The sequence below is a fragment of the Elusimicrobiota bacterium genome, from assembly GCA_016218575.1.
Lineage (GTDB): Bacteria > Elusimicrobiota > Elusimicrobia > UBA1565 > UBA9628 > JACRDN01.
Map to the genome: position 1 here is coordinate 1 of JACRDN010000013.1, position 54,012 is coordinate 54,012.

50 protein-coding genes and 2 tRNA genes are annotated in these 54,012 nt (G+C 61.4%); 33 read left to right on the plus strand and 19 right to left on the minus strand.

Annotated elements, in window-relative coordinates:
* The 7 genes from HY921_03590 to HY921_03620 all read left to right on the plus strand — a co-directional run.
* Positions 1-1,374 (plus strand): hypothetical protein (locus HY921_03590; GenBank protein MBI5629951.1); only part of this gene is annotated, 1,374 nt, incomplete at its 5' end.
* Positions 1,371-2,507 (plus strand): acyl-protein synthetase, encoded by a 1,137-nt coding sequence (locus HY921_03595; protein MBI5629952.1) that lies wholly within the window; start codon positions 1,371-1,373, stop codon positions 2,505-2,507. The genes HY921_03590 and HY921_03595, both read left to right, overlap by 4 nt.
* Complete coding sequence (locus HY921_03600) at positions 2,504-5,101, plus strand: hypothetical protein (GenBank protein ID MBI5629953.1); 2,598 nt, start codon at positions 2,504-2,506, stop codon at positions 5,099-5,101. Before HY921_03595 ends, HY921_03600 begins: the two co-directional genes overlap by 4 nt.
* A 9-nt stretch (positions 5,102-5,110) precedes the next feature.
* Entirely contained in the window at positions 5,111-6,355 is a 1,245-nt protein-coding gene (locus HY921_03605) for an MFS transporter (protein ID MBI5629954.1), read from the plus strand.
* A complete protein-coding gene (locus HY921_03610) occupies positions 6,342-7,334 on the plus strand; it encodes a hypothetical protein (protein ID MBI5629955.1) in 993 nt (330 codons plus the stop codon). Before HY921_03605 ends, HY921_03610 begins: the two co-directional genes overlap by 14 nt.
* The gene (locus HY921_03615) at positions 7,331-8,518 is read left to right on the plus strand and encodes a GNAT family N-acetyltransferase (protein MBI5629956.1); all 1,188 of its coding nucleotides are present in this window, start codon (positions 7,331-7,333) and stop codon (positions 8,516-8,518) included. The genes HY921_03610 and HY921_03615 overlap by 4 nt, the downstream gene beginning before the upstream one ends.
* A 182-nt stretch (positions 8,519-8,700) precedes the next feature.
* Positions 8,701-10,278, plus strand: coding sequence for a hypothetical protein (locus HY921_03620; GenBank protein MBI5629957.1), 1,578 nt, complete (start codon positions 8,701-8,703; stop codon positions 10,276-10,278).
* Between the two features lie 18 nt (positions 10,279-10,296).
* Here HY921_03620 and HY921_03625 read toward each other — a convergent pair whose 3' ends face one another.
* Positions 10,297-11,421: a hypothetical protein gene (locus HY921_03625; GenBank protein MBI5629958.1), complete on the minus strand. Its 1,125-nt coding sequence runs from the start codon at positions 11,419-11,421 to the stop codon at positions 10,297-10,299.
* 50 nt (positions 11,422-11,471) lie between these two features.
* Here HY921_03625 and HY921_03630 point away from each other — a divergent pair, with 50 nt between their 5' ends.
* Genes HY921_03630 through HY921_03640 form a run of 3 tightly spaced genes read left to right on the plus strand, consistent with a single transcriptional unit; the run spans position 11,472 to position 14,794 of the window.
* On the plus strand, positions 11,472-13,094 hold the full coding sequence (locus HY921_03630; GenBank protein MBI5629959.1) for a methylcrotonoyl-CoA carboxylase: 1,623 nt from the start codon (positions 11,472-11,474) through the stop codon (positions 13,092-13,094).
* Positions 13,091-13,888, plus strand: a complete 798-nt coding sequence (locus HY921_03635; GenBank protein ID MBI5629960.1) for an enoyl-CoA hydratase/isomerase family protein — start codon at positions 13,091-13,093, stop codon at positions 13,886-13,888. The genes HY921_03630 and HY921_03635 overlap by 4 nt, the downstream gene beginning before the upstream one ends.
* Positions 13,889-14,794: a hydroxymethylglutaryl-CoA lyase gene (locus HY921_03640; protein MBI5629961.1), complete on the plus strand. Its 906-nt coding sequence runs from the start codon at positions 13,889-13,891 to the stop codon at positions 14,792-14,794.
* Positions 14,795-15,227: 433 nt separating this feature from the next.
* Here the strand turns inward: HY921_03640 and HY921_03645 are convergent, their stop codons facing one another.
* From HY921_03645 to HY921_03665, 5 genes are all read right to left on the minus strand, one after another.
* Positions 15,228-15,524 carry a type II toxin-antitoxin system RelE/ParE family toxin gene (locus HY921_03645; GenBank protein MBI5629962.1) on the minus strand — a complete coding sequence of 99 codons (297 nt, stop codon included), beginning with the start codon at positions 15,522-15,524 and terminating at the stop codon, positions 15,228-15,230.
* 33 nt (positions 15,525-15,557) lie between these two features.
* Entirely contained in the window at positions 15,558-16,133 is a 576-nt protein-coding gene (locus HY921_03650) for a hypothetical protein (GenBank protein ID MBI5629963.1), read from the minus strand.
* Entirely contained in the window at positions 16,130-16,363 is a 234-nt protein-coding gene (locus HY921_03655) for a hypothetical protein (GenBank protein ID MBI5629964.1), read from the minus strand. The genes HY921_03650 and HY921_03655 overlap by 4 nt, the downstream gene beginning before the upstream one ends.
* A 134-nt stretch (positions 16,364-16,497) precedes the next feature.
* A tRNA-Arg gene (locus tag HY921_03660) sits at positions 16,498-16,572 on the minus strand.
* A 50-nt stretch (positions 16,573-16,622) separates the two neighbouring features.
* Positions 16,623-18,617 carry a hypothetical protein gene (locus HY921_03665; protein ID MBI5629965.1) on the minus strand — a complete coding sequence of 665 codons (1,995 nt, stop codon included), beginning with the start codon at positions 18,615-18,617 and terminating at the stop codon, positions 16,623-16,625.
* A gap of 109 nt (positions 18,618-18,726) precedes the next feature.
* On the opposite strand from HY921_03665, the gene HY921_03670 reads away from it, so the two are divergent.
* Both HY921_03670 and HY921_03675 read left to right on the plus strand, forming a co-directional pair.
* Positions 18,727-19,398: a hypothetical protein gene (locus HY921_03670; protein ID MBI5629966.1), complete on the plus strand. Its 672-nt coding sequence runs from the start codon at positions 18,727-18,729 to the stop codon at positions 19,396-19,398.
* Between the two features lies 1 nt (position 19,399).
* Entirely contained in the window at positions 19,400-21,163 is a 1,764-nt protein-coding gene (locus HY921_03675) for an ABC transporter substrate-binding protein (protein ID MBI5629967.1), read from the plus strand.
* A 21-nt stretch (positions 21,164-21,184) separates the two neighbouring features.
* On the opposite strand, the gene HY921_03680 is transcribed toward HY921_03675, so the two are convergent.
* The 5 genes from HY921_03680 to alaS form a co-directional block, all read right to left on the minus strand.
* Positions 21,185-21,733 carry a hypothetical protein gene (locus HY921_03680; GenBank protein MBI5629968.1) on the minus strand — a complete coding sequence of 183 codons (549 nt, stop codon included), beginning with the start codon at positions 21,731-21,733 and terminating at the stop codon, positions 21,185-21,187.
* Positions 21,734-21,748: 15 nt separating this feature from the next.
* Positions 21,749-22,501 carry a hypothetical protein gene (locus HY921_03685; protein MBI5629969.1) on the minus strand — a complete coding sequence of 251 codons (753 nt, stop codon included), beginning with the start codon at positions 22,499-22,501 and terminating at the stop codon, positions 21,749-21,751.
* Positions 22,501-23,151: a hypothetical protein gene (locus HY921_03690; protein ID MBI5629970.1), complete on the minus strand. Its 651-nt coding sequence runs from the start codon at positions 23,149-23,151 to the stop codon at positions 22,501-22,503. Before HY921_03690 ends, HY921_03685 begins: the two co-directional genes overlap by 1 nt.
* Entirely contained in the window at positions 23,148-24,311 is a 1,164-nt protein-coding gene (locus tag HY921_03695) for a hypothetical protein (protein MBI5629971.1), read from the minus strand. The genes HY921_03690 and HY921_03695 overlap by 4 nt, the downstream gene beginning before the upstream one ends.
* A 193-nt stretch (positions 24,312-24,504) precedes the next feature.
* On the minus strand, positions 24,505-27,192 hold the full coding sequence (alaS, locus tag HY921_03700; GenBank protein MBI5629972.1) for an alanine--tRNA ligase: 2,688 nt from the start codon (positions 27,190-27,192) through the stop codon (positions 24,505-24,507).
* 107 nt (positions 27,193-27,299) lie between these two features.
* Between alaS and HY921_03705 the strand changes: the two genes are divergently transcribed.
* From HY921_03705 to HY921_03740, 8 genes are all read left to right on the plus strand, one after another.
* Positions 27,300-28,253, plus strand: coding sequence for a M23 family metallopeptidase (locus HY921_03705; protein MBI5629973.1), 954 nt, complete (start codon positions 27,300-27,302; stop codon positions 28,251-28,253).
* Positions 28,250-28,681, plus strand: coding sequence for a polymer-forming cytoskeletal protein (locus tag HY921_03710; protein ID MBI5629974.1), 432 nt, complete (start codon positions 28,250-28,252; stop codon positions 28,679-28,681). The genes HY921_03705 and HY921_03710 overlap by 4 nt, the downstream gene beginning before the upstream one ends.
* A gap of 64 nt (positions 28,682-28,745) precedes the next feature.
* The gene (locus tag HY921_03715) at positions 28,746-29,450 is read left to right on the plus strand and encodes a SurA N-terminal domain-containing protein (protein MBI5629975.1); all 705 of its coding nucleotides are present in this window, start codon (positions 28,746-28,748) and stop codon (positions 29,448-29,450) included.
* 1 nt (position 29,451) lies between these two features.
* Positions 29,452-30,378, plus strand: a complete 927-nt coding sequence (locus HY921_03720) for a sugar kinase (protein ID MBI5629976.1) — start codon at positions 29,452-29,454, stop codon at positions 30,376-30,378.
* Complete coding sequence (locus HY921_03725; GenBank protein ID MBI5629977.1) at positions 30,375-31,127, plus strand: ABC transporter ATP-binding protein; 753 nt, start codon at positions 30,375-30,377, stop codon at positions 31,125-31,127. Before HY921_03720 ends, HY921_03725 begins: the two co-directional genes overlap by 4 nt.
* 84 nt (positions 31,128-31,211) lie before the next feature.
* Positions 31,212-32,798, plus strand: coding sequence for a hypothetical protein (locus HY921_03730; protein ID MBI5629978.1), 1,587 nt, complete (start codon positions 31,212-31,214; stop codon positions 32,796-32,798).
* A gap of 106 nt (positions 32,799-32,904) precedes the next feature.
* Positions 32,905-33,507: a hypothetical protein gene (locus HY921_03735; GenBank protein ID MBI5629979.1), complete on the plus strand. Its 603-nt coding sequence runs from the start codon at positions 32,905-32,907 to the stop codon at positions 33,505-33,507.
* Positions 33,508-33,557: 50 nt separating this feature from the next.
* Positions 33,558-34,286, plus strand: coding sequence for a divergent polysaccharide deacetylase family protein (locus HY921_03740; protein MBI5629980.1), 729 nt, complete (start codon positions 33,558-33,560; stop codon positions 34,284-34,286).
* Positions 34,287-34,290: 4 nt separating this feature from the next.
* Here the strand turns inward: HY921_03740 and HY921_03745 are convergent, their stop codons facing one another.
* A complete protein-coding gene (locus tag HY921_03745; protein MBI5629981.1) occupies positions 34,291-34,920 on the minus strand; it encodes a hypothetical protein in 630 nt (209 codons plus the stop codon).
* 6 nt (positions 34,921-34,926) lie between these two features.
* Positions 34,927-35,011, minus strand: a tRNA-Leu gene (locus HY921_03750).
* Positions 35,012-35,101: 90 nt separating this feature from the next.
* Here HY921_03750 and HY921_03755 point away from each other — a divergent pair.
* The 4 genes from HY921_03755 (at position 35,102) to HY921_03770 (ending at position 38,903) form a co-directional block, all read left to right on the plus strand.
* The gene (locus tag HY921_03755) at positions 35,102-36,061 is read left to right on the plus strand and encodes a hypothetical protein (protein MBI5629982.1); all 960 of its coding nucleotides are present in this window, start codon (positions 35,102-35,104) and stop codon (positions 36,059-36,061) included.
* A gap of 5 nt (positions 36,062-36,066) precedes the next feature.
* A complete protein-coding gene (locus HY921_03760; GenBank protein ID MBI5629983.1) occupies positions 36,067-36,297 on the plus strand; it encodes a DUF167 domain-containing protein in 231 nt (76 codons plus the stop codon).
* Between the two features lie 288 nt (positions 36,298-36,585).
* The gene (locus HY921_03765) at positions 36,586-37,104 is read left to right on the plus strand and encodes an RNA polymerase sigma factor (GenBank protein MBI5629984.1); all 519 of its coding nucleotides are present in this window, start codon (positions 36,586-36,588) and stop codon (positions 37,102-37,104) included.
* A gap of 440 nt (positions 37,105-37,544) precedes the next feature.
* Entirely contained in the window at positions 37,545-38,903 is a 1,359-nt protein-coding gene (locus HY921_03770) for an RDD family protein (GenBank protein ID MBI5629985.1), read from the plus strand.
* A gap of 28 nt (positions 38,904-38,931) precedes the next feature.
* Here the strand turns inward: HY921_03770 and HY921_03775 are convergent, their stop codons facing one another.
* On the minus strand, positions 38,932-39,828 hold the full coding sequence (locus HY921_03775) for a trypsin-like peptidase domain-containing protein (protein MBI5629986.1): 897 nt from the start codon (positions 39,826-39,828) through the stop codon (positions 38,932-38,934).
* Between the two features lie 67 nt (positions 39,829-39,895).
* On the opposite strand from HY921_03775, the gene HY921_03780 reads away from it, so the two are divergent.
* From HY921_03780 to HY921_03800, 5 genes are read left to right on the plus strand one after another with little or no spacing between them, the layout of a single operon-like run.
* A complete protein-coding gene (locus tag HY921_03780; protein MBI5629987.1) occupies positions 39,896-40,264 on the plus strand; it encodes a CoA-binding protein in 369 nt (122 codons plus the stop codon).
* 12 nt (positions 40,265-40,276) lie between these two features.
* Positions 40,277-40,522 (plus strand): CDGSH iron-sulfur domain-containing protein, encoded by a 246-nt coding sequence (locus HY921_03785; protein MBI5629988.1) that lies wholly within the window; start codon positions 40,277-40,279, stop codon positions 40,520-40,522.
* Between the two features lie 16 nt (positions 40,523-40,538).
* Positions 40,539-41,693: a glycosyltransferase gene (locus HY921_03790; protein MBI5629989.1), complete on the plus strand. Its 1,155-nt coding sequence runs from the start codon at positions 40,539-40,541 to the stop codon at positions 41,691-41,693.
* A 51-nt stretch (positions 41,694-41,744) separates the two neighbouring features.
* Positions 41,745-42,128, plus strand: coding sequence for a response regulator (locus HY921_03795; protein MBI5629990.1), 384 nt, complete (start codon positions 41,745-41,747; stop codon positions 42,126-42,128).
* Complete coding sequence (locus tag HY921_03800) at positions 42,125-43,000, plus strand: YbgC/FadM family acyl-CoA thioesterase (protein MBI5629991.1); 876 nt, start codon at positions 42,125-42,127, stop codon at positions 42,998-43,000. Before HY921_03795 ends, HY921_03800 begins: the two co-directional genes overlap by 4 nt.
* Here the strand turns inward: HY921_03800 and HY921_03805 are convergent.
* From HY921_03805 to HY921_03815, 3 genes are read right to left on the minus strand one after another with little or no spacing between them, the layout of a single operon-like run.
* Positions 42,997-44,070 carry an AI-2E family transporter gene (locus HY921_03805; GenBank protein MBI5629992.1) on the minus strand — a complete coding sequence of 358 codons (1,074 nt, stop codon included), beginning with the start codon at positions 44,068-44,070 and terminating at the stop codon, positions 42,997-42,999. The genes HY921_03800 and HY921_03805 overlap by 4 nt on opposite strands.
* Positions 44,070-44,567 carry a cyclic nucleotide-binding domain-containing protein gene (locus HY921_03810; protein ID MBI5629993.1) on the minus strand — a complete coding sequence of 166 codons (498 nt, stop codon included), beginning with the start codon at positions 44,565-44,567 and terminating at the stop codon, positions 44,070-44,072. Before HY921_03810 ends, HY921_03805 begins: the two co-directional genes overlap by 1 nt.
* 1 nt (position 44,568) lies before the next feature.
* The gene (locus HY921_03815; protein ID MBI5629994.1) at positions 44,569-44,832 is read right to left on the minus strand and encodes a hypothetical protein; all 264 of its coding nucleotides are present in this window, start codon (positions 44,830-44,832) and stop codon (positions 44,569-44,571) included.
* Between the two features lie 157 nt (positions 44,833-44,989).
* Here HY921_03815 and HY921_03820 point away from each other — a divergent pair, with 157 nt between their 5' ends.
* From HY921_03820 to lspA, 3 genes are read left to right on the plus strand one after another with little or no spacing between them, the layout of a single operon-like run.
* Positions 44,990-46,168, plus strand: a complete 1,179-nt coding sequence (locus HY921_03820; protein MBI5629995.1) for an acyl-CoA dehydrogenase family protein — start codon at positions 44,990-44,992, stop codon at positions 46,166-46,168.
* The gene (gene ileS, locus HY921_03825) at positions 46,161-48,968 is read left to right on the plus strand and encodes an isoleucine--tRNA ligase (GenBank protein ID MBI5629996.1); all 2,808 of its coding nucleotides are present in this window, start codon (positions 46,161-46,163) and stop codon (positions 48,966-48,968) included. The genes HY921_03820 and ileS overlap by 8 nt, the downstream gene beginning before the upstream one ends.
* Entirely contained in the window at positions 48,968-49,399 is a 432-nt protein-coding gene (gene lspA / locus HY921_03830; GenBank protein ID MBI5629997.1) for a signal peptidase II, read from the plus strand. Before ileS ends, lspA begins: the two co-directional genes overlap by 1 nt.
* Positions 49,400-49,441: 42 nt before the next feature.
* Here the strand turns inward: lspA and HY921_03835 are convergent, their stop codons facing one another.
* Positions 49,442-51,157: a hypothetical protein gene (locus HY921_03835; protein MBI5629998.1), complete on the minus strand. Its 1,716-nt coding sequence runs from the start codon at positions 51,155-51,157 to the stop codon at positions 49,442-49,444.
* A 315-nt stretch (positions 51,158-51,472) separates the two neighbouring features.
* On the opposite strand from HY921_03835, the gene HY921_03840 reads away from it, so the two are divergent.
* On the plus strand, positions 51,473-52,579 hold the full coding sequence (locus tag HY921_03840) for a hypothetical protein (protein ID MBI5629999.1): 1,107 nt from the start codon (positions 51,473-51,475) through the stop codon (positions 52,577-52,579).
* Here HY921_03840 and rlmD read toward each other — a convergent pair.
* Positions 52,573-53,961 carry a 23S rRNA (uracil(1939)-C(5))-methyltransferase RlmD gene (gene rlmD / locus HY921_03845; protein ID MBI5630000.1) on the minus strand — a complete coding sequence of 463 codons (1,389 nt, stop codon included), beginning with the start codon at positions 53,959-53,961 and terminating at the stop codon, positions 52,573-52,575. The genes HY921_03840 and rlmD overlap by 7 nt on opposite strands.
* Between the last annotated feature and the right edge of the window lie 51 nt (positions 53,962-54,012).

The following is a 54,012-nucleotide window of genomic DNA, read 5'->3' on the forward strand; positions in this document are numbered from 1 at the left end:
GGCTCCTCGGACTTGCCCCCCACGTGGGCGGCCTTGACCATGGTCAAGGCCGCCCACGTGGGGGGCAAGTCCGAGGAGCCCTTGGGCTTGGGCGTGTGGGAAAGCGAGGGGAAGCTCTTCATCGAGATCGTGAACCGGGGCGCGCCGATTTGGCTCGGCTCGCGGGAGTCGGGAGGGATGAGTGCCGCGCGCTGGGAGAAGTTCCACCAGGCCCTGCGCGGTGCCGACCGGGTCTCGCTTGAGAATTTCGGGCGCAAAGGCCAAAAAGTCGTCATAGAGATCAAATTGGGCTCCCGGGCCGCGGCGAAGTCCCTGGCCGCCAGCGGGGGCTTGGCCGCGGCCGTGATCCCCGAGGGGGAGAAGATCGAGATCAGGCCCTTGAAGCCCGGGGAAGAGGGGGCCTTGAGCCGCCTGTTTTACCTCGTCTATGGGTACGATTACGTCAACGAGCTTGTCTACTACCCCGAGAAACTCAAGGCCCTGGCCGAATCTGGGGACCTCTTGTCCACGGTGGCGGCCCGGCCCAACGGTAGGCTCGTCGGGCACGTGGGCCTGGTGCGCAAGAGCAGGAATCCCCCGGTGTACGAGGCGGCCATGGGAGTGGTGGACCCGGCCGCCAAGTCCCGCGGCCTTTTCTCCCAGCTTTTCGACAGGATCATGGAGACGGTGCGCGCGACTCCTATGCAGTACTGCCTCTTCGATTTCGTCACGAACCACGAGTACAGCCAGAGGCACGTGGCCAAGTTCCAGCCCTGCGAGCTGGCTCTTTTCATCGGCTGCCAGACCCGCAAGACCCAGGCCAAGCTCGAGAGGATCGGCTTGGGGCCGGACCCGGAGGGCATGGACCGCTACAGCCTGCTCGTTTCGGCGATTCCCCGGGTGGCCCAGCCTTTCGGGCCCGAGGTTGTTCTTCCGGAAAGCATCGGCGCGGCCTTCGGGTTCCTGCTCAAGCCATTCAACCTGCGTTGGTCGGTGTCCTCTCGCTTCGAGGCCATGCCCGAGGGGGGGCTTTGCCGGTCCCAATACCAGCCCCTGCAGTCCGCCGTGGCCTTCGACCTCGATCGTCCCGGCCGCGGGGCCTTGGACGGCCTTCTGGGTGAGTGGCGCGAGCTCTTGAGGAAGGGCTGCCAGTACGCGGCCGTGGAATTTCCCCTGGCTAGCCCTGGTCTTGGCATGCTTTGCGACATCCTCTCCTCCAACGGCTTCTTCGCGGCGGGGTTCGTGCCCTACCGCTGCGGCGCGGAGCTGGGCTTCCGCTTTCAAGCCCTGGGCCCCACCCGGGTGGCCTTCGACAAGATCAAGGTGGCCTCCGAGACCGGGCGCAGGCTTCTGGAAATCGTCCGAAAGGAGTACGAGGCATGCGCGGTCCTATGAATTCATTTCGCAAGGCCGACGAGATATGTCGGATATCGGACCCTCAGGATTGGACCGCGGAGAAATGCCGGCTGATGGTCGAGGCTTGCCGCGAGGCGGCCCTGTTTCACTTCGAGAAATGCCCCGAGATCGCGGCCCTGTACCGGCGCCGGGGCTTTAACCCGGAAACCTTGCGCCGCGAGGAGGACTTGGAGCGCATCCCGACCCTCGGGGTGAGCGCCATGAAGCGCTATCTTCTCACATCTCTCCCTCACGAGCAGGCCGTCCTCAAGCTGACCTCCTCGGGCACCCGCGGCCAAAAGACCCAATGCTGGCTCGACCAGGGAAGTCTTGACCGGGCTCAAGCCATGCTGGAGGGATTGTGGAGGCAAGAGGGTCTCGTTTCCGACGTTCCCGCCAATTATCTGATGTTCGTCTACGACCCCGAAGAGGCCAAGGACCTCGGCATCGCCTTCTCGGACAAGAACCAGCAGCGCTTCGCTCCGGTTCAGCAGTCTTTCTACGCCATCCGGAAAAGCCCGGATGGCGGTTGGGTGTTTAGAAGGAAGGATGTTTACTCTAAACTGCAGGAGTTCTCGAGCTTGAATACTCCAACGCGGATTTTCGGCATTCCAAGCTTCATCCACGAGCTTTTGGAGGAGACGGACGTTCGCGTGCGCCTGCCCGCGGGGTCCTGGATGGTGACGGGCGGCGGCTGGAAGGCGGCTGAGGACAAGAAGGTCTCCCGCGGGCATTTCCGGGCTTTGGCTTCGGAGAGGCTCGGGCTTCCGATTGAGAATATCCGCGACGGCTACGGCATGGCCGAGCATGCGGCTCCGTATCTGGAGTGCGCCAGGCACCGCTTCCATGTTCCGGTCTACAACCGGGTCTTTGCCCGAGATCCGGTGACCATGGAGGCCTTGCCCGCGGGGCGAACCGGCCTCTTGGAGCTTGTCACTCCGTTCAACGCCATGATGCCCAACCTCGCCATTCTTTCCACGGATTTGGGCTTCCTCAACCGCGAGCCCTGCCCTTGCGGGGCCTCCTCCCCGACCTTCACCTTGGCCGGCAGGGGCGGCCTCACCAAGCACAAGGGCTGCGCCATTCATGCCGGGGAAATCGTGGCCCGGCGGGCGGCTGGAGCGAAAACATGAGCAAGAGCTATTTCTTCGGCGAATGGCGCAAGGGCGGCGAGCCCTTGACCGCGGAGGAGGCGGCCGAGCTGTGCCGCAAGGCCGCGGACCTGCGCCAGGCCGTGGGGCGTTATCCCCTGGACAAGGTCTTGAGGCTCTTGTCCAACGTCAGGGACAGATGGCGCGATCCCTCCTATCCGCGCCGGCTCAAGATGGAGCGGGAGCTTCCCGCCCTCACCGGGTTTTCGCCCGACATGGTGCGCCTGGGCCTTGACGAGCTCTGCTGGGCCTTCGACCCCGAGGTCCTCCGCCGCAAAATGGACGCTGAGCTCGGAGGAACGCGGGACGGGACCTTGTCCTGGCGGCCCCTCGGGGTCCTCCTGCACGTGCTGGCGGGAAACGTCTTTGTCGGCGCGGCGGGCTCTTTGGTCGAGGGGCTCATCACCCGCAACGTGAACGTGCTCAAAATGTCCTCTTCGGAGACGGCCTTTCTTCCCGAGCTCGTGGAGTCCCTTGTGGAATGCGACGAGGAAGGATTCCTTTCCAAGGCCCTGGCCGTGGTTCAGTATTCCTCGGCCCAGGCTGACGTCATCGCGGAGTTTAAAAGATCGGTGGACGGTATCGTGGTCTGGGGAGGGGAGGAGGCGGTGAGGGGCTACCGCGACGGGCTTCCGGCCCGGACCAAGCTCATCCTTTACGGCCCCAAGCTCAGCGCGGCCGTGTGCACGAGCCGCGGCCTGGAGGCGGACCTCGAAGGGGCCGCGCGCAAGCTCGCTCGGGAGATGTCCATCTGGGACCAGAACGCCTGCACCGCGCCCCAGGCCTGCTACGTCCAGGGCCTTACGGGCGCGCGTAAATTGGCCGAGGCCCTCCCGCGGGCCCTGGAGGAGGAGGCCAAAATCCTGCCCCCGGGAGGCCTCGAGCTCAACCAAGCCGCCGAGATTCGCAAGATCCGCGGAGTCGCCGAGATCGCCGAGGCGCGTGGGGAGGGCCTTTTAAAGGAATCTCCCCAGGGCCTCGACTGGACCGTGGTCTTGGACCAGGACCAAGCCTTGGACCCATCGCCCCTGCACCGCACCTTGCGCATTATCGTTTTCCGGGGCCTTCCGGAGGTGCTGGACCGGCTGGCGGAGCTGCGAGGTTATGTCCAGACCGTGGGTCTGGCCTGCGCCGAGGATGAGTCCGCTGAGCTCTGCCGCGCCTTGGAGGATGTCGGGGTCTTGAGAATGTTGCCCTTGGGAGAGATGTCCCAGGGGGAGGTCGAGGACCCGCATGACGGCAGCCGGGCCCTTCCGCAATTCATGCGCCTGGTCATCCGCAGGCCGCGTCTCAAGGCCCCGGAGCCGTTTGAACGTCTTTCTCGGGAGGAAGGGCGAGAGCTCATCAATGAAAGGCTGCGGATACTCCTCGACCATGCCCGGCGCTCCCCCTTCTACGCGCGCAGGCTTACGGGCCTCGAGATCGACTCGCTCGAGGATTTGCCCAAGATCCCGGTTCTTACCCGCCATGAGATGGAGGCCGGCATGCCGCCCCAAGGCGAGGCCTTGGCCACGGGCCGGTGGCGGGGGGGCTACGTCACCCGCAGCGGAGGCTCCACCGGAGTTCCGAAATTTTCCGTCTACGACGGCCCCGATTGGGAGCGCTTGGTGTCCCATGCCGCTGGAATTTTTCGGGCCTTGGGGCTCGAGCCCCGGGACCGCCTCGCCAATTTCATGCTGGCGGGAGACCTTTACGGCAGCTTCGTCTCCTTCGACCACATCAACGCCCGCCTGGGGCTGGCCACCTTCGCCTTCGCGGGAAGCTCCGAGCCCAAGATATTCGCGGAGGTGTGGAGGAAGTTCTCAATCAACGCCGCCCAGGGAATTCCAAGCCAGCTCATCCCCTTCCTTCGCCAGGCCAAGGCCCTGGAGCCGGCCCTCGCCTTGGAGAAGGTGGTTTACGGCGGCTCGTCCCTCGCCCCGTCCGACCGGGAGTGGCTTGAAAGAGAGCTCAAGGTCCGGCGAATCTCCTCCGTCATCGGGGCCAATGACGGCGGGCAGTTCGCTTTTCAATGCGAGTTCCAGCGCGGTGGGCTGCATCACTCCGTGGACGACTTCAACTACCTGGAGGTCGCGGACCCGGAGGGCCGCCCCGTTCCCGAGGGAGAAACCGGGCAGATACTCATCACGAGCCTCCTCAAGCACGCCTACCCCCTCATCCGCTACGCCGTGGGAGACCAGGCCCGTATGACCATCGAGCCTTGCCCCTGCGGGCGCCGTGCCCGAGTGCTCGAATATCTGGGGCGCGCCGACGACATCGTGGTTGTCGGCATGATGAATCTGCGCTTCAGGGACATGGCCGAGGCCTTGCGTGATTTCCCCGTCTCGGCGCTCCAGCTCTCGGCTCGGAACGACGGGGGCGGGGAATGGGTGACGATTAGGGCGGAGTCCTCGGAAAGCGGGCCCGCCTTGGCCGGACGCATGCGCGAGGCTTTGCTCGGCCGGGTGGAGAAGCTCAAGGAACGATTGGCCGAGGGCTTCTTGAAGGATGTCCGCGTCGAGCTCCACCGCCCGGGCTCCCTTGCCCGCAATGCCCGCAGCGGAAAGATAAAAGAGATATTGGACGAGAGAGCTTAGCGCCTTGCGATGCTGATTCTCAGAAATCGCGCCGTGGCTCTCATCTGGACCGGACAGCTCCTGAGCCAGGCCGGCACGCGCCTCTATCAGCTCGCCTTGGCCTGGTGGCTCGTCTCGCGGGGGGGCCTTGACGCCGGCAAGACGATAGGCCTCTTCCTGGCGGCGGGAGCCTTGCCGCCCCTTCTCTTCGTTAAGCCCATCGGCGCTTGGGTGGACCGCCGCGACAGCGTCAGGACCTTGATGGCGAGCGATGTGTTTTCCTTCATGGTCGTGTGCTTCGTGGCTCTCGCTATGCAATTTGATAAAACTAATCTTCTCTTCCTTTGCGTAATGGGGTTTCTGCTAGCCCTTTCCCAGGCTTTCTTCGACCCCGCCCTCAATAAGGCCGTCGCGGCCGCGGCGGCCAAGGAGGACTTGGAGGAGGCCGTGGCACTGCAGTCATCCACGCAATCCCTGGCGAGCTTCGGGGGGGCCATGGCCGGAGCCCTGCTGATAGACAGGCTGGGAATCACGGCTCTTACATGGCTCAACGCCGCGAGCTTCCTCGTCTCGGCGCTGTGCAATGGAGCGCTTTACAAGAACCGAGGAATGCAGAAAGCAAGCGCTGGTTCTATCGCCGGCCAGCGCGGGCCCGGCGCTGGCCGGGAAGGTTGGGCTATGCTGGAGGGGCATAACCTCATCAAAAAGTCCCTACTGGGCTTCGGCCTTGCCAACTTCTTCATGACCCCAATTTTGGTCATCCTTCCTTTATATGTCGGCCGGAGCCTGGGCTCGGGGGCCGGCGTCCTGGCCGGGCTCGAGGCCGGGCTTTGGCTCGGCATTCTCTGCGGAACGGCGGCTTCCAAATGGTGTCATTTCAGCGAAAATATTCCTAAACTAGGGTCAGCGTGCCTATTGCTCATGGGTTTGTGCCTGTTCGTTCCCGGGCTGATCATGGACCGCTTCCTGCACGCGGCCCTTCTTTTCATCGCGGGCGGAGCCTTGGGAATCAACAACGTGAAGTTCGTGGCCATGTTTCAGCGGCAAGTCCCCGAGGAGTTCAAGGGGCGGTTCTTCGCCCTCATGCAGGCGGTGTTGAGCTTCACCTTTCCGGCGGCGTATTTCGCGTTCGGTTTTCTGGCCGACTGGCTGAGCCCTCCGGCCGCCTGCCTGATCCAGGGCGCCGGGGTCATGCTTCTCTCTCTGTATTTCCTGATCTTGGCCCGCAAGGAGGGGGGAGCGGCAAGCCTCGGCGCCATCTATGAACGAGCTTGAGCTTCTTTCTTCGGAGGATGAGGGAGTCCAGGCCTCCCTATCCTTGGCTTTGGAGCCCGAGCAGGGCCTGGCCAAAATACAGAAAATGCTCGCTTCTGGCCCCGAGCCCGCGCAGAAGGCCCGGCTCAAGGCCTTGATTTCCGAGGCCCTGGATAAGCTCCGCGGCCGGGGCGGGATCGACCTTGTCTATAACACGACCAGGACTTTGACCCCGGAGCAGCAGGAGCTCACCCTTGAGCTCGGCTTCAAGGTCCTGGGCATATTCCCGAGCGCCCGGGCGGCGGACTCCCGGAAAATCAATGGTCTTGCCGTCTTCTACGCGCCGGAGGCCTTGAAAAAGCGCTACAGCCCGTTTCCCCTCCATCCCGCCATCTTCCCTTTTTTCGAGCTCGCGCGCGCTCAGTGCGGCTTGGAGCCCCTGCCCCTGGCGGCGCGCCCGGCGCTGGCGGCCGAGGCCCCGGCGCTGCCCCCTCTCGAGATGATCGAGGCTCCCCGCTTCGTGGCGGAGCGCTTCCGCCGCCTGAAGGCGCGGCGCAGCCTTTCGGTCAACTTCTACCCCTTCCAGGTTCCCAACGTCCTGTTCACGAGCCCCGACCAGTCCGTTGAGGTGTTCGCCTGGCTGCACAGGCCCATGGGATTTGCCACGATCGTGGCCGAGCACTTGACCGTTCCCGTAAGCCCCGTGGAGCTTTACCGCCGCGTGGTGGAGGCCCTGCGATCCTCCCAGGCCGGCTACATCGAGGTCATCAACGACGCGGCCGACGCGGCCGGCATCGAATGCATTCTCCAGGCGGGGTTCGTCCCGTGCGGCTACTTCCCGGCGCTCAAGAAGCACGTGGACCTGCGCCGGGACTACGTGGTGTTCGCCCGGACCTTTGAGCCTTTTTCCTGCGACGAGGCTTGTCTCAGCGAGCCCTACGCCCGCCTCCTGGCGGAATTCCGCCGGGCCCAGGCGAGCCCCGCCGAGGCGGGATTATGAGCACTGCGGCTCCGCCCCGGCCCGAGCTGCAGTGCTGGCAGTCCGTGAGCCGAGGCAGAAGGGCCCTGATTCGCCTGGCCACACCGGCGGACGCCTCGCGCATACGCGGCTTGTACCGCGAGATATACCACGGCCGCTATCCTCTCAGCATCATTTACGATCTTCACGAGACGGTCGAGTCCCTCCACAAGGATAACTACTTCTGGTTCGTGAGCGAGGTCAACCGGCAGATCGTGGGCTCGGTGATTTTCTGCCTCGATCCTGAGATACAGTTGGCGAAGGTCTTCGGCGGGGTGGTGCGCCCCGAATTCCGAGGCTTTGGCCTCACCGAGAAGGCCATGTCCCTGGGCCTCAGGCACCTGGTGGAAGAAACCCAGTGCGCCCAGAGCGTCTATGCCACCGCGCGCACGGTGTCTCCCGCTCCGCAGAAGCTTCTGCGCAAGCTCGGCTTCAGGGAGCTCGGCATTTTCCCCAACGTGCGCAAGATAGACAACTACGAGACCCATTGCCTGACCGCCTATTTCAAGGAGGGGGCCTTGGGCCGGCGCATCGCCCGGCCCCGCCTGCCGCTTCTTCTAAAGCCCTTCTACGACATCGTGAGGCGCTCGACCGGGATCGAGGACGCGCAATGGCGCGATATCCGCATTTCTCCGCCGTCGCCGTGGGGGGAGGCCGAGCTGGGCTTCGAGCTCATCGAGGCCAAGAACTTCATTCTCTCCCGCTGGAACAAGCTCAAGGCCGAGGACAAGCTTCGCATGCAGTTCTTCCCTTTCCATGAGCCCAACCTCATGCTCGTCACCGAGGACCAAGCCGCGGAGATATACATCCATTACTCCAAGCCCGACCACCACGCCGTCATCATCGGCGGGCACGAGAGCGTGCCGGATCTTGCCCGCCTTCTCAACGCCGTCGGCCTCTTCCTCGAGGAGCACGGGGTGCGCTACTTGGAGCTCCTGGCCGATGCCTACCATCCCGGGATCATCCAGAAGGTCATGGAGGCGCGGTTTCTGCCCAGCGCCTATTACCCGGCCATGCGCTGGAAGCACGGCAAGGGCCGCGACTACATCGTCTTCAGCAAGACCTTCACCATCCTCGACTTCAAGCACATCGCCGCCCGCGGCCTCTTTAGCGAGTACCTGCGCGAGTACTTCCGCCTCTGGAAGTCTTTGTACATAGATTTCTAAGCCAGTTATCCACAAAACTTTCCTGGAAAGTTTTGTGGATAACTGGCGATGGCAGCTCCACCCGCTTGCGGCGTCGGCTCTAGGTATTAAGTCCCGATAACGCCTGGGCCCAATGCCTGCCCCTTTTTGGGCCCTAAGTCTCCTCCCCGCGCCCCGCGGCGGATATACACTATGCGGCAAGCATGGTCAACACGCGCAAGTCGCTCGCGGCCGTGACCTTCGCGGCGTTTTTCGCCGGTCCCGCCGGGGCGGTGAGAAAGGCGATGCCCGCCGTGCCGGCGGAGGTCTTGGCTCTGCGGCTGGCCCAGCCGATCTCCGCAATCGGCGCCGTCAGCCTCACGAATCCGCGGCCGCTGATTCCTGGGAGGCCGGTTTTGAGGCGCCTGAACGGGATGAGCCAATTTTCCGTCCAGCTTTCCATTTCGCGCGATCCCTCGGAGGAATCGTCCGCCGTTGGCGGAACTCTGGTGTTCGACAATTTGAGCGATATCCCTCAAGAAGATGTGGACAAGCTCCGGCTTCACCCCAGACCCGCGCCCCCCGTGGAGGCTCCGAAAGCGTGGGAAGAGGCGGACAGGGGCGACCGCCACGCCTACGCCAGGCTTGCGGCGCCTCAGCATGATGCGCAGCAAAGGAAGGCGGTCGCAGAGAACTTGACCTTCCGCAGCTTGCTGCGGGAGCCGGCCGAAGAATTCCTGGACAGTGAGTTCCTGTTTGGCGATGTCTACTGGTCCGGCTGGGACCTGCTGGGCTTGCTGTGGACTCCCGAGGCCCATCCCTTGGATAGGACGATTTCTTCCCGCGAGCTCAAGATGCGCTACGGCATCGAGCGCTCCGCGCTTTCCAAGGTTCTGGAAGAAAACGCTATTCCGACCTATTTTTACGATAAGTGGCTCGATAAAACCGAGTCCCTTGGCATCATCTATAGACATACGGACATGAATCGTTCGGAGGTCTTTTACGGCATCCCCCAGGCGGTTTATGACGCGTTCGATCTAGTCCAAGAGGAGTTCTCGCATCATGAATTGCGGGCCAAGCAGGCCAAGGGATTCTTGGAGAGAAAGCAGCGCTTTAACGACATTGAATGGTCCGGTCGGGCCTTGCTCAACCTGGTGTGGACTTCCGACGCTTTAGTCGTCGAGAAGGGCGAGAAGGCTTCCGCCTCCGATGTCAAGAACTCCTACGGGGTCGGACGCGATGTTCTGACCGGGCTATTGGAGGGACATGGAATCCCCGCTGTTTTTTATGATGATTGGCTCAATGAGGCTGAAAGATTGGGAATAGTCTTCAGGTTGGACATTACTTCCCTGGAGCATTCGCGGCGCTATTACGGCGTACCGCAAGGAGTTCGAGAGTACCTCGCATCCTTGGACGATGCCCAATCCGGCGCGCATGCCCTGACGCCGTTAGGGGCTTCCTTGGTGGACCTGTCGAAGGATCCCTTGGTCGAAAGCGACGCTGAGCTTGCGGAGTATGTTGCTGGAATCGCGCGAATCGCCCTGGAGCATTCCTTGGTCCCCCAAAATGCTCCCTCCAAGAAGTTGCTGGACGCGGTCAGTGGACTGGAGTACGACCATTCGTCGTTGGCTTCGAACTTGATCAATTTGATCGAATCCGTCGCCGCGGGTTACGAGGGCCGGCCGGTTCTCAAGAAAATCCTGAGGGTCGCCGAGGAGTTCTTATCCTCCGGACTGATGTCCACCGAGGAGCAGGAGATGGTCCGCCGCGGCATCGAATCGGTCCAGTCCGTTGAGGGATAGCGTTGGCGCGGATGCGCCTTAAGGATTGCTGGAAGGAATCCCCACTTGAGGCCGCCCCGGCTCCGAGGCGGCCCTCGAGTCGTCCTTGAACCTCAGCTCCGCCCCGATCCCGCCGAAAGCGTCGAGCATGGTCTTGTTCAGGACCTGGAAGACCTCGCAATTGCGCTCCAGGGCGAGCTCCACCATCTCCGCCACCATGTTGAACAATGGCTCGGTGTCGGACCAGCAGTAAGGGCATTTGCGGCCGCTCAGGACGAGGGCCCTGCAGCGTCGGCACTTGCGCCCGATCTTGGCCAGACCCTCGCGCACGATGAGAAGGCGCACCTGGCCGTGCATGAGGGCCTTGAGCGTGGGCTCAAGGCCCGCCACCCCCATCCCGGCGGCTTTCACCACGTCGAAAAGGCGGTGGACCATTACGCTTTCGCGGACTTCCCGCGACTCCGCCTCTCGTTTGATCAGGACTTTAAGAATTTCCTGGGAAGACATTCCAGGATGCATTCGCGGCTCCTGGATCAGCTTCTCCTGGAGCTGAGAGTTCAGGTGCCCGGCCAGGGGGCCTTCCCAGTCCGGCGGAGCCGCCACGATGAGCTGGTCCCAGCCGCGCAGCCTCGATAGGGCCATGAGCTGGTCGGCCAGTATTTTCAAACGGAACTGGAAGGAGTCTCGCAGGCCGGCGGGGGGGCCGCTCGGTGTTTGCGGCGATGGTTCCGGGCACTCTTGGATTTGGCCGAGGTAGGCCTCGCAGAATCGGTTTTTGTCCGGCCCCAATAGGGCGATGCCGTAGCGGCGGTACTGCTCCACGATGTTCGTGAATGGTGCCAGGCATGGAGAGGTTCCGATCCTAAGATCATTCTTGACCGGAAGGGGCAGGGGAACCGCCTGCCAGTAGTTGGAGCGCTGGGAGCTGAACAGGGCCAGGCCCCGGTGGTGCTCTGGCTTAAAGCCCGAGACGAAATCCTCGAAGCGTTCGAAGTCCCGCCGGAATTCGTTGAGAAGGGGGTTTCGGGCCACGGCCTGATGAGCGAGGTCCTGGCATTGGCGAAAAAGAGACTTCTCCTCGTTGAGACGGAGGTAGAGGCTCGCCACCGCGGGAAAATCGGCCTTCAAGCGGAGCAGTTGATGGATTTCCTCGTGCGATAGCATGGACGCGGCCTTCGGCCTAGTATAGCCCCGGAATTTGATAATATCAAGACATGTCCAGGGAAGGGGCCGTCGACACTCCCGCCATAGCAACCCGCGTAAACCGAGACAGTTCCGACTTCGCGGAAAACCTCCGCTACCACGAGACCCTGCTCGAGGACTTGAAGGCGCGGCTGGCCGAGGCTGGTCGGGGAGGCCCCGATGGCGCCGTGGCCCTGCACCGGGGGCGCGGCAAGCTTACGGCCCGGGAGCGCGTGGAGCGCCTGGTGGACCCGGGCTCGTTCCTTCTTGAGCTTTCCCCCATGGCCGCTTTCGGCATGCATAATAATGAGGTGCCGGGGGCAGGCATCATCACGGCCTTGGGGGTGGTCTCGGGCAGACTATGCGTGATCGCGGCCAACGACGCCACGGTCAAGGGCGGCACCTATTACCCAGAGACCATCAAGAAGCACCTGCGCGCCCAGGAGATCGCCCTGCAGAACCGCCTTCCCTGTCTCTACCTCGTGGACTCGGGCGGGGTCTTCCTGCCCAAACAGGCCGACGTTTTCCCGGACAAGGAGCATTTCGGGCGCATCTTCTACAACCAGGCCCTCATGTCCTCTTTGGGGATACCGCAGATCTCGGTGGTCATGGGAATGTGCACGGCGGGCGGGGCCTACGTTCCCGCCATGTCGGACGAGTGCGTGATCGTGCGCGGCAACGGGACCATCTACTTGGGCGGCCCGCCTCTGGTCAAGGCGGCCACTGGCGAGGAGTCCACCCCCGAGGAGTTGGGCGGGGGGGAGATGCACTCCCGCGTGTCGGGAGTCACCGACCATCTGGCCGACAACGACGAGGAGGCCCTGCGCCTCTGCCGCTCGATCGTGGCCAACCTCAACGCCCGCCCCTTCAACCGTGGAGAGGGCGAGGAGCCCCTTTACCCTGCCTCGGACCTCTACGGCCTGGTGCATCGGGATTTGCGCCGCCCCTGCGACGTAGCGGAAATCGTGGCGCGCCTGGTCGACGGCAGCCGCTTCCACTTCTTCAAGTCCCTGTACGGCCAGACCATGACCTGCGGCTTCGGCAGGATCATGGGCCGGCCGGTGGGGATATTGGGCAACCGCGGGGTGCTTTTCTCCGAGGCGGCCTTGAAGGGCGCGCACTTTATCGAGCTCTGCTCCCAGCGCAAGATCCCCATCGTATTCCTGCAGAACATCACGGGCTTCATGGTGGGCAAGGACTACGAGCAGGGGGGGATCATCAAGCACGGGGCCAAGCTCGTCCAGGCCGTCTCCACCGCGGCGGTTCCCAAGGTCACGGTGGTGACCGGCTCCTCCAACGGCGCTGGCAATTACGCCATGTGCGGCCGGGCCTACAACGGCCGTTTTCTCTTCACATGGCCTAACTCCCGGGTCTCGGTCATGGGTGCCGACCAGGCGGCCCAGGTCATGACCATCATCAAGCGCGAGCAATTGAAGCGTCAGGACAAGGAGCTTTCCTCCGAGGACGAGGAGAAAATCGCAGCCCCCATCCGCGCCCAATACGAGTCCGAGGGCCATCCCTACTACGGCACGGCCAGGCTTTGGGACGACGGGATCATCGAGCCGGCCCACACTCGGCAAATCCTGGCGTTTTGCCTGGAGGCCGCGTCCTACGCCCCGGAGGAGTCGCCGCGCTACCCCGTTTTCCGCATGTGATGGAGTACCGCCATATCGAAGTCTCTAGCCACCCTCGACGCGTCGGCGTCTCGGTGGTCGCCCTCAAGCGCCCGGAAGTCCGCAACGCCATGGACGACAACACCTTGCGCGAGCTCTCCCGCGCCTTCGGCGAGCTGTCGAGGCGCAAGGACCTGCGCGCCGTGGTCGTGCGCGGCGAGGGGCCCGACTTTTGCGCCGGAGCCGACATCGCCTGGATGCGCCGGGCCGGGACCTTGAAGCCCGCGCAAAGCCGCAAGGACGCTCGGCTCCTCGTGGACATGTGCCTGGCCGTGGAAGGCTGCCCCGTTCCCGTCATCGCCGCGGTCCAGGGAGGGGTGTACGGGGGGGGGCTGGGCCTGGCCGCCTCCTGCGACATCGTGGTGGCGGCAGACAACTCTAAGATGTGCTTCTCCGAGTGCCGGTTGGGGATCATCCCGGCCGTGATCTCGTGCTTTGTCATCCCCAAGATCGGCGAGGTCGCGGCCCGGCGTTATTACCTCACGGCCGAGGCCTTCGGCGCGGAAAAAGCCCGAGAGCTTGGCATCGTCCACGAGGTCGTCCCGGAGTTCGCCTTGGAGGAGAGGGTCGAGGCCTTGCTCGACTCGATTTTAAAGAACGGTCCGCAAGCGGTGAGACAGGCGAAAGCCATGCTCCACAAATTCCCGGCCCTCCCCTTTGAGAAGCGCGTAACTCTTGTCCTTTCCACCTTGACGCGCCTGCGCTCCTCTCCGGAGGGCCAGGAGGGCCTTTCGGCCTTCCTCGAAAAACGTCCTCCGGCTTGGACCTTGCCCTAAATGCCCGACGCCCAAACCCTGCCCCTTCCCCGCCTGGTGGAAGTCGGGCCGCGGGACGGCCTGCAGAACGAGAAGGCTTCTGTTCCCCTGGCCGCCAAGGCCGCCTTCATAGACGCTCTTTCGGAATCGGGCCTCATGGAAATCGAGGCCGGGGCCTTCGTCTCGCCCAAGGCCGTGCCCCAGATGGCCGACTCGGAGGCGGTGTTTTCGGCCATCAAGCGCAAAAAGGGCGTCATTTACTCGGCTTTGGTGCCCAACGAGGAGGGCTTGGACCGCGCCTTGGCCGCCAAGGCCGACAAGATCGCGGTATTCACCGCGGCCTCCGAGGCCTTCAACCGGCGCAACATCAATGCGAGCGTCGCCGAGTCCATGGAAAGATTCAAGCCCGTGGTGGAGCGCGCCAAAAAATCCGGACTTGCGGTCAGGGCCTACGTTTCGACCGCCTTCCACTGTCCCTACGAGGGTTCGATCGCGGCCGAGAAAGTCTGGCCCGTGGCCGAGACCTTGCTCGCCATGGGCGTGGACGAGCTTTCCATAGGAGACACCATCGGCAAGGCCTCGCCCTTCGAGGTGCGCGCACTCCTGAACCTTCTCCTGAAAAAAATCGCTCCGGAGCGGATTTTCCTCCATTTCCACGACACTTACGGCATGGCGGTGGCAAACGCCTTGACCGCCTGGCAGGAGTACAAGATCTCGGGTTTTGATTCCTCGGCCGGAGGCCTGGGAGGCTGTCCCTACGCCCCCGGAGCGAGCGGCAACGTCGCCACCGAGGACTTGCTTTTCGCCTTCTCCTCCTGCCGGGCCGCCATGGGTCCGGACCTAGGCAAGGTGAGGGCCGCGGCCCGGGCGCTCGAACCCCATCTGGGGCGCGGCCTCTCCTCCCATCTCGGCAAGATCAACTCCTGACGTTTCTTTTTCCTCGTCCAAGCCGGAGCCGGACCACGGTGCTGTCCCACGCCACCTTCGGGGTGACCGCGGCGCTGTTGTACAAGGTCTTGGAAAGCGACGAGCTATAACTTGGCTTTACAGGAGAATTCTTGCTGTTCTGCGGTACCCAGTTCGTGCTTCTTCCATGTTGAGCAGGCGCATAAAAGCTCCAAGTGTCGGAAGCGAAGGTTTCCGGGAGCCAGCAATAATCCTGTGAACGAACTGGCGGGATACGTTCATGCTGGCCGCCGCTTGGGAACGGTTCACGACTCTGAGGTGAGCCCGAAGGATTTCAACGACCGCCTCATCGTCCCCAGCCTCGACAGCCTGCAACACCGCCTTCTTAACGAATTGCGGGTCGCGGAGTTCCTCCGCTGGGTTAAAGTCCCGTGCACTGGCTCCGGCCCGCAGCCTACGCGGTTTCCCGAGCCAAGATTGCCCGCGCCTTGCGGATGTCGCGATTCTGGCCATTTTTATCTCCTCCCAAAAGCATCAAGACGGCTCGTCCATCTGCGTCGATCACATATCCGAAGTAAACCCGCAGGCCGCTTTTCCACTTGAGCTCAAATAAGCCCTGGCCAAGGCCCTTTGAAGTGCCGAAATATTCATTTTCTCGAATGCGGTCTAGGCGATCTCTTACCAAGGCCCGTAGATATTCGGACAGGCTATCCAGCCATTCGCGGAACTCGGGAGTCGCCTTGATGTTCACCTGGGGATAGTGTAGCCAATAGGCTACATAATGTCAAGGACTTCGCGGGCACGGCTTTATAGAAGCAAGAGAGTCCTGGAATAATTCCAAGAATTTAGAATCGGATAAAAGACGCTGGCGATATTGCTCAAGACCTTCCAGAAATTCTCGCACGAAAAAATTAATATTGATGGAGATCGGAATGCCGACGTTCTTAAAGATTGTGGATACATACGTTTGATCGCCCTCATGGATACTGCAATTATCCTTCATGAAAATCTCGTGGGCTAAGCCATTCCTGTACTGGTTGGACAGAATTTCAGGGCGATTATTCCCCAAGAAGCCCATGCTTTGCCATAACTTCGGCATATATTGCTCAATGAATAGACTTACTTTATTTTTTGTGGTAGGAGATTTCCTCATCTCAAATACCAAAGGCTTCCCAAGTGTTTCAATGTACATGAAAATCAAAGCGGCCAGTGGCAGCGGGTGTTTATGGGTTTCATGCATAAACTCCACGGCTTCTTTAATCCAGCGGAAGCCATCTCCAATATAAACGGGGAACCCGAGCTCAGATATACATTGGCCCTGAATTGCGCTCGACCTTGCGGATAGGCTCAAATCCTTCATTTTCTCAAGGCCTCAGTAAAACCTGGGCGGATTATCTCTGCAGCTTTAATAGCCCAAGTAGCCATCTGAAGCATAGAAGCGGCTGCGTTCTCCACAATTTGCTCTTCAGATAATCCTTGTGAATTGTCATCAACAATCCGCGCATTCAAGAAAATCAAAACCGTGCGGGCTTCCGGCGCATCGCTCGACATTGCAGCTTCTCGGAAAAGTTTAACTTTATCTGCCAGCATGTATTTCTCCTTGCAAAAAGGCCGTCCCCCGCAAGAAGGGCGGCCCGAAAACCTTGCCGCTTTCGTGCCGATTGACTGGCACATCCTCTTGAAGCTTTCGCCTCCCACTACTCGGAGATATCGGGCACCTGAGCTGGTGCGCCCGAGAGGAATTGAACCTCTACTTACAGCTTCGGAGGCTGTCGTGATATCCGTTTCACTACGGGCGCGTCGAGACGTGGAGTGTTTATTATAGATTATTGTTGGGCGGCTTCCAGCCTCAGGTAGATCTTTTTGGTTTCTTCAAACGAGGCATGACGGGTGGGGTGCTGCGAAAATCCTCTAAGCCCTTCTTGGCGGCCCGAATCCTCTTCAAGATCGAATCCCTTCCTGGCAGGTTCGGAAGGCCCGACCATAAGTCTTCCTCCCATCTGAGCAGGGCCTCGGGCACGAGCTTAAAAAACTCATGCTCCGCCGTGGTCGCCCCGAACTCCATGTGGTATCTGTGGCGATCAATGTCTACCCCATTTCTCCAGCGGTAGGACCGGTCGTTGAGCTGGATGAAATGCTCCAATTCATGGGCTAGTGCGGCGTAATACATGACGCCGCCTTTCCCTTCTGGGTGAACCCATATCCCAAGAATTTCTCGGGGAAATAAAAATCGAAGGGCCCAGGCGAAGAGCTTTTTCAGGCCGGATTTCTTAAGGAACGTCGTCTCTGCCGTTAATATCATTTCCGGGTCAAGCCATTCCAGCCTGCTTTCGATAAATCGTCTCGCCATTTTCCTGAATAGCCAGGAATGGCGGCGCAGGCGAGCCTCCAGGTAATACCGGAATGCGATTTCAGGGCGGCGCCTGGCCCGAAGCTCCGGATCGAGCAGTCGGGAGACGTTCTCAACGTCCGCCGCGGTAATGAACAGGCGGCGGAAGGCTTCCGGCTCTCCTTCGCGGCTTGCCGCGAGCAAAAGGGGATGGTTTTTAGATGATGCGGCCGCGCTGAGAGATACAATGCGCCGGTTGAGCGCGCGTTGAGTCGGCATTGAAGCAATGACGAGATGGCTCTTGGGCCTCCCCCGGCGCGATGTCTCGACGCGCGGGGTCGATTCGGGGCCCTGCCCGTTCGACTTGAGCGCTGCGATTTTGGCGTGGACCTCGTGCAGCGGCAGTTCGGTCCAGTTCCAGGCCTGCCGCACGGCGCGCCTGATTCCGGGGTCTTTCCGGAGATTCTTCTCCGACGGGATGACTTGGGCGTGGACCATGCCCCGGATGATCTCCTTCTTGTCGCTCCTGGGCAGGCCTCTGTAAAAATTGCTGATCCGAGGGTCACGGACCTGGGCGGCGCTGGGGCCTGGCTTCAGGCTGAAGAGTTCCGCGGCGAATAGATGATCTCCCGCATGGTCTACCTGTTCCATGTCGAGCCGGCGCTGCAGGCTCAATTCGTAGGGGCTCACCGAATACGCGATTTCCTTTTTCAACTGGGGGAAATAATGATCCCTGAGGGCCTTTTCCTCGGGAGAACTCGCCGTGCGCAGGAGCAGGTATTTGACCAGAGGGTCCTGAGCCTCCGGCAGGAACTTGTCTATGGCCTGGAGGACGCTTCCCAGAAATGGCCGGCTTCCCGGCGGGGCAGGAAACAAGAGGATGCGGCTGTTCGGCTTCTCGCTTAGGATGGCGGCGGGCTCTCCGAGAAGCTCGGGGTCAACTTCCCCGTTCGCGGAATCGGGGTCATTTTGACGGATGTATTTGAGGTTTCCGTCGGCCTTGCGCGCCTCATGGAGGATGGTTCCACCGGCATGGCGGGCGAGCCCGGCTTTGTAGAACGCGATGATGAGGCGCTTGGCGGAAACCGGGTCGGCTTGCGAGCCCCCTGGCATGAATCTTTCCAGCCGCAGGGTTTTGAGGGCGAGCTCTAGGGAGGCCTCCGCCTCGGGGCTGGAAGCGCCCAAAGCCCGGGCCCTGAGCTCGAAGGAGGCCAGCGCGCGCTCTTCGTTGGGAGTCAACCGCAGGCCCTCCCGGCTCAGGGTTCTTTTGAGGATGTCCAGACCTCGGGGATGCGCCTCGGCCATGGATGCGGCCGCGATTTCCAGGCCGCGCGGCGCCGGGGGAGCCTTCACGGGGGAACCCAAGACGGGTTCCCCCGTGAAGGAAGGTCTCGACAGTGCGGGTGCCAAGGTCGGGACGCGGCCTTCAACCGGCGTCATCTTGTTGTTGGCCCCGGCCAAGGCCGGAACAAGACAGCAGAACGCCGCAAGCGATAATCGCCGCTCACCGCTCATGATGCAAGGATACAGGGACTGCGCTCCCCGGGCGAGGGTCTTCAGGGACCTATTAAAGTAGGCCTTTCGGCCCAGATAGTGAGCGGGTGGCGGTGGTATACTGTTTGTCATGCGAATGTCCTGGCGGCGGCTCATCGCCTTGGCTTGGATATTGACCACGGTCGTGGCCGCGGCCTGGTCCGGAGACTTCGATGCCGAGTCTAGCAACGCTTTGACCATGCCCGACCGCCTGGGCAACGTGGTCTCGGTCTCCAACCGATTCGACGGGACCAATTACTACATCCAGATCAGCTATATCTCTCCCAATCGCGGCGTGATTTGGGACCGCTACCACAACGACGGCTACCAGGAGCGCGCCAACGCCATGATGCTTGACGGGGGCGGCCAAGTTTACGTCGTCGGGACCAGGATCTACCAGGGGCACAAGTACCTCTGGCTCATGAAGCTCGCCTCCACCGGGAACCTTCTCTGGGAAAAGGCCGATGTCGAATATGACTGCTCTGGCCTGGGGATTTTTCCAAACGATTCAGGCGATGTCTGGGTTGCCGGCTCCTGTTCCAGCGGACGCAGCTTCCCGGCGCGGATACTGCGCTATAATACCTGGGGAGCCCAGCTTTGGTCGCAGAATTTCGACGAGGGCGGCCGAAATTACGTTCGCGGCGTCAATTTGGATTTCGGTGACCGCCTGGCCGTGACCTTGGAGGTCCTCGCCGGCTCGTACCGCGGCAAGGTGCGCACCGTGGTTTACGATCGCAACGGCTGGAGGCTCGCGATTTATTGATATGAGAACGATTCTCTTGAGCCTGGTCCTGTCTATCGGGGCTCCCCTGACGGCGCAGGAGGCCGGGCCCGCCCGTGCCGACGCCTTCGTGCACCTGACCTCGCGCTACTGGCATAGCCTGGACCCGGCCAACGCCTATGACGGGGTGAGCTTCATCCTCACGGGCAACATCTACGAGCCCCTGGTGACCTTCAAGAGCCTGGGCGAACTCGACTCCTTCGCCCCATTCCTGGCCTCGGTGGTGCCGAGCCGCGAGAACGGCCTTCTTTCCGAGGATCTCAAAACCTACTCCTTTCCTATCCGTGAGGGCGTGCGCTTCCACGACGGCTCGGCCATGTCTCCGGAGGACGTGCGCTACTCCCTCCTCCGCTTCATGCTCATGGATATGGAGGGGGGAGCCGCGGCTCTTCTATTGCGGCCCATGCTGGGCCTCTACGGCGTTCGCGACGCCAAGGGTCTGGTCCCGCCGGAGCTTGCGCGTCGCGCGTTTCAAGCCGTGGAAATCCAAGAAGGCCGTGTTGTGATCCATTTAAACGAGCCCGACAGCACCTTCCTCAAGGTCCTGGCGTCGATGCCCTTGGTCGTCTCCAAGAAATGGGCCGTGGAGCGCGGGGACTGGGACGGGACCGTCGAGGGTTTGAAAAATTGGCCGGCAGGCCGGAAGTCCTTCCTTGAGGAAAACGCCAACGGCACCGGTCCCTTCAAGGTGGACAAATTCGAGCGCGACATCCACGCCTTGGTCCTGGCCCGGCACGACGGCTATTGGCGGGCCCCGGCGGCCTTGAAGACCGTGATCTTCAAGGTCGTCCCTAATGGAGGACTTCGCCTCTTCATGTTGGAGAGCGGCGACGCCGACGGCGGCTACCTCGAGAATACCTACCGCGGCTACGCCAAGTCCATCAAGGGACTCAAGCTCTACGAGACCTGGCCGTACTACCACACGGGCGACATCTTCTTCTTCAATTTCAAGGCCGAGCCCAAGGACAACGAGTTTCTGGGAAGCGGCGCCTTGGACGGCAAGGGCCTTCCTCCCGATTTCTTCGGCAGCCGCGAGGTTCGTCAGGGACTGGCCTACGCCTTCGACTACGAGAAGTACCTGAAATACGGTCTCGGCCTGCAGGGGCGGCGCATGGCCGGGCCCTTCCCGCCCGACATGCTCGCAGGAGTACCCGAGTCCTCGTACCGTTACGATCCCGAGAAGGCCAAGGCCTTGCTGGAAAAAGCCTGCGGCGGAGAGGTGTGGAGGAACGGCTTCGTGCTTCCCGTGGGCTACTCCGCCGACAACGCGCCGCGCCAAGCCGCGGCGGAGGCCTTGAAGGCGGGCCTCGAGAAGCTCAATCCCAAGTTCAAGGTGCATCTCCATCCCATGCGCAACAAGGAGTTCTACCAGGGAGTGGAGAATCGCAAGCTGCCCCTCTACATCGCAAGCTTCTATCCCGACTATCCCGATCCCCAATCTTTGGCCTTCGGCCTCCTGCACAGCCGTGGCTATTTCCCGAAGTACCAAGGTTGGGCGAGTGCGGAGGCGGACGCCTTGGTGGAGAAGGCCAGCCGCCTTTCCGATCCGATCGGAAGGATGGCGATTTACCGCAAGCTCTCCGAGCTGGCGGCGGAAAGTGCCGCTCAAATCTACACGTTCTCGCCGCCTCTTTTCAGGGTCTGCCGCGAGGACGTGGCGGGCTGCGACGGCAAGGACAACGTCAACAATTTGAACTTCAACAGCTTTCCGTACTTCTACTCCTACTCCAGAACTACTTCTCGATAGGTGCGTTTGCGCGCCTGACCACTACTTTGGCAGCTTGAGCTTGGCCGAGCAGGAGAGCTTGCGGCGATTGGCTATGTTGTTGATGTTGATCCGCACGTCCATCAAACCCTCCACGATGGCGAGGGTCCCGTCCACGGCGATCGGCGAGTCCATTTCCGTGCCGCCGAAAAGCGAGATCTTGTCGGCCTGGAACCGGACGGAGTTCTGCCCCGTGACCGTGAGCGTGCCCCGCACCTCTCCGATATAGGTTGTTGGAATCACTATCTGGAAACGGGTCTTGTCGTCGGTGGGCTTGAAAATGGCCTTCTTATCCTCCACGGTGATGCCCTCTCCCTTCACGGGCTTTCCGGAGATAAATCCCACCGCCCATTCCCGCTCTCCGACCGTGGTTCCCGGGCCCAGTATCGCCTTGGCCTGGTATTTGACGTCGGCCCCCTTGGGGTCCACCCGCTGGCAGACGGGCTCGCCGGCCCACTCTCCGAAGAGGAAATGTATCGGGCCTAAATCGGCGAAGGCGGGCCCGGCTCCGAGGAGCATGATCGCGGCGAAAGTCAGAGTCAGGTCTTTCATAATGGCTCCTTATGGCTATCGTATGGCGCGCATTTTAGCGGTGATTAAGTTGGCGTAATCCGCTCTGCCGCTCTGTCTGGTGATCTCGGCCAGCAGCATAGTCTTGGCGAAGGCTTTCACTTCCGGCGAGCGCGAGCCGAAGGCCAGGCGTTGGAGCGCGTCCAGGCACAGCGTCGCCCGAGGGCTTCCCGGGGAGTCCGAGGCGCGCCGCATCAATTCACGGATCAATTCCATCAGATTTTTAGGGGACATTTTCGCTCCCAACTGGAGCACGGCCTTGAGAGTGGCTTTGCGGTCCTCGTCACTAAGCTTTTCCGCGGAATCCACCCAAACGCCCTCCGGCTTCGGGCGCTCGGAGAGGTCGTAGAAGACATTGAAAGGCCAGAGCTCTTTGGAGGCGTCATCCGCCGACCGGGCCAGCTCATGGAGCCGCACCCGGGCTATGGCGCGCACCAGGGCCGAGGACTTTTCTTGAGCCGCGAACAGCGCATTTAGCAGGGAGGCTCTTTGGATGGGATTGCCGGAGCGCAGGGCCATCGCTGCGCTCGAGTCAAAGTCGGGCGGCAGCTCGATGGCCTTGAGCGCCGCTTCGTGCAGCGGTATTGCCGAATCCATATGCAGGAAGAAATAGAGAGGCAGAGCCTTGGTCATCGGGGTCTCGCCCGGCATCGTTCGCACCAGGCCTTGGATATGCGCGAGCCTTTTCGCTGGCTCGACTTCGACCTCGCGGGCAGCCGCCAAGGACATGCTTAGCGCCAAGGCCAGCATCAGGGTCTGCGCTCGGACCGCTCGACCTTGCCCTGCACGCCGCCTTTGTCCGAGAACTTCTTCTTCGGCCCTAAGGAAAAGTCTATGCGCTTGACGAAGGCCGCGTAATCCGCGATTTTATGCCCCTCCTTGTCGCGCTGCGCTAGAAGGCAGAGAAGAGTCTGCTTGTTCGAGGAATCGCCCTCGAGGTCCTTGGCCTCGCGGCATTGCGCGACGCGGCCGAAGAAATCATCGGGCTTCCTGTGAAAGGACGGATCGAAGGGCTCCGGGCCGAACACGGCGCCCTTGTCGCTGAAGGTGATGGGCAGCAAGGGCATGCCGTAGCGGACCAGGAAGTTTCCGGCAGCCTGGTAATCCCTCTGCTCCAGGGGAAGGCTTGGGTTGGTCCGAATGTGCAGGTAGCGCCTTGCGCCGTCGGGCCAGGGAAGGCCTTCCCGCCTGTAAAGGCTGCCCGGATTCGCTTCTCCGGGCGCGCTGGGATGCTCGATCCAAAGAACAAGCTCGTATATGCCCGCCAGATCGTCCCGGCGGGGCTCGAAGGTCTGGGCCATGAATATGCCGGCGATTTGCGGGTAGGTGTACACCGCGCGCCCGCGCACCTGGGCGCGGACCTGCCCTGCCAAGAGCGCTGCGATAAGCCAGAGCTTCATTGGGCCGGCTCCTTGATGTAGATGGTGTAGCCCAGAATTTGTTTTTCCCATTTATCGGGGTCTCTGTCGTATTCCTTGCGATTGACCATTGCGCTTGTTTCACAGGCGAGGGTGTCGGATTGGACCAGGCCGCAGGCGGAGTTGATCCCTTCTCGGGAAAAACGGACCAGCTTGGGATCCACGGAGCAAACCAGGTCCTTGTTATAGCCATCCAGATTGGGCAGGCTTGCCAGGAGAGTCGGTACGCCGACTGAGGTCGGCTCCTCGGTGAAAACAAGGTGAATGACGTCGCCGAGGTCGTCTTGAAGCCCCTCGAACCGGTCTCTCCCGTCGGGATTTTTCACGCTCGTCTCGGAGACCATCCTCCAGCTTCCGACCAGCTTCAAGTTCGTCGGGCGCACGGTCTTGCCGGCCTTGTAGTTGAAAGTCTCGGCTCCGGTGGTCATGGGGAAATGATTCGTCTTTCCCCAATGGATTCCCTCGCGGTATTTTCTGCGGAAGTCCCGGGATCCGGTGAGCTTCGCGAGCTCTGCCGCGCTGCTGCGCGAGAATCCATGATAGGTGAGCTCGTGCCATTCTTCTTTATAGTCATCGCACTTGTATTTGTAATAGAGATGCTGGAGGCAGATCAACGAGTCCGGCCCGTCCAAGCGGCAGGAGTAATCTCCCTTGTAGAAGCCGCTGGGGTATCCACTCGACTCGCCCTCGTGAACGATCGCAGAGCTGGCGTTAAATTTGACCGTTAAATCTATGCTCTTTGGCGTATTGGACCACAGATTCAACCCTCGGGCCAGGAGATTGGATCTCACTCCGGTAAAATCAAGGAAGGCTTTCTGGGAGGGAAAGGTTGCTCTCGAGCGGCGCGTGAGGCCTTGCGGTTCGAACTGGCCATGGATTTTGTCCGGCTCGGACTTTCCAGCCTGGTATTTCGTCCATTGTCCGTTAGGATCTAGGTAAGAGTAACTATCTTCAATCATCCTGCCTGAGGCGACTTCCGCGACCAGTACCCACGGCCCCTTGAGGTTCTCCGCCGTTGGGACGATAGGCGAGGGCGCTTCGAAGCGGCGCTTGGCCTCCCCCAAAGTCCAAATTCCAGGGCGCTCGTAGTCAACGGCCCGGGCTTGGGCCGCGAGCAATACGGGCAAGATCCATGTCATCATCGCGCAATCCTCCCAATAAAAGATCGACTTCACTTCAGGTTAAGCCGGAAGGGGGCGGACGTCAGGGGCCTTTTGGGGAAGAGGCGCTACGGCAAAGGGCCTAGTTTAAATCGGGAGAAAAGGCCTAACCGCGGCGATGCAAACGGTTATCCACAAAAACTTCCAGAGAAGTTTTGTGGATAAGTTCGACGGGCTAGCGGCTGCGAAGGCTCTCCAGGATGAGTGCGGCGAGAGCCGAGACCGTTTTCTCCCAATCGAGGTCGGCCATGCCGCCCTGGGCAAAGTCCGCCCGGCCTCCGGCCGAGCCCCCGCGCGCGGCGGCGAAGGCCTTGGCGATTTTCGCGGCATCGTAGCCCTTGGGGGGGAGATCCGCGGTGGCGGCGAGAACGAAGGAGAGCTTGCCGTTGCCGGGCGCTGCGATGAACACGAGTCCAGAGCCGATCTCTCCCTTGAGTTTGTCGGAAAGCGAGCGCAAAGACTTGGGGTCCGCCCCGTCGAAGCGCTGGGAGAGAAGCCTCGTGTCCTTGACTTGCGTGATTTGATGCCCGGAAAGGGCCGCGGCCGAGAGCTTCTTGGCCTTGAGCCGCGCGACGAGCTCCTTGAGCTCTTTCTCGCGGCTGCGCAGGGCGGGTTCCGCGCGCTCGTCGGGGGCAAGTTCGTCGGCCTTGCCGCCGAGCGCCGATATCTCCTCCAAAAGCTCGCGCTCGCGCTTGAGAAGTTGGGACACGCTCTCTTCTTCCTCGCGGGCCTTGGCTCGCTCATAATCTTCCACGGCTATCCCGGCCAGGGCCTCGATGCGCCGCACGCCCGCCGCGGCCGAGGACTCGCGCACGATCTTGAAGGCCCCGATCTCCGCGGTGTTGCCAACATGGGTGCCGCCGCAAAGCTCGAGGCTGAAGCGTTCCTTGGGGGTTTCCCAGCCCTTGGACCCGATGAGGACAAAGCGCGGTCGCTCACCGTAATCTTCTCCAAGGAGGGTCACCGCCCCGTACTCATGGACCTTGTCCACGGACTCCATCTTGGTCGCGACGATCTCGCCCTTGCGGATCTCCTCTACGACCATGGACTCGAGGCGTTGCAGGGTCTCGGGGTCCAGGGCCTTGGGGAAAGTGAAATCGAATCGGAGCTTGTCGGGGCCTACGTAGGAGCCGGCCTGCCTCACGTGGGAGCCCAGGACGCGGCGCAGGGCCTCGTTCAAGAGATGCGTGGCCGTGTGGTGGGGCCGGACCCGCGAACGCCTCGCGGCGTCCACTGTGGCCAGGACCTTCTCTCCGGCCGCGGGAGGCTTGGCGCCGGCCGGGCGAATGATGTGAAGGATGCCCGAGCCCTGCTTTTTCGTATCCAGGACCTCGGCCAGGAGTTGGCCCCCATCAGGGCTGAAAATGCCCCCCTCGTCGCCGACCTGTCCGCCGCCCTCCGGGTAGAAGGGAGTCTTGTCCAAGACCAGGACATGGCAGCCCGAGGGTTGGCAGGGGGCGCAGCCGACGACTTGGGCGATTTCCTGCAAGGACTCGTAGCCCGTGAATTCAGTTTGAAGAGGGGCGGAGAATAAGTTCTCAACAATAAAATTTTCAAAGACAACGCCAACTTCTCCAGAGCCCTTCCAGGAGGCTCGCGCCACCGCGACGGCTTTTTCTTGGGCGCGCTTGAAGCCGTCCTCATCTACCGAGATGCCGCGTTTGGAGGAGATCTCCCGGGTGAGCTCCAGGGGGAAGCCGAAAGTGTCGTAGAGCTTGAAGGCCTCCTCGCCGGACAGGAGCTTTCCGGCCCTTTCAAGCAGGCCCTCAAGCTCCTCCTCGCCGCTCCTCAAGGTCTCGAGGAATTTCTCCTCCTCGCTCTTGAGCGTCTCCTCCACCTGGGCAGCCGCGGCCGGCAGCTCGGAATACACGCCCTCGAATATCTCGAGGGCCGCGGGAACCAGGCGGTGGAGGAAGGCCTGGCCGTGGCCCAGGAGCTGGCCGTAGCGCAGCGCCCGGCGGATGAGGCGCCGGAGCACGTAGCCGCGCTCCACGTTGGAGGGGATCACGCCCTCGGCAAGGAGCATTATGGCGGCGCGGGAGTGGTCGGCGATCACCCGGTAGGCGAGCTCGTTCTCGGGGGACTTGTGGCGCTCGGCTCCGAGGATGCGGCCGGCCACCTGCACGATGGGGGCGAAAAGGTCGGTGTCGAAAGGGGACGGCCGGCCCTGCGCCACGAAGGCCAGGCGCTCCAGGCCCATCCCGGTGTCTATGTTCCTGCGGGGCAGGGCCTTGAGCGCGCCGTCTTCCTGGCGGTCGAACTGCGTGAACACCAGGTTCCATATCTCGAGATAGCGGTCGCAGTCGCAGCCCGCAGCGCAGGAGGTTTTGCCGCAGGAGTACTGCGGGCCGCGGTCGAAATATATCTCCGAGCAGGGGCCGCAGGGGCCGGTGGGGCCCATGTTCCAGAAATTGCTGTCCTCCCCGAGCCGGACCGGGGCGTTGGGGACCCCCAGCTTCTTCCAGAGCTTGACCGCTTCCTCGTCATCCTTGAAAACCGATGGATGGAGGCGCTTGGGGTCGAGGGCCATCTTGTCCGTGAGGAATTCCCAGGCCCATGCGATGGACTCTTCCTTGAAATAGTCGCCGAAAGAGAAATTGCCGAGCATCTCGAAGAAGGTGAGGTGGCGCAAAGTGGTTCCCACCCTGTCTATGTCCGTGGTCCGGAAGCATTTCTGGCAGCTGGCCGCGCGGGAGAGGTCCTTTTTGACCCCGAGGAAATAGGGCTTGAAGGGCACCATGCCCGCGGAATTGAACATCAAGGTCGGGTCGCCCAGGGGCACCAGGGGGGCCGATGGGCGCACCGCATGCTGTCGCGCCGCGAAAAAATCGAGGTAGGCCCTGCGGATCTCGGAGCTTTGCATATATTTAAGAAAAAATTATACCAAAATTGAGCGGGGCGCGGGTTCGTGAGCAATTTTCCGTTGACATAACCGCCGGGTCTGTTATAATATCCTAGCCCGAAAGCGGTATGGATCGCCTCAAAAAGCTCTCCGAAGTCTTTAGCCGCAACGTCACCATCCTGATAGTCCCTCAATCCGAATGGAAGTCCCTGCGTTGGCAGGGGAGTTTGGGTTTTCTTCTTTTCTTCGCCTCGATCTGGTCGGCTTTCACCCTTTGGGCGGGCTTTGTCTCGGGGCGCCACGTGGACTATTGGATCACCAAGGCCGACAACCTGGTGATGAAGACCAAGCTGTCCCAACTGGCCCAGGAGATGGAGCGCTCGCGCGAGGTCCTCGAGGCCGCCAGGACCACCGACGACCAGCTGCGCATGCTCTTGAGCCTGTCGCGCCGGCGCAGCATCGTCGAGCCGGAAGCCGAGGCCGTGGGCGGCCCGACCGCGGCCGACAGGATGGGCCTGCGGCGAATGCTCGAGGGTCCCTCGGCTCGCCTCGACCAGCCGGCCTGGCGCCGCCGGATCGCGGTTTTGCGCGAGGAGTCCTACAAGCGCCTGGCCAGCTTCCAAGAGATATCCTGGTACATCAGCAACCAAAGGAGCTTGTTCCAGGCCACCCCCAGCTTGTGGCCGACCGAGGGTCATGTCACCTCCCTATTCGGGTACCGCTTCGATCCCATGAAAAGCTACGGCGATGGGGAAAGCGGGGAGTACCACCAAGGCATAGACATCGCCAATAGTTCCGACACCTTGATTTATGCCACGGCCGATGGCACCGTGCGCTTTTCCGGCTGGTCGCACGGCTACGGCCAGATGATCGTTCTCGACCACGGCTACGGCCTCTCCACTTTGTACGGGCACACCTCCAAGTCTCTCGTTAAGATGGGCCAAAGAATTTCGAGGGGCCAGGTGATCGCCTACATGGGCATGACGGGCCGCTCCACCGGCGCGCATCTGCACTATGAGGTCTGGCGCCAGGGCAAGCCCGTCAATCCCATGCTCTATCTCAAGGTGAGGGAAGGTCCATGACCATGCCATTCTTTGATAAAAAGGCTGAAAAATCCGACGGCCGCGAGGGAATCACCTTGATAGGCGAGGAGGCCACCTTCCACGGCGTGCTCTCGGCCAAGGGGTCGCTGCGCGTGGACGGCTACGTGGAGGGGGATATCTCGGACGCCGTATCCGTCGAGGTCGGTAAAAAGGGCCGGATCAAGGGAAACATCGCGACCGAGGTCCTTTCCATTTCTGGTCAAGTGGAGGGCGACGTCGCGGCCAGCCGATCCGTCGAGCTCCTGGCCGCCGGGCGCCTGACCGGCAACGTCAAGACGGCCCGCCTGCGCATCGAGGAGGGGGCTTTCTTCAACGGCTCCTGCAAGATGGCTCCTCACGAGGAACGCCGCGGCCGCCACGGCGCGGATGCGGAGAAGCTGGCTCCCGTCGAAGCTTCATCGAGGTAAAATTCATGGTATTCGATCTAATATCTCAACCATTCCCTTGCCTCCTAATGCGGAGGCCGCGGGCATGATTTCCATCCTGCGCCGCTATCAGAAGCCTTTATTTCTCGCCGTCATCGCCATTTTCCTCATCGGGACCTTCGTGGGCTTGGGGGGGTATTTCTTCACGAGCAGGGATATGAGCGGGACCGTGGCCACCGTGGGCTCCACCAAGATCCCCTATTCCCTCTTCGCGGCCAAGGTGAACCAATACTTGGACGCGATCCGCGGCCAAGGGGCCGAGCTCAAGGAGGACCAGATCAAGGAGATCAAGCAGCTCATCCTTCGCGACATGATTGTGGACGAGATACTGCTCTCCAAGGCCGAGGAGATGGGCCTTCAGGCGACCGATGAGGAGGTCTCCTACGAGATCCAGCACACCAAGGCTTTCCAGCACGAGGGGACCTTCAACCAGGACCTTTATTTCCAAGCCCTGCGCCGTGTTCTTCATGAGACGCCTCGGGCCTACGAGGACTCCCGCAGGAAAGCCATCAAGGTGGCCAAGCTTAAGCAGATTCTTTATCTCACGGCGAAGCTTCCTCCCGAGGAGCTGCGCGGGGCTTACGCCCAGGCCAATAAGGGCTCCCTCAAGGATTTCGAGAAGGAAAAGGAGTCCTTCGCCGCCAAGCTCCAGCAGCAAAGGGCTTTGGAGCTGATCAATTATTATCTGCGCCAAATCAGCGCCCAGGTCGAGATCCGCAGCTATCTCGAGCAGCGCGACAGCGGGGTTTAATATGTCCATTTTGGTGGTGGGATCGGTCGCGCTCGACTCGGTGAAAACCTTGGCGGGGGAAAGCCGGGAGGCCCTGGGCGGCTCCGCCGTCTATTTTTCCCTTTCCGCCCGGCAATTCGCCCCGGTCTCGGTCGTGGGCGTGGTGGGTCGCGATTTCCCCGTGGAGCACCGCCAGCTCCTATCCCGGCGAGGTATCGACCTCGAGGGCTTGAAGGAGATGCCTGGGGAGACTTTCCGCTGGGTGGGAAGGTTCGGCAAGGACCTCTCCAAGGCCAAGACTTTGGAAACCCATCTCAACGTCTTCAAGGATTTCCGGCCGGCTTTGAGCCCCTCCCAGAAGCGCTCGCGCGTGGTGTTCCTGGCCAACATCGACCCCGAGCTCCAGACGGAGGTCCTGGCCCAGATGGAGTCCCCGGCCATCACGGCCTGCGACACCATGGACTACTGGATCGCCTCCAAGCCCGCGGCGTTAAAGGAGCTCTTGAGCCGCGTGAACATCTTCTTCGCCAACGAGGGCGAGGCCAAGAAACTCACCCGCCAGAGCAACATCCTGCGTGCGGCCAACGTTATTTCAGAGTGGGGCCCGTCCGTGGTCGTGATCAAGAAGGGCGAGCACGGGGCGCTTCTGAAATTCGGGTCGGAGTTCTTCGTTTTCCCGGCCTATCCTCTCGACACCGTCAAGGACCCGACCGGAGCCGGAGACACCTTCGCCGGAGGCTTCATGGGGTATCTCGCGGCCACCGGCGAGTTCGACGACGTCGAGCACTTGAAGCGCGCCATGATTTACGGCACGGTGCTCGCCTCCTTCACGGTCCAGGACTTCAGCACCGCGGCCCTCGAGTCCCTCCAAAAGGGAGCTCTCGAATCCCGCTTCAACGAGTTCCTGGATCGCCTGAGCGTGTCCCGCAACGGGGCTGTCCTGGCTTGATCGAGATCTCGGGCCTGGTCAAGCGCTTCGAGACTCTCGCCGCCGTCAAGGGGCTCTCCCTCAAAGTCGAGCCGGGTGAAATCTTCGGCTTCCTCGGGCCCAATGGCGCCGGAAAGACCACCACCGTCAAGCTCATCACCGGGCTCTTGAAGCCTACCGAGGGCAGGATTCTCGTTGGGGGCTTCGACGTGGCGGCCCAAACCCTCGAGGCCAAGAAAATCATGGGGCTGGTCCCAGACGAGCCTTTCGTCTACCCCAAGCTCACGGGGGCGGAGTACCTGCGCTTCATAGGAGAACTCTACGGAGTGGGTCTAGAGACGCAGAGAAAACGCGTTCCGGAGCTCTTGGAGATGTTCGAGCTCTCTGGCTGGGGCGGGGAGCTCGTGGAGTCCTACTCCCATGGGATGCGCCAGAAGTTGGTCCTGGCCGGAATCCTCCTCCACGAACCCAAGGTCCTGGTCCTCGACGAGCCCTTGGTGGGGCTCGACCCCAAGAGCGCTCGCATGGCCAAGGAGATCTTCCAAACCTTGGCGCGGCGGGGAACCGCCATATTCATGTGCACCCATATCCTGGAGATCGCCGAGAAGCTGTGCAGCCGGATCGGCATCATGATCGCCGGGGAGTTGATCGCCTTGGGCACCTTGGATGAGCTCAAGGCCCGCGCCAGGAGTCCGGGCTCGGGCCTGGAGGACCTATTCCTGAGCCTCACGGGCGGCCACGAGTACGCGACGCTGCTCAAGAATTTGTAAATGCTTCTCGTCCTTTTAAAACGTAAACTCCTATCGGCGAGGAACAGAATCCTTTTCCTGACGTCCTACGAACGGATCAGGAACATGGCATTCTCCCTCGCGGCGTTCGGACTGGTCTACGGCCTCTACCGCGGCTTTTTGCGCCTTTTGGCCTACTTGAGCGCGGTGCCGCTCATCGGCCCCCTCATCATTTGGAAGCTCACGGCCATGGCTCTTCTCATGACCTTCGCCATGGTCGCGATCTCGAGCCTTCTCACGTCGCTCACGACTCTCTACTATTCCCGCGACCTCAACTTCCTGATGAACGCGCCAGTTCCCCTGCGCGCGGTGTTTTTGGACAAGTCCCTGGAGAGCATATTCTTCTCCTCCTGGATGATAGGAGTGGTCTTGATTCCCTACGTCCTGGCCTTGGCCAAGGTAAGCGGCTATGGGGCGGGTTTCTTCGCGGGCTTTCTCGTTCTTTGCGCGCCTTTCCTGATGCTGGCCGCCTCCTTGGGGCTCGCGTTCACCCTCTTCCTTCTTTACTGCTTTCCGTCCTCGCGCACGCGAGACGTCGTTTGGGTCCTCTCGAGCCTGTCTCTTACCGTGGTCTACGGCTTGGTGCGCTTTTCCGAGCCAGAGAAGCTGGTCCGGCCGGACGCACTTCATAGAGTGGCCGAATACCTTAATTACCTGCAGGCTCCCACGGCCCCGCTTCTTCCCTCCTGGTGGATGACCCAGGGGCTTTTGGCCGCCGCCAATGGGAAGTCCGAGGCTTTCGCGCTGGAAGCCACTTTCCTCATGGCCGCTGCCGCGACCATTTACCTGGGCCTTGTCTATTTGGCCGGCCGGATTTATTTCATCGGCTACAGCGGGGCCCAGGAAAGCGCGCGCCGGGCCATACCCTGGCCTTTCGAGGTCCTGGCCGAATCCAAGTGCTTCAGGTTCCTGGGCTTGGACGAGAGCCTGGTCCCGCTCTTCTGGCGGGAGCGCAAGGTGTTCTTTAGGGACGTCAAGCACTGGTCCCAGCTTCTCCTCATCCTGGGCCTGGTTTTCGTGTATCTCTTCAGCATCGCGCGCCTGCCCTTGGACAGCCCGGACCTGAGAAGCCTCGTGTCCTTCTTGAACGTCGGCACCGCGGGCTTCGTGATCGCGGCCTTGGGCCTGCGCTTCACATTCCCGTCGATCAGCCTCGAGGGCCGCTCCTGGTGGGTGGTAAGGTCCGCTCCCGTGGGCCTAGACGCCCTCATGCGCCAGAAGTTCCTGTTCTCCGCCGTTCCCATGACGGCCGTGGCCTTGGTCTTGGGCCTGGCCACGAACCGGCTCCTTTCGGCCGACGCCTTCACGGCCTGGCTGTCCTTGGCGAGCCTCATCGTCATCACCTGGGGGGTTTGCCTCATGGGAATTGGCTTTGGCGCGTTGTTTCCCATGTTTCATGTCGAGAATATCCACCAGGTCGAGTCCTCCCTCGGGGGCTTTCTCTACATGGCGGCGTCCCTTTTCTACATCGGGGCCATGATCCTCATCCTCTCCTGGCCCATGCAGATGCACTTCCACGCCCGCTTCGGCCGCCCCGAGGCCTGGGATTGGAATGTCGCCTTCCTGTCCGCCGCCGCGGCGGCGCTTCTGAACCTCATCGTCTTCATCGTGCCCTGGAAGCTGGGGCTTAAGTCTCTCGAAAACCACGAGTAAGCCCTTGCTGTAGGTCTTTTGGCCTACAAAAGTTTGGGCCTAAGGGCCCTTGAGACACTATTCCAATGGCATTATCCTGAAGTTGTGCTACAAGTAGGGAGGAAGAATGAACATTAAAGCTTTTGGGATTGCCTTGGTATTGGCTCAGTCAGCCGCAGCTCAAGGCGGTGGATTTATGCAGGTGTATCCTGGCTGGCGCTCGACGCAGGAGGCGCTCAAGGATTTTGAGGGCATTAGAGAATCCCTAAGTTCTACTTTGGAAAGATACCGGAATTTCAGGGATAAATATGGACTTTCTTTTACCGATGCAAAGTTCCGGGTGTATTCGGCCGGAGACGGGGTAGAAGTGCCATCTGACATACCGCAGTATGGCGCATTGTTCGAGGATCGTTGTTCCAAGCCCGAATACGGTGGTCGGCAGACTAAATACTGGGTTTCCAGCTACGGGGAAGTCGGGCTTTACGAGCTGGATGGATCTTGTATTATTGCCGAGATGAATAGAAATTTGGTTGAGGTCGAGTCTGATCTTAATTCAGGCCGAATAGAGAGCCTGAGTTTAGCCTGGAACTCTTACCGGTATCTTATCCAACGGCACGTTATTTTGACGAAGGGGTTGGATCGATTTGAGTCCATTGGAGATGCTCCCGCTTCGACTCCCAAATTGAGGATTATTCCGCCGGCAACTCGGCGCATGAGGCGGGTGCAATAGTCCTCGTCAAAGTTTTCGCACGCATAGGTCATTTTTGATTGAATAGTTCCGTGGTTGGCCTATTGCTGAGCGTCCTCTTCGCGCTTCCCTTATCGGCGCAGACGGCCAAGCCGCGGCTGGCCATAGTCATAGACGACTTCGGCTTGACCTACAAGAAGAACGTGCCGGACGAGGATTGGATGAGGATTTCCTGGCCGGTCACCTTCGCGGTGATGCCCGAGTCTCCCCGGACCAAGGAGGCGGCCCGGCAGGCCAAGGGAGCGGGCCATGAGCTCGTCATTCATTTTCCCTTCGACCCGTTCCTGAGCCTGGAACTTCCCAAGGATAAGGTGTCAGCCGAGGACGTGGAGAAGGTCCGCAAGCTCTTGGACAAGGCCTACAAGCAGATCCCGAGCCCCGCCGGCCTCAACAACCATAGATCCTACAAAGCCACCAAGAACCGCCCGCTCATGGCGGAATTCATGCGCCTGTTGAAGCCGCGCGGGGGTTATTTCTTGGACAGCAAGGTCTCGGAGAAATCCGCGGCTTTCGCGGAGGCGCAAGCCGCGGGCATCCCGGCCGTTCTCAATTGGATCTTCCTAGACACCGCCCAGGTCCACACCAAGGAGTTCTGCGTCAAAAATCTGCGCCAGGCCGCCGCCCGCGCGCGCAAGCGGGGAGAGGCCGTCGCCATCGGCCATCATTATTTCCACGGCACCTACGAATGCCTGACCGAAGAAGTGCCTAAGCTCCAGAAGGAAGGCTTCGAGTTCGTTTTCGCCTCGGCCTTGGCCCGCTAAGCCCTCAGCGCTGGGAGCGGGAGAGCTCTCCCATAGCCCCGGCCGGGCCGCGCGCCGGATGCAGGAAAGTGTAGGCGTAGCGGATCTTGTCCTTGCCCTCCAGCGCGAACTTGATGCGATGGATTCCAGGGCGGTCCCGGTAAACGATGGAGAACTCCCGGTCGTAGCCCGGCTCCGAGAGGGCGGAGACCCAAGCCTTGCCGTCGAGGCGCGCGCCCGGCAGGCTGTCGAGCTCCACGCTTGCGCCGTAGCGGCCCGGGTCGCTCCAGAAGGAGCCCGTCAATTTCCCATGCAGGACGTTCTTGGCGTGGGTATGGTAATCCATGCTGGAGAGCGTCACACGGTAGGAGCCGCCGCTCCTTTTTATCTCGAGCAGTATCTCATAACGCCCGCCCCCGTAGTAGCTCAGGCCTTCCCAGCGCCCGGCCACGTCCTTCAAAGAGGCCTTATTCTTCCCGTCGCCCGGCGGTTCGGCGTCGGGGAGGGGGGATTCGGCTGAAGGCTCCTGGGCGCAGCTCAAGGGCTGGAAAGGGTGCCCGGTGAGCCGGGGCTTGGAGCCGTCGGAGCAACGCGGGCCTTCCTGGGCCGACAGGGCCCAAGGCGAGGCGAGAAGTCCCATCAGCAGCCATTTCATGGAAATTGCCGAGGGCGGGACTCGAACCCGCACGGCCCAGAGGACCGCAGCATTTTGAGTGCTGTGCGTCTGCCAGTTCCGCCACCTCGGCGCCGAAAAATTTTAGCATTTTGGGCGAATGTCCGACACGTGACAGCAACACTACACTGGGTCCCGCGATTTTGGTATCTTGAAGGCTCCGATGGACGAAACCGACGAACAGCTGGCGCTGGCGGCCTGCGCCGGGGACCGGGAGGCTTTCAGGCGCCTGGTCCACCGCCACCAGGCTCCGGTGGCCGGCCTCCTGTTGGGCCTGTGCCGGGAGGCCGCCGCGGCGGAAAACGCGGCCAAGGAGGCTTTTTCCAGGGCTTTGCGCGAGCTCTCCTCCTTCGAGCCCCGCTCCAGCTTCCGGACCTGGATAGCCCGCTTGGCGCTCAAGGCCGCGCGGCCCCGGCGCGGCCGGCGGGGCTGGAAGGCCTTGGAGGCGCTCTCCCCCTTTCCCATGCCCGAGGGGCTGCAAAGGAGAATCGCCCTCGAGCGGGACATGGAGGGGCTCTCTTGGAGGCAGAGGCAGATCCTGGGACTCCGGCTGGAGGGCTACGGGCCCGGGGAAATCGCGCAGGTCTTGGTTTCAGGTGAAGCTTTGGCCGTCTCCGAGCTCGGCGCCGCCGTGCGGCGCCTGGGAGGGCTCGAGCGCCGCGGCAATACGGGCCCTGACTGCCGTATCATGGAGAGCCTCTGGGCTTGCTGGCCGGCGCTTGACGCGGCTCCTGCGGAGGCGGGCCTGCACGCGGCGGCCTGCCCTCCGTGCGCCGACGAGCTAGAGAAATTCAGGCATTTGTGCTGCCGGGCCACGGGCGCTGACCGCCGCCCTTTGGCCTTCCATGCCATGGCCGACAAGGTTTGGCTGGCTCGCCTGGCCGAGTCCAACTGCGCCGCGATTTCCGGGAGTAGGCCCCGCGTCCCATCCTGGGTGCCCGCCCTCCTCTGCGCCGCGGCGGCGTTGCTTGTTTTTGGTTTCTGGAAACGGCACGCCAAGCCCGTCCCCGCCTCCGCCAATCCGGCCCCGGTCGCGGACTCCTCCGTTGCGCGCCGCAGAGCCCGGTCCCCGGCGGCGGCGTTCAGGCTGAGGTCCGGTCTTGGACGGACCCGCCCCCGCTGACGGCCATGCCGCGCTGGATCCGCGTCAAGGCTCATCCGGGGTCGCGCGAGGACTCCATCGAGGCGAAAGGCCAGGATTCTTACGAGGTTCGGGTGCGGGCCAAGGCCCAGGCGGGGAAAGCCAACGAGGCGGTCCTAAGCCGTCTCTCCCGGCATTTGGGCCTTGAGCGCAAGCGCCTGCGCCTCGTCAAAGGAGGAAGTTCTCCTAATAAAATCGTCGCCGTTCTGGGGAGTTAGACCCCACCAATCGCGTGACACTTGCGGAGGATTGGGACGCCTCCTCGAAGGGGCCGAGCGCTTTTGGGCTGCGACCGCGTCGCTCGTCGCTCACATACCGCTGCGGGTATGCTCGCTCCTTGCTTCTTGTCTCGCTCCAAAATCGCTCGGCCAAATTGATCATATTATTACTTGACAGGGCCTAACGTACTGCTTACGGATTTTATGCTTCTCAAACTTTATGAAACTTTTTCGAGTTTCGCGTGTTAGAGAGTTGGAGATGGCAAGCCATCAGAGCCGAGCTAGGAAATGACGACCGCCGCCGGCTTTGAGGACTTCATCCGGGAGCATCAAGACATGGTTTATACGACGGCGTTGAGGCTTTTGGGGCGCCGACAGGAAGCCGAGGATATGGCGCAGGAGGCGTTCCTAAAGGCCTACCATAGCTACGAAGATCTCAAACAGAGCCCGAATGTGGGCGGTTGGCTTCGCCTAGTCACGAGGAATCTTTGCCTCAACCATCTCGAGCGCCATCGAAACCGCTTCCGGCTGTTCAGTGAGATGGAGTCTGAAGATGGGGCTGTTTTCGAGGAGTCTATCGCAGAACCTGGGGGGAGCTCCATCGCCCAGGGGCTCAATGCCAAACTTGAGGAGGCCTTGATTAAGCTGCCGCAGTCCCAACGCCTGCCTTTAGTCCTTTTTCATTATGAGGGAATGAGCTATGAAGAGATTGCCCGGAAGATGGGTGTCTCGCTTGGGAAGATCAAGAGCGACATTTTCCGCGGGCGCGCGGCTTTGCGCCGGATATTGGGGGAGGAGTTGGCATGAGCGTCGAGGAACGTGATTTAGAGTTAGAGAGAAGAATCAGGGCTATCCCGATGAGCCGGGCGCCAAGGACTCTCTTGCCTCGAGTGATGGCGGCCATTGGCGTGGAGGCGGCAAGGCCTTGGTGGCGGCGAATCTGGTGGGCTTGGCCAGTTCCGGCGCGTGCGGCACTGGTGCTTGCGCTGGTGGTTCTGGCAGGCCTCTCGCTTCGGATTGAGCTTAGTCTTGTCGTGGCGGGACTAAAAAGCTTTTTTGTCATGAAAATGTGCGTCGCGTGGATATGGGGGCTGGCTCCCATTTTTTGGCATGCCGCAGGCCAGCCGCTCCACGGGCTTGTCGTTGTCATGTTCCTATTCTTTGCGGCATTCGGGGTTGGATTTGCGCGCTTGGCGGCAGGAGGTCCGGGAGCCAGGCATTTATAGAGTCGTGGAGGAGGAAGCTCAATGAAACGCGTTATAATGGGATTTTTAGCATGGACGCTCATGGCGCTGGTTGCCGGAGGCGTGGACGCTGGGGTTGCCCATGGGGAGAGGGGCTCGCGGCTTGTCATGATCGGGCATGACGCCTTGGTCGAGGAAGGCCAGACCGTTTCTGAGGTGGTCGTAATCGGCGGCTCGGCCAAGATTCGCGGGAAGGTTGCTGGGCGGGTTGTCGTCATTGGCGGAATGGCCGATATCGACGGTGCGGTCGGCGATGAGGTGGTGGTTCTTGGCTCTGCCAAGATTGGGCCCAAGGCGGTCCTGGCATCGCGACTGGTTGTTATCGGCAGCGCCTTCGAAGCCGATCCGCTCTCGAGTATAAGGGGAGAGAAAACCATCATTTCCCTGCAGCGCATGAAGTCCCCTTTGGGTCGTTTTGGGGAGTGGGTCATGTCGGGACCTTTTAAAGGCCGACCCGTTGCCCCTGGGGTCTTATGGAGTTGGCTCTTGGTATTGTCGTTTGGGCTTCTTTACGTGCTGACTGCGGCTGGCGCGCCTGCGGCCGTTGAGGCATGCGCCAAGGCCATCCAAGAACGACCGATGAGCGTTCTGTTGGCGGGAATCCTGGGGTTTTCAGGTTTGGCTCCCTTTGCGTTTTTCCTAGTCGCGACAGTTGCCGGCATCGCGGTGATTCCCTTCCTCGCGGTGGCGGTCTTTGCGGCGGCAGTGGTCGGCAAGGCCGGAGTCTGTCGATTTATGGGCAACAAGGCTCAGGTGCAGAATCCGATCCTCGCGACAACTGCGGGCGCAGCGGCGTTGGCCGCGCTCTACGCAGTTCCTTTGATAGGTCTGGCGAGCTGGATGCTGAGCACCCTGTTTGGTTTTGGAGCAGCGCTTCTTGCTGGGGTTGAAGCCTTGAAGGGAGAGACCGCTTCCGCCGAGGAGTCTGTCGCCGCGCCTGCGCTCGCCGAGGTGGCTCCGGCGCTTGAAGCCGCGGCTTTGCCTTACGCGGGTTTTTGGCTGCGAATGGCCGCCATCGTCATCGACGCCTTCGCCTGGCTTGTGATTGGAGGGATGACGAACTTGATAGCCCTTGGCCTCGGGGGTTGGGCTCTTTATCAGATTGGGATGTGGACCTGGAAGGGAACGACCCTGGGCGGGATGATCGTGGGGATCAAGGGAGTGCGGCTCGATGGCCGTTCCATGGACTTCACAGTGGCGTTGGTGCGCCATTTGGCGAGCTATCTCTCCATCCTGCCGATGTTCTTGGGATTTTTCTGGGCGGGGTGGGATCCCGAAAAGCAGGCTTGGCACGACAAAATCGCGGGCACGATCGTCGTGCGACTGCCCAGTCAGGGCGGAGCGCCTCCCGCGAGGTCCTAATATAGCAGGATGCGGCGGCCCAAGTCGGTTAGGGGTTGCGGAGAGTCTCGCAAAACTCTGAGGAAGTGGCAATGAACGACAGCTCGCCCACCATGGGTTTTGTGGCGACGACCTTGGACGCCATGAGTCCGCTTTTGTCCTTCACGAAGTCGGGTAGGATGGGCTTGCCGGCGAGCACTCCCTGTATTTGGCCCGTGCTTAAGTCAAAAACAGGGCTTCCAGAACTTGCGGCATAGGCATCGGCGTCGGCGAAAATGAAGGGCAGGTTGGGGCTCGGCCTGTCGATAATAACCTTGAAGCCGTCCACGAATTTGACCGTCAGGCCCATAGGATAGCCGATATAAAACATTTCCCGTCCCGTGAGATTCTCTCCCGAGTTGTCATGCACAGCAATAGGGGGGTGGGCTTTTGCGTTCGCCGACCTATCGAGCCTAACCAGAGCTGTCGCCGCATAGCCTTTCTTGCGAACGCGGATGACCTTCTCACAGCTGAATACTTCACCCCGCGCAACGAATGAGGGGAAGGCGCCGTCTAGCGAGGTCCTGTATCCGAAGACGAGCTTGATTGCTCCGCAGGGGAAGTCGTCCAGGCAGTGCTTGGCGGTGAGAACGAGGTCCGGCGCCACCAGTGCCCCCGAGCAGAAAGGACCCATGGGCTGACCGTAGAAGCGCTCTTTGGGACTGTATCCATTCGTGTCGTCAAAGGGGCGAGTCGCAAGCCGCGCCCAGCCCAGGCTGTCAAGGGAAACGGCGCCAGCCGCGAACAGGGCCACGGAGCTGTCCATGAGGCGCCGATGTTTCTCATTTTTCACCTCCGGGTAGTCTACGCGGTTGTCCTGATCGAAAATCACCGCGGCCGCGGGCAGTCCGTACAATCCAATAAAGACCAAGGCAGCCGCGGCCTTAAAGGCGGCGCCTTTCATCATGCCAGAAGTGTAGGGTATTTTCGAGTCTTTGCCCAGGGTTCCGGCGGCAAAAAGCTATAATCAAAACATGGCGACCGTCGCCGTGGTGGGGGCGTCGAAGGATCGGGGCAAGTACGGCTGCAAGGCCGTGCGCGCCTATCTTCAAAAGGGCTACGAGGTGTTCCCCGTCAACCCGCGCGAGACCGACATCGAGGGGCTCAAGGTCTACCGTTCCGTCCTTGATATCCCAACGGAGTTGGATCGTGTGACAGTGTACCTTCCCCCGGTCGCGGGGCTCAAGGTAATCGAGGAAATCGCCCGAAAGGGGACCAAGGAGCTCTATCTCAACCCCGGCTCGGAAAGCCAGGAACTCATCGATAAGGCGCGCTCTTTGGGGCTCAACCCCATCCTGGCCTGCAGCATCGTGGAGATCGGCGTCAGCCCCCAGAGCGTTTGAAACGGAGAAATCATGTCCGAACCTAAAGCGACCCAGAAATTCCCCTACGTGATCGAGGAGCCCGCGGGCAAGAAGGCCTGGTGCGCCTGCGGGGAATCCCAAAAGCAGCCCTATTGCGACGGCTCGCATGCCCGCCTTAATACCGGGATCTCACCCATCCGCGTGGAGTTGTCGGAAGGGAAAAAAGTGGCATGGTGCGGCTGCCGGCGGTCCAAGAACAAGCCTTACTGCGACGGCTCCCACCGGTCCCTGCCGTAGCGGGGTCGCCAAGCACGTGCTCCTGTTCATCCTAGGGGTGCTAGCCGGAGCCCTGCTGGCGGGGTTGTGGTTTTGTCTTCTGGCCAGCCTCTGGCACTTTCGCTGGCGCCGCCGGCCCGCGGCAGAGCCGCGCGCCGGTATGACCTTGATCCGGCCGGTGCGCGGCCTCGACGAGGCGTTGGAGGATGGCTTCGAGTCCATCGTGGCCTCCGACCCGGAAGGGCGCCTGCAGTTCATTATTGCCATCGAAAGCGAGGATGACCCGGCCTACCCCGTGGCCCTGGCCTTCGCCCGAAGGCATCCGGGTCGGGACATCCTGATCTTGACCACGGGCCCGAGCGGCGAGCGGATGGGCAAGATACACAACATGATCGAGGCCCTGCCCAAGGCCAAGCATCCCTTCGTGATTTTCTCGGATGCCGACTGTCGCGCCACCCCCGGGCTCCTGCGCCAAACCGCGCTGGCTTTCGAGGATGGCTGCGACATGGCTTTCGCGCTTCCCTACCATGTCCCTGCTTCCGGCGTGGGCGGCTTCTGCTTCCAGATCGCCTTCAACCATTTCTTTTGCGTGGGCGCCGTGCTCGGCTTCTACCTCGATCTCATGCCTTTTTGCGCCGGGGCCTGGATGGCGTACCGCAGGGAATGGCTGGAGCGGCTCGGAGGCCTCGAGCCTTTCGCCCATGTCATCGCCGATGACGTGGCCTTGAGTGTTATGAGCACCCGGCTGGGGGCCAAGAGATGCCTGCTTGGGGAGCTGGTTTCTGTCCAGGAAAGCGAAACATCCATTAAGGAGGCTTTCGAGCACTTGGTCAAATGGTCTGCCATCGTGCGCTGGTGCCTGCCCCGTCCCTACCTTCTCTCGCCCTTTATCAACCCTGGCTTGGCCGCGGCCTTGTTTTGGGTCCTCTGCGAACATTCCGGGAAATGGTTTTGGCCGGGGCGGGCCATGCTCTTGTCGATGTTGGCTTCCCGCGCCTTGATCGGCTATGCCCAGGACCGCTGGGTGGCCGGGTTTCGCCAAGGCCCCGGGAAATATTTCTTTCTGGCTTTCGCCGATTTCGGGGCCCTGCTTTTCTGGATCCTGGGCTTTCGCAGGACTATCTCGTGGCGGGGCAAGGCCTATCGTCTTTCCTCGGGAGGGCGGGCAAAAGTCATTGCGCCTATTGCATGATTTTGAAGGCGGGGCTATACTGGACCGAGATTTTCGCGGGGCCGGAGGAATATGAGCGAGGCGAAAAAGCGGAAAATCCTTGTCGTGGATGACAATACCGTGTTCGTGGACATGGTCTCGATGGTTTTTGATGAGGACTACGAGGTTCTTCGGGCCGAGGACGGGGAGAAGGGTCTGACCCTGGCGCGCTCGCGGGCGCCCGACATCATCCTGTTGGACATCATGATGCCCAAGGTGTCGGGAATGGAGATGCTTAGGGCTTTGCAGGCCGACATGGAGACGCGCAGCATCCCTATCGTGGTTTTGAGCGCCAGCTGCATCGAGGATTCCACCACCCAAATGATTAGGCAGGAAGTCAACGTGAAATCTTTCTTGAGGAAGCCCTGCGGCGTCGAGGCATTGCGCAAGGAGATACAGGCCGTTCTGCCCCCATGAAGACAGTCTTGGTCATCGACGACGACCAGACCTTGGTCGCTCTCCTCAAGGAAGGCCTGGAATCGGCCGGCTACGGGGTGGCCGCGGCTTTCGATGGGGTCCAGGGGGTCCTCCAGGCGCATCAGCGCAGGCCGGACATCATCATCCTGGACTTCTACATGCCGGGAGGAGGCGGCCATACGGTTTACGAGCGCCTGCGCGGGGTTCCGGATACGGCCAAGATTCCCATCATTTTCTCGACGGTGTGCGGTTTCGACGAGGTCAAGAAGCGCATTCACCCCAGCGCCCATACCTATTTTCTCAAGAAGCCCCTGGGGCTCAATCAGGTGATTTCTGCCGTCAATAATATATTGGGGGAGAGCAAGGCCTCTCCGCAAACATTGCAGAGGCCTGAAATACCAAAAACGACTGCGAACAAACCTCAGCCTCGCGGCGCCGCGCCAGCGGCGCCGCGATTTCATGAATTCGACGTACGCGTCACCTACGCCGACACCGACAAGCTTGGCATCATCTATTACGCCAACTATTTCAAGTACTTCGAGGAAGGCCGCACCGAGCTCCTGCGCTCTTTGGGGTTGCGCTACCGTGATCTCGAGATACAGCGCAAGCTCTTCATCCCGGCCGTGGAGGCCAACTGCCGGTATTTGGCTCCCAGCCGCTACGACGACCTCCTCGTGGTCCGCACCTGGATTTCCGACCTGGGGGCGGTCAGCATCCGCTTCGAGAACGAGATTTACGACCAGGACCTGGGCGGCAAGAAGGTGGCCAGGGGATTTTCCCGCCACGCCGTGGTCAACGATCTTTGGCGCGCGGCGCGGATTCCCCACGACTTGCGCCAGCTCCTGGAGCCTTACGTGGGCGGCCCGTCTTAAACGTAGGGAACTTCCACGGCGGGGTGGGGTTCTGGCGCGGCAAGGCGCGTCTCCGTGGCGTACCAGGCCCACAAGACTTTCCCCAGTTCCTTGATCACGCATGCGGCCGGAACCGCGAAGACCAGGCCGATGAAACCGAAGAGCTCCCCGCCGGCCATGAGGCTTAGGAGAAAAGCCAGGGGATGGAGCTTCACGGAGCGCTTGGCGATAAAGGGCTCGAGGAGCAGATCGTCGGCCAGGCGAATGCCGGCGAATAGAGCCGCCACCTTGAGGCCCGCCGCGAAGGAGTTGAATTGGAAAATGGCGGCCAAGCCCCCGATCGCGGCACCCATTGCCGGCCCCAGATACGGCACGAAATTGCCCAAGCCCGCCAGGAGCGAGATGGCCAAGGCTTGGCTGAGTCCCATGAGGCTGAGTCCAATGAAGGACGCGATGGCCACGGCCATGGAGGCGATCAGGAGTCCCCGCAGGTAATTGCCCAGGGATGCGTCTATCTCCGAGAGGATGTGCAATATTCTCTCCACGTGCCGGGCCGGGCAGGCCTGGATCATGTGGCGGACGGCCTTGGGGCCGTCGATGAGCATAAAATAGGTGATGAGGGGAATGAGGAAAAGGAAGGATAGGAGGGGGAAAATGCCGAGGAGATAGCCGGGGATATTCTCGGCCTGGCGCATCAAGGGCTCGTAGAGCTGGATGTCCCAGCGCTCGATGATGGACGAGGCGAAGGGCACGTTTTGGGCGATGAACTGCTTGGCGGCGCTCACGATGCCCTTGATGGTCGCCAGATACGCGGGCGACTGCTCCTGCAGGAAGGAAAGCTCGGCCGAGGCCATCTGCAGGAGGTTGTTGGCCGCCACGCTCACGGCCGCTAGGGCGATCAGATAGAATAGGGTCACGCTGAAGGCGCGGCGCAGGCCTTTGACCTCGCAGTAATTGATGAAGGGATGGGTCACGTAGGCCAAGGCGGAGCTCAGGATGAATGGAATCAGGGCATGCCCGAGGCGAGAGAGCAGGTAAAAGGCGAGGCCGGCTCCTAGGATAAAAGGGATGAAAGGGAAGGGCCTTCTCATCAACTGCTGGCGTGGGAAGCCGTGGCTCCGATCGTGGCTCGGCGCAGGCGCGCCGAGAGAAGTTGGGCCAGGTGGGTCATGACCTGGATGCCCAGGCGCGGATGCTCCTGGATCAGGGATTCGAGCTTGGAGAGGTAGAGAAGGTAAAGGCGAGAATCCTCGGCCGCCTGGGCCGTGGCCGCGCGCGGGAGCTGCTCCAAAAGGGCCATCTCTCCGAAGAACTCGCCGGGCTTGAGCTTGTAAAGCGGCTGGCCGGCGCCGTCCGGGCGCCTGCGGGAGAGTTCCACGGACCCGGACTCCAGGATGAAGAGGGCCCGGCCGATATCCCCTTCCTGGAACAGTACCTCTCCCTGCCGGTAAACGCGGCAATGGAGGGCCTGGGCGAGCTCGGCCAATTCCCGGTCCTTCAAGTCCTTGAACAGCTCCAGGCTTCTTAAGAAGTCCTTTTTGGCCTGAAGAGTCGGGTCGTAAAGGAGCTTTCTGAGGTTTTTGAGCAAATTATTCCTCTTTTTTCTTGCTCGGCCAGAACGCGCTCATCAGTATCCGGGCCGTTCCTTCCAGGGCCTTGAACCAGCCCGACCGCATCCGGGAGGTGAAAGCCTCCACCTCCTCCTCGACGCGGTAGGCCAGGACCTCGACGGCTTGGGCGCCCTGTTTGATCTTGCGCAAGGTGATGATCAAGAACGCCAGCAGAAACGAGAGCTCCACGGTCATGATGGCGACGCAAACGGCGATGAAAACAATCAAAGCGTTGGATGTCATCTTTGTTCCTTATGAAAACATGAATTGCAACGGCGGGCGGAGCCCGCCACGCTTATGCCCATAAGGATATGCGTTGGACATAATGTGCTTGCGGTTGCAGTATAACTTAGAAGTCCGGCCAATGCAAGACCTCGGACAAAATGATAGTATGGACTCCATGGATTTCGATCTGGAACCCCGCCATCTTGAGATTCAGCGCAAGGTCCGGGAGTTTTGCGAGCAAGAGGTCATCCCGAGGGCCCAGGAGAACGACCGCAAGGAGGCTTTCCCGTGGGATCTCATGCCCGGGCTGCGCCGCCTGGGGCTTTTAGGCATCGTTTTCCCCAAGGAGTACGGGGGGCAGGCCTTGGACGCGATCTCCCTCTGCCTCATCCTGGAGGAGTTGGGGCGTGCCGACGCGGCCCTGGCCCTTACCGTTGAGTCCCACAATGGGCTTTGCACCAACCATCTCTTTCTGCACGCGAGCGCGGAGCAAAAGCGCAAATACCTGCCGCGCCTGGCCACCGGCGAGGTGTTGGGCGCCTGGGCTTTGACCGAGCCCCAGGCGGGCTCCGACGCCGCCTCCATCCGCACCAAGGCCGTGCTCGAGGGCTCCCGCTGGGTGATCAACGGCTCCAAGACCTTCACGACCCAGGGGTCGGTGGCCGGCGTGTACGTGGTTTTCGCCCAAACCGGGGAGCATCCCTCTGGGGGGAGGGGGCTGACCGCCTTTGTCATGGAGAAGGGCACCCCGGGCCTCAACGTCGGAAAAATCGAGAAGAAGATGGGAATCCGCTCCTCCGACACCGCCCAGCTTCACCTGCAGAACGTGCGCCTGTCCCAGGACCATGTGGTGGGAAAACCTGGCCGTGCCTTCCGCGACGCCATGACGGTGCTCGACGGCGGCCGGGTGGCCATCTCGGGAATTTCCGTGGGCATCGCCCGCGCGGCCCTCGAGGAGGGGATCAAGTGGGTCAAACCCCGCCAGAAGGAGTACGGCATCCGCCCGAACTCTGCGGGGCTCACCGCGGCCCAGCGCACCTTGGCCCAGATCGCGGCCGAGGTGGACGCGGCTAGGCTTCTGGCCCTGCGCGCAGCCTTCCTCCTTGACGCGGGCCGGCCCTATTCCCGGGAGGCTTCCATTGCCAAGCTCGTGAGCGGGGATTTGGCCATGCGCGCTCCCACGGAGATATTGGACGTGATCGGGCCCCACGGGGCCTCCTTCGATTGCCCGGTCCAGCGCTTTTTCCGCGACGCCAAGCTCTACCAGATCGGGGAGGGCTCGAGCCAAATTCAGCAATTGGTGATCAGCCGGCTCCTCTTGAGCGAGGCGGCGGCCGAGCGGGTCTATGCCTGAGGCCAAGGCCGACTATTCCCAGACTTTGAACCTTCCCAAGACGGATTTCCCCATGAGGGGGGATCTGCCCAAGAGGGAGCCCGGGATACTGGAACTCTGGTCCAAGATCGGGCTTTACGAGGCCCTGCGAAAGAAACAGCAGGGCCGGCCCCTGTTCGCGCTTCACGACGGCCCGCCCTATGCCAACGGCGGCATCCACATCGGCCACGCCTTGAACAAGGTCTTGAAGGACATGGTGGTCAAATCCCGCGCCGTCATGGGCTGCCGCACCCCTTATGTGCCGGGCTGGGACTGCCACGGCCTTCCCATCGAGGCGGCGCTCTTGAAGGAGCTCAAGATGGGGAAAAGGGGCGTCAAAGACATCCCCGCCTTTCGCGCCCAGGCCGAGGCATTCGCCGAGCGCTTCATCTCTCTCCAGCGCGAGGAGTTCCGTCGCTTGGGGGTTCTGGGCGACTGGGAAAGACCATACAAAACGATGTCCAGGGAGTACGAGTCGCGCGTCCTGCGCGCATTCCGGCTGCTTTTGAAGGGGGGCTACGTCTACCGGGGACTCAAACCCGTGTATTGGTGCGTCTCCTGCGAGACCGCTTTGGCCGAGGCCGAGATCGAGTACAAGGACAAGGCCTCTCCCTCGGTTTTCGCGGCCTTCCCGATCGAATACCCTAAGGAGCTGTCGGGCGCCGAGGTCCTGGTGTGGACCACGACCCCGTGGACCTTGCCCGCCAATATGGCCGCGGCCTTCCATCCGGAGCTTGAGTACGTGGCGGTCGAGGCAGAGCGGTCCGACTGGGCAAAGCCCAGGATACTGCTCCTGGCCAAGACCAGGCTCGAGGCCGCGATGAAGGCCTTGGGGGCCAGTCCCAAGGATATTCTCTACACCTACCGCGGCAAGGACTTGGCCCCCAGCCACCCGCCGGACAGGCGGGCCAACTTCGTCTACCGCAAGCCCTTCGGCGGCGGGGAGGGGATTGGGGTTCTGGCCGAGTACGTGAGCGCCGATGAGGGCACCGGGATCGTGCACACGGCCCCCGGCCACGGGGCCGACGATTTTCATACCGGCCAGCATTACGGCCTCGACATTTTCTGCCCGGTGGACGCGTCGGGGCGCTTTACCGAGGACGTTCCTGAGCGCCAGCTCCTGGAGGGCAAGGCGATTTTCTCCGAGGGAAACCCGATCGTCGCCTCGGCCTTGAAGGAGAGGGGCCTTCTCCTTGCCGAGGCGCAGATTCAGCACAGCTACCCGCATTGCTGGCGCTGCAAGAATCCCATCGTGTTCCGGGCCACCGAGCAGTGGTTTTTGAGCGTAAATTTCAATAATCTGCGCGACCGGCTCCTCAAGGCCGTCGGGGAGGCGCGCTGGATTCCCGAGGCGGGGCGGGACCGCATCTCCAGCATGGTTGAGCTCCGGCCGGACTGGTGCCTGTCCCGACAGCGGGTTTGGGGGACCCCCATCCCGGTGCTTTTCTGCGCGCGGTGCCATCATCCCCTGAAAGACGACGCGGTCCTCGAGGCAATCGAGAATAAGGTGGCGGCCGAAGGGGACTCCTTCTGGTTCGAGAATTGGGGGGTGCATGTCACCGAGAAGATTTGGGACTTCCTTCCTCACGGCTTGACTTGCCGCTGCGGGTCTTCGGAGTTTCGCCGCGAGACCGACATCCTGGACGTCTGGATCGACTCCGGAGCCTCGTGGCTGGCCGTCCTCGAGCCGGAGGGCCAAGCCCCCTGCGACCTCTACCTCGAGGGCTCCGACCAGCACCGCGGCTGGTTCCAGAGCTCCTTGGTCCTCTCGGTCGCGATCGCGGGTAAGGCTCCCTACAAGTCCGTGCTCACCCATGGCTTTGTCTTGGACCAGCAGGGCCGGGCCATGCACAAGTCCGCCGGCAACGTCGTGGCACCCCAGGAAGTGATCCAGAAGATGGGGGCCGACGTCTTGAGGCTTTGGGTGGCCCTTTCCGACTACAGCGACGACGTGCGGATTTCAGATAAGCTCCTGGAAGGTCCTGCAGACTCCTACCGCAGATTTAGAAACACCGTGCGCTACCTCTTGGGCAATCTCTCGGACTTCGACGCGGCCAAGCACGCCGTTGCCTTCGGAAAGCTCCCGGAGCTCGAGCGCTACATACTGCACCGCCTGGGGCTGCTCCAGAAAGGGATGCTTGAGGACTACCGCGAGTACCGCTTCCGCCATGCCGCGCGCGCGCTGGTGGATTTCTGCTCTTTTGATCTTTCCGCGTTCTACCTCGACATTTTGAAGGATAGGCTCTACACCTTCGCGCCCGACGATCCCTCGCGCCGCGCGGCCCAAACCGCGATGGCGGAGTGCCTAAAAAGGCTTCTCATCCTGGCTTCGCCCATTCTGTCTTTTACTTCCGAGGAGGCGTGGCAGTATTGGGCCCTGGGAGGGGAGGCGAGCGTGTTTTTGGCCGACCTCTCCGAGATCGCTCCGGAATGGGAGAACCTCGCCCTTTCGGAGCGCTGGGAGGCGGTGCGCCGGGTGCGCGAAAGGGCACAGAAGGCCCTCGAGGAGGCCCGGGGGGCCCGGAAAATCGGTTCCTCGCTTCAAGCCAAGGTGGTTTTCAAGGGATCCGCTCCAGGGGATGATGCCCTTCCCATCAATTGGCCTGAAATACTGCTAGTCTCCCAAGTGGAGCATCTCAAGGGGCAGGGAGAGCTCGAGATCGAGGTTCAAGCCGCCGAGGGCGCCAAATGCCCGCGCTGCTGGAGATACCAAACCGACATCGGGGTCTCGGCCTCCCATCCCGAGCTCTGCGGCCGCTGTGCTACGCATCTGTCCCGGTGATGTTCCGGGCGCTGGCGGTGGTACTTCTGTTTCTGGCCGACCGCTTGACCAAGTATTGGGCTCTTCACGTCCTCAAGGCTCAATACTCACTTCCGGTGCTTCCCTTCTTCCACCTGACCTACATCGAGAACACCGGCGCCGCCTTCGGGGTCGGAAACGGCAAAAACTTAAACTTCTTTTTCATCGTCCTCACTTCCATCTTGACCGGATTTCTCTTCTACATGCACAAGGCCTGGGCTCGGAAGAACGCCTGGGTCGCCGTGGGCCTGGTCTTGGTCACGGCCGGGGCTTTGGGGAATTTGTACGACCGAGTATTCTACGGCTACGTGGTGGACTTCCTCGACTTCCGGGTCTGGCCCGTGTTCAACCTCGCGGACTCCTGCGTCACGGTGGGGGCGGCCTGCCTGGCTTGGGGGTTGAGAGGAGAGTAGACTTATCCACCCCACTTCGCGGCGAAGTTCGGTGGATAACCGCTATTTGTTGCTATCCAAGGCCATGGCGTAGCCCCCTATCGTGCCCAGCGTTCCGACGAGCGCCATCCCGGCGGGACCCCCGAAGAACAACCCCAGTATCCCCGCGTAGGTCGCCATCTTGGCCGTGTATATCGGAATGACCCAAGCGTTCTTGTCCTTGGCGGGCGGGTCTTTGTGGTTGGGATTCTTTGGGCCGCCGATAGTTGGAGGCCCCGACGGCTTTCCCGGGCCGGTCGGCGGCTTGACGTCGGGAGGGTTCTTCGCCTCGTAATCGCGGCATAGGAGCTCGGCCTTTTCTACCTTGGGCTGGTCAACGTCCGCCTTCACGGCCGCTCCCTCGGGGGAAGTTGCGTTCACCGCCTGTTTGCCGCGCTCGTTTTCTCCTTGAAGCTGGGGCAAGGCCTTTGGCCCTGTGGGCTGCGCCGGCGCGCCCTTTTTCTCGCGTAGAGGGCAGTAGTAGCCTAAAATGTTGTTCTGCGTGATCCCGCGGCGCTTGAGAGAAGCGGGATAGTCCTTCTCCGGGATTGCCTTGTCCAAGATGTCCTTGATTTTTGGGAAGACCTCTTTTTGCAAGGCTCCGACGCGCGCCTTTCTCTTTTCCTTGTCCGCCTTGGAAAGCTCTATGATCTCTTTTTTCGCCTTCTCCAAATCCGCGTCATTCTTCGCTTTCTCGATGATATTCTGCTCCACGAAGGCCTCGACCACGGGATTGGCGAAAAGGTCGCTCAAGGCCACGGCGAAGGGGTCCTTGTTGAGGTCCTCGGTGCGCTTCAAGAGGCTGCTTAGCTCGGTCGGGGCGTATTTGGAATCCTTGTAGCCGTCGAATTCCACCTTGATGGCGGCCCGCCACTGAGCGATGAAAGGGGGAAGTTTTTGCTTGTCCTTGGCGGCCTCGTCCAGGAGCTTCTGGAAGCGCGGGTAATCGGAGGCCAGGCGTTTCTGGATGTAGGCCGCTTCCATGGCCGCGAGCTTATCGTCCGCCTTTGACGACTGCTTGTAAGTATTCAGGATGTCGGCGATCTTGCCGCGCCAGCACCCGGACTGGACGGGAGAGGCATTGAGCGCCTTGCACCCCGCGGCATAGCTGTCGTAGGAGGTCTTAAAGAGAGGCTCCTGGGCGAAGCTTTCTATGAGAGCCGACTCGAAGGCGCTCAAAGGCTCCTTGTCCTCCTTGCCTTGAGGTTCCTTGGGCGGCTCTCCGATGGAGTCGAGCCCGCCTTCGACCTTCTTGGGGTCGAAGGAAGCCTTGCTCGACTTCATGTAGGCGTCGAGCTCCCTCTTTATGGCGTTGCGGTAGAGATGGGCGGGCTTTGCCGGGGCCAATAGCTTCGGCGCGCGCTTCTGCACGTACTTGGTCTCGAAGGCTTCTGATTTGTCCGCCTTCGGGCCGGAGGCTCCCATATAGCCGAGGACGAAGTTTTGGATGAAGGCGTTCCAGGCTTTGAGCTCATCATTCGGGGTCTTGCCCGGAGCCGGAACTTTCTCCAATTTCGACTCCACTATGCTTTTGGCGAGAAGTTTTTGGTAAGCCCCGAGGCTGCTTTTGTCTATGCGGGAGATGACCGGATCAATCTTGGGCTTCGGTTGAGGTTTTGGCTTGGGCGCGGGCTTCTTTGCTTCGGCTTTAGGTCGGTCCTTGGTATTTTTTGCAGGCGCCGCAGGCCCCAGGCAGGGTAGGAGCAGTATCGCCGCGGCGGCATAAATCACTCTTTTCATGGTGTTTTAGTATAGCCCAAGAAGCCGGAGCGGGACAGGGGCGAAAGGCCCATCTGGAACTGGGCCTTTAGTCCTACGGCGGCGGGGGCGCCCATCAGTCTCCGGGCTCCAGGGGCAGGTAGAAGCTCGCGTCGTAGTCCTTGCCCGGCCGGCGCGGGGGCAAAAAGAAGCATTCCCATCGCGAAAAGACAGGGGTGAAGCGTCATGCTTGGAAGCATAGCCCATGAACGGGATTTTCGCCATAGGCCCTAAGGCCCAACCCCCGTGGCCTGAAGGGCCCAAGGCAAGGCTCCGATCCACCTGTATAATTAATCAATGAGGAATATCACTGGCAGTGTGGCTTTCCTTTTGATGATAACCGGCTCGGCTTGGGCCGATGGAGGGCAGGCCCGCCGGGTCCAGATTTTGAACCGGCTTGCCTCCTACCAGCCATTGCGCCAGCCCATCGAGTTCGCCGTCTCGTCTCTGCGCGGGACATCGTTTCCCGGTGAAGCCAGGGAGGCCTTGGACGTGATGGACGCGGCCGCTCGGCTCCGGCCCGCCCCTTTGATCCCGCGCACCCGCGCCGCCGCATTTGGTTTCAGGGTGGCCCTCGCGCTATTGGCCCAGCCCGAAGAGGTTTTGCGGGAGGTCAACCATCTTCCGCCCGGATTGGGGGAATTGACGCCGGTTTTGAGGGGGCATTCCGACGCGGTGGAGCGCCTCTCTCGCATCGCCGCGTTTCATGGCTTTATCTCGGAAGATGGAATCGAGCAAATGGAGAGGCAAGGCAGGCGATTCTTCGACGCCGCGACGGAGCTCGAGCCGCTGGCCATCGAACGAGGCGCCGGGGGCTGGCGGCGCCTATTGCCGTTTCTTGCGTTTTCTTACCATAGAGGGGTCGAGGAGGCAAAGATGGGGAGGAGCCAGGTGCTGATCGATTTCAGCCCCGTCATGGTGGATCCCGCCGACACCGGGGGCGTGGATGCTCGGCCGTATTTGGCGGCCCATGGGATATTGATCCAGGACATGACTTCCGGCACCCGCCTGGTGGTGCGGGACGCCCGGAGCTATTATGACGGGGACGCGGTCCAGGGCGTTATGGGTTCTAATGTCATGACCCAGCAGGGAAGCAATGAGCCGGTCTCGTTTGTCATGGAGTTCCTCGATGCCGGCCTTAGAGGACTCTCGGCGTCCATGCCCCTCTTTTTCGGTGACCCAGGGGGGATCACCTTGCCGAGCTTGGCGGTAAAAATTTTTGATCGGGCAGGGGATGAGATTTATTCCTTCAGCAGAAATGGGTCCGGCAGCTACGACCGCGTGATCAGGCCTGAAGGCTTTGCCCTCGCCCGGCCCGGCATTAAATGGGCGCGGTTTTTTTCAAGCAACCTCGGGACGGCTTTCAACGCGGCCTTATTCGACCGATTTCTCCTGGACTACTGACTTCTGTCCAACAGCCCCACGAGCTCCACGTGGGAGGTCTGGGGGAAGAGGTCCACGGGCTGGACCTTGAGGAGCTTGAAGCCGGAATGGCAGAGGAAGGACGCGTCCCGGGCGAAGGTGGCCGGGTTGCAGGAGACGTAGACCAGGCGTCGTATCTCGCGGGCGGTCAAGGCCTTGAGCACGGGGTGGCTGAGTCCCGCCCGGGGGGGATCGGCCAGGGCCGCCACGCGATCGGGGAACTCCTTCTTAAGCCGGGGCAGGGCCGCTTCCGCTCGACTGGCGGTAAAACGAACATTTTTGACATTATTTCTCTCGGCATTGGCCCAGGCGTCGCGGATAGCCTGCTGGTTTTCCTCTATGCCGATGATTCTGGGAAGGCCTTGCGCCGCCCAGAGGGTCAAGGTTCCGGCCCCGCAGTAGAGATCTAGTCCCATCTTAAAGTTGGGAGAACCTTCTCTAAGGAAGGAAAGGGCTGTGTCGTAGAGCTTTTCGCTGGCCCCGGTGTTGACCTGGAGAAAGGCCCCCGGCGAGACCAGGAAGGAGAATTTTCCGATTTTTTCCTCGATTTGCTTGGCGCCCCACAAGTGCTTCCACTGCTGTCCCAGAATGACGGACGTTTTAAGGGGTTGAATGTTTTGGTGCAGGCTTATGATTTCCGGGAACGCGCCCCTGAGCTCCTGGATGAATTCGTCCCTCTGGCGGAACTCCAAACCCTTGGTGACCAAAGCGGCCAAGGCCTTGCCTTGGCCGTTGGTCCTGACCAAAAGGTGGCGCAGCCAGCCATGGGCCGAGTCCTCGTCATAGACCGGCCAATCCCAGCGCTGCGCCAATTGCTTGATCTTGAGCGCGATTTTGACGGCAAGCTCGGGCTGGACCGGGCATGCCGAGAAGTCCACGATGCGGTGCGAGCCGGGGGCGTAGAAGCCTGCCAGCACTTTGGAACCAGGGCCTTTGCCAAGTCTCCCGAAGGGAATCTGGACCTTGTTGCGGTAGGCCCAGTCCTGAGGCGAAGGGATGGTTTCGAGCACCGGAACGTCGGGAAGCTTGCCGATGCGCCTCAAGGCGTCCAGGATGACCTCGCGCTTGTGCTTGAGCTGGGCCGGGTAGCCGAATTGCTGCCAGTCGCAGCCTCCGCAGGCCGGGACCGGGCGGGAGGGGTCGAAATGGAGCGGGCAGGGTGGAAGGATTCTCTCGGGGCCGGGCTCTAGTATTTTGACTATCCTGGCCTTGGCATAGCTCGATTTGGCCTCGATGAGCTCCACCTCCAGGCGGTCTCCGGGAACGCCGTGGGAGACGAAGATGACGCGGGAGGCTCCCTCGGCCCGGGCGATGGCCTCCCCTTCCGGGGCCATGCGCTCGACGCGGACGATCAATTTTTCCATGTAAATCGGTGACAGTATATCAATTACGGCCGGCCCGAGTTGACCACCGAA

Bases quoted from the DNA above. Each gene is read 5' to 3' on its own strand.
- HY921_03820 (MBI5629995.1), top strand. From the start codon at position 44,990: ATGGATTTCGATCTGGAACCCCGCCATCTTGAGATTCAGCGCAAGGTC.
- HY921_03760 (MBI5629983.1), top strand. From the start codon at position 36,067: ATGCCGCGCTGGATCCGCGTCAAGGCTCATCCGGGGTCGCGCGAGGAC.
- HY921_03755 (MBI5629982.1), top strand. From the start codon at position 35,102: ATGGACGAAACCGACGAACAGCTGGCGCTGGCGGCCTGCGCCGGGGAC.
- HY921_03650 (MBI5629963.1), bottom strand. From the start codon at position 16,133: ATGAAGGATTTGAGCCTATCCGCAAGGTCGAGCGCAATTCAGGGCCAA.
- HY921_03730 (MBI5629978.1), top strand. From the start codon at position 31,212: ATGGCATTCTCCCTCGCGGCGTTCGGACTGGTCTACGGCCTCTACCGC.
- HY921_03615 (MBI5629956.1), top strand. From the start codon at position 7,331: ATGAGCACTGCGGCTCCGCCCCGGCCCGAGCTGCAGTGCTGGCAGTCC.
- HY921_03685 (MBI5629969.1), bottom strand. From the start codon at position 22,501: ATGCTGGCCTTGGCGCTAAGCATGTCCTTGGCGGCTGCCCGCGAGGTC.
- HY921_03840 (MBI5629999.1), top strand. From the start codon at position 51,473: ATGAGGAATATCACTGGCAGTGTGGCTTTCCTTTTGATGATAACCGGC.
- HY921_03770 (MBI5629985.1), top strand. From the start codon at position 37,545: ATGAAACGCGTTATAATGGGATTTTTAGCATGGACGCTCATGGCGCTG.
- HY921_03720 (MBI5629976.1), top strand. From the start codon at position 29,452: ATGTCCATTTTGGTGGTGGGATCGGTCGCGCTCGACTCGGTGAAAACC.
- HY921_03675 (MBI5629967.1), top strand. From the start codon at position 19,400: ATGAGAACGATTCTCTTGAGCCTGGTCCTGTCTATCGGGGCTCCCCTG.
- HY921_03630 (MBI5629959.1), top strand. From the start codon at position 11,472: ATGTCCAGGGAAGGGGCCGTCGACACTCCCGCCATAGCAACCCGCGTA.
- HY921_03735 (MBI5629979.1), top strand. From the start codon at position 32,905: ATGAACATTAAAGCTTTTGGGATTGCCTTGGTATTGGCTCAGTCAGCC.
- HY921_03640 (MBI5629961.1), top strand. From the start codon at position 13,889: ATGCCCGACGCCCAAACCCTGCCCCTTCCCCGCCTGGTGGAAGTCGGG.
- HY921_03710 (MBI5629974.1), top strand. From the start codon at position 28,250: ATGACCATGCCATTCTTTGATAAAAAGGCTGAAAAATCCGACGGCCGC.
- HY921_03835 (MBI5629998.1), bottom strand. From the start codon at position 51,157: ATGAAAAGAGTGATTTATGCCGCCGCGGCGATACTGCTCCTACCCTGC.
- HY921_03620 (MBI5629957.1), top strand. From the start codon at position 8,701: ATGGTCAACACGCGCAAGTCGCTCGCGGCCGTGACCTTCGCGGCGTTT.
- HY921_03690 (MBI5629970.1), bottom strand. From the start codon at position 23,151: ATGAAGCTCTGGCTTATCGCAGCGCTCTTGGCAGGGCAGGTCCGCGCC.
- alaS (MBI5629972.1), bottom strand. From the start codon at position 27,192: ATGCAAAGCTCCGAGATCCGCAGGGCCTACCTCGATTTTTTCGCGGCG.
- HY921_03670 (MBI5629966.1), top strand. From the start codon at position 18,727: ATGCGAATGTCCTGGCGGCGGCTCATCGCCTTGGCTTGGATATTGACC.
- HY921_03800 (MBI5629991.1), top strand. From the start codon at position 42,125: ATGAAGACAGTCTTGGTCATCGACGACGACCAGACCTTGGTCGCTCTC.
- HY921_03655 (MBI5629964.1), bottom strand. From the start codon at position 16,363: ATGCTGGCAGATAAAGTTAAACTTTTCCGAGAAGCTGCAATGTCGAGC.
- HY921_03605 (MBI5629954.1), top strand. From the start codon at position 5,111: ATGCTGATTCTCAGAAATCGCGCCGTGGCTCTCATCTGGACCGGACAG.
- HY921_03815 (MBI5629994.1), bottom strand. From the start codon at position 44,832: ATGACATCCAACGCTTTGATTGTTTTCATCGCCGTTTGCGTCGCCATC.
- HY921_03780 (MBI5629987.1), top strand. From the start codon at position 39,896: ATGGCGACCGTCGCCGTGGTGGGGGCGTCGAAGGATCGGGGCAAGTAC.
- HY921_03795 (MBI5629990.1), top strand. From the start codon at position 41,745: ATGAGCGAGGCGAAAAAGCGGAAAATCCTTGTCGTGGATGACAATACC.
- HY921_03665 (MBI5629965.1), bottom strand. From the start codon at position 18,617: ATGAGCGGTGAGCGGCGATTATCGCTTGCGGCGTTCTGCTGTCTTGTT.
- HY921_03610 (MBI5629955.1), top strand. From the start codon at position 6,342: ATGAACGAGCTTGAGCTTCTTTCTTCGGAGGATGAGGGAGTCCAGGCC.
- lspA (MBI5629997.1), top strand. From the start codon at position 48,968: ATGTTCCGGGCGCTGGCGGTGGTACTTCTGTTTCTGGCCGACCGCTTG.
- HY921_03595 (MBI5629952.1), top strand. From the start codon at position 1,371: ATGAATTCATTTCGCAAGGCCGACGAGATATGTCGGATATCGGACCCT.
- HY921_03695 (MBI5629971.1), bottom strand. From the start codon at position 24,311: ATGATGACATGGATCTTGCCCGTATTGCTCGCGGCCCAAGCCCGGGCC.
- HY921_03705 (MBI5629973.1), top strand. From the start codon at position 27,300: ATGGATCGCCTCAAAAAGCTCTCCGAAGTCTTTAGCCGCAACGTCACC.
- HY921_03805 (MBI5629992.1), bottom strand. From the start codon at position 44,070: ATGAGAAGGCCCTTCCCTTTCATCCCTTTTATCCTAGGAGCCGGCCTC.
- HY921_03775 (MBI5629986.1), bottom strand. From the start codon at position 39,828: ATGATGAAAGGCGCCGCCTTTAAGGCCGCGGCTGCCTTGGTCTTTATT.
- HY921_03680 (MBI5629968.1), bottom strand. From the start codon at position 21,733: ATGAAAGACCTGACTCTGACTTTCGCCGCGATCATGCTCCTCGGAGCC.
- HY921_03765 (MBI5629984.1), top strand. From the start codon at position 36,586: ATGACGACCGCCGCCGGCTTTGAGGACTTCATCCGGGAGCATCAAGAC.
- HY921_03625 (MBI5629958.1), bottom strand. From the start codon at position 11,421: ATGCTATCGCACGAGGAAATCCATCAACTGCTCCGCTTGAAGGCCGAT.
- HY921_03715 (MBI5629975.1), top strand. From the start codon at position 28,746: ATGATTTCCATCCTGCGCCGCTATCAGAAGCCTTTATTTCTCGCCGTC.
- HY921_03600 (MBI5629953.1), top strand. From the start codon at position 2,504: ATGAGCAAGAGCTATTTCTTCGGCGAATGGCGCAAGGGCGGCGAGCCC.
- HY921_03745 (MBI5629981.1), bottom strand. From the start codon at position 34,920: ATGAAATGGCTGCTGATGGGACTTCTCGCCTCGCCTTGGGCCCTGTCG.
- rlmD (MBI5630000.1), bottom strand. From the start codon at position 53,961: ATGGAAAAATTGATCGTCCGCGTCGAGCGCATGGCCCCGGAAGGGGAG.
- ileS (MBI5629996.1), top strand. From the start codon at position 46,161: ATGCCTGAGGCCAAGGCCGACTATTCCCAGACTTTGAACCTTCCCAAG.
- HY921_03785 (MBI5629988.1), top strand. From the start codon at position 40,277: ATGTCCGAACCTAAAGCGACCCAGAAATTCCCCTACGTGATCGAGGAG.